Genomic DNA, 57671 nt, shown 5'->3' with positions numbered 1-57671 from the left:
AATTTTCATTTGGATGCAGGCTTTTCGGGTAGAGATAAGGAACAAATTTCCAGTATGGCTGATGCCTCTGAGCGCTTAAGTTATGTGACAAAAATGACTGAGCAAGCGGCTAATCGCACCATGGATTTGGTGGATGAGAGTGTGCCTATTGCTGGCGATATTGCAGAAAAATCAAAAAGCTTACGTGAAGGTTGGCAGAAGCTTCGTAAACGACAGATGAAGCCTACAGAATTTCGCGAGCTTTACCATCACATTGATGAATTTTTGGATACGACAGAAGGTAAAGCGAATACCCTCTATAGCAATTTAAATGAAATTATTTTGGCTCAGGACTTTCAGGATTTAACAGGTCAAGTTATTAAAAAAGTCGTGGATTTAGTGGCTGAAGTAGAAGAAAGCTTAGTCCATTTAGTGCGTATGGCAGGACAGCTTGACACTATTACAGGAATTGAACATCGATTTGATACGAAGGAAAAAGATAAAACCGTTGCCGAGGGACCTCAGATGCGGGCGGAGGAGCGTACTGATGTGGTATCAGGTCAAGATGAGGTTGATGACCTATTATCCAGCTTGGGGTTCTAGGGGAGTTATTTCATGAGTTTTGATGCTGATGAAGAGATTCTACAAGACTTTCTTGTCGAAGCAGGGGAAATCTTAGAACTATTATCTGAACAGTTAGTCGATCTTGAAAACCGTCCAGATGATAAAGATTTACTGAATGCAATCTTCAGAGGCTTCCACACAGTAAAAGGCGGAGCAGGTTTTTTACAGCTGAATGCACTCGTCGAGTGCTGTCATGTTGCTGAGAATGTGTTTGATACCTTGCGCAATGGACAGCGTGCAGTTACTCCAGAACTCATGGATGTCGTTCTGCAAGCATTAGATAGTGTTAATGAAATGTTTAGTCAGGTTCGGGAACGTCAGGACCCTGAGCCTGCTGATAGGGAAGTAATTGCTGCACTAACAAAATTTGCGAAACCTGAAGAGGCTGAACCAGAAGCGGCTGCTCCAGAGCCTCCTGCCGCAGAGCCTACACCTGCTCCACCAGAGCAAACAGCTGAGCCTCCACCACCACAGGCACCTCCACCAGAAGCTAAACCCACTGAAGCAACTGAAAGAAAAACGCAAGAAGAAGAGATCACCGATGAAGAGTTTGAGCAGCTTCTCGATGCCATAGCAGAAGAAGATAAGGAAGAGGAAGCGAAAGGGGGCGCGCCAAAAGAGCAGGTGACGCCTCCACCCGCTACTGAAGGTGTGAGTGGCAGTGACTCTGATGAGATTACGGATGATGAATTTGAAGCCTTATTGGATCAGTTGCATGGCAAAAAGTCTATTAATGGGGAGTCTGGTGAGGAAGCTCCTGCACCTGTCTCAGAACAACCATCAACTGAACCCTCGGCAGAAGAAGCGCCAAAAGCAGCTGAACCTGCTGAAGCGGCTGAGAAAAAGCAAGCCAAGCCACCAGCCGGTGATGAAATTTCAGATGAAGAGTTTGAGTCACTATTAGATGAACTGCATGGCAAGGGCCAATTCCATAAGGCTGCGGAGCAGCCTGCTAAACCCGCTGAAACTGAGCAGGTTCCTGAAGCTGACTTTGATGAGCTGTTAAAGGAACTTAAACACAGTGCACAGGGGGGAGCTGAGCCAAGTAAACCTGCTGCACAGCCAAAACCAGCACCGGCAAAACCTACCCCTGCTGCTCCGGCAGCGGCTAAGCCAGCTGCAGCACCTAAAACCCCCGTCAAAGATAGTCCACCTGCTGAAACCACGGTACGGGTTGATACTGCTCGCCTGGATGACATCATGAATATGGTGGGTGAGTTGGTATTGGTCCGTAACCGACTCGTTCGGCTGGGTGATCGCAGTAGTGATGAAGCGCTATCGAAAGCGGTATCGAACTTAGATGTCGTCACTGCCGATTTGCAGTTGTCTGTAATGAAAACGCGTATGCAGCCAATTAAAAAAGTGTTTGGGCGTTTTCCTCGGGTTGTACGTGACTTGGCAAGAAGCCTGAAAAAAGAAATCAATTTACAGATGGAAGGTGAAGAGACTGACCTGGATAAAAACCTAGTTGAGGCGCTCGCTGACCCATTAGTGCATCTGGTACGTAATGCAGTGGATCATGGTATTGAGAGTCCTCAGGAGCGAGAGCAAAGTGGCAAGAACCGACAGGGTAATGTGTTGTTAGCCGCTCAGCAGGAAGGTGATCATATCCTGCTCTCTATTGCTGATGATGGTGCAGGCATGGATCCAGATACGCTAAGAGCTAAGGCTGTGGAGCGTGGTTTGTATGACCAGGATACCGCTGACCGATTATCTGATACTGAATGTTTTAATCTAATTTTTATGCCTGGTTTTTCCACCAAACTGGAAATCTCTGATGTGTCTGGTCGGGGGGTGGGCATGGATGTGGTTAAAACAAAAATATCCCAGTTAAATGGCACAATTAATATTGAGTCGGAAAAAAGTAAGGGTTCTAGAATTATTATTAAAGTACCGTTGACGCTGGCGATTATGCCAACATTGATGGTTGTTTTAGAAAAACAAGCCTTTGCCTTACCCTTGGTCAGTGTCAATGAGATTTTCCATCTAGACTTATCGCGGACCAATGTGGTGGATGGGCAAGAGGTTGTCATTGTGCGTGATAAAGCCTTGCCATTATTTCACTTAAAGCGCTGGTTAGTGGCAGGCCATAATGATTCTAAACCTGTGGATGAGTCTCATGTTGTTATTGTTTCAGTAGGAACACAACGGGTGGGGTTTGTCGTTGATCAGTTGATTGGCCAGGAGGAAGTGGTCATAAAACCTTTAGGCGCTTTATTACAAGGAACACCCGGCATGTCAGGTGCAACCATTACCGGGGACGGGCGCATTGCTTTAATTCTGGATGTACCTAGCTTGTTAAAACAGTATGCGCGTAAACAGTCGTCTGTAGCAGGTTAGGTCAAACCTTCAGCTTCATTATTAGCAAACTCAGGTTGATGACGATCGCTCGTAGTGAGTAGTCAGTACAAAGAGGAAGCAGAATACACGTGTGCTAACGTATTTATTGGTGCTTACTAAGCGGGAGATGCCTGGTGGCAATAAAGGTATTAATTGTAGATGACTCAGGTTTTTTTCGACGGCGATTGAATGAGCTGTTAAGCGGTGACCCGTTGATTGAAGTGGTGGGCACTGCACAGAATGGTCGAGAAGCTATTGAGAAGAACAAAGCGTTGAGCCCTGATGTTATTACCATGGATTATGAAATGCCTGTCCTTGATGGTATTTCAGCGTTAAAGCAAATTATGGCAAGTAAGCCTACCGCGGTGCTGATGTTTTCTTCTATGACCCACGAAGGTGCCAAAATTACCCTGGATGCGTTAGAGGCGGGAGCCGTTGACTATTTACCCAAGAATTTTGAGGATATTTCCCGTAACTCTTCCAAATTAAAAAAGGTGCTTTCTGACCGTGTGAAAGCGGTGGCAAGAAGTCGTTATCGGTCAACAGCACGTAAGACAGAAGCTGCGGCAAAGCCGGCAGCACGGCCTGTTACCTCAGCACCAGAGCGGCCAACTGTACAGGTTTATAACCGAGGAGTAGCAAAGCATAAGCTACTGATTTTAGGCACATCAACAGGAGGCCCTGTTGCCTTACAAACGGTGCTTACGGCCTTGCCCAGTAATTTCCCAGTGCCTATTTTACTGGTCCAGCATATGCCTGGAACCTTTACCAATGCATTTGCTGAACGCCTTAACCGGATATGTCAGATTGGCATAAGTGAGGCTAAGGATAATGACAGTCTAAAACCTGGCCATGCACTTCTGGCACCTGGAGGGAAGCAATTAATGGTGGATGCCCGGCACGGCGGTATCGTCCGGGTTTTAGAAGGGGATGTCAGGTTAAACTATAAACCTAGTGTTGATGTCACCTTTGGCTCTGCGGCAAAAGCATTTAACAATAAGGTGTTAGCCGTTGTGTTGACAGGTATGGGGGCTGATGGCCGTGATGGTGCCAGAATGCTTAAAACAGCCGGCTCTCATGTCTGGGCACAAAACCAAGAGAGTTGTGTGATCTATGGGATGCCAATGGCTGTTGTTAATGCAGGGCTGGCTGATGAAGTAATTCACCTGAATGATATTCCCCGGCGACTTGTTGAGGCAATTTGAGCATGGATGTGCTCAGTTTAGTCGGACTGGTTCTAGGCTTACTGGCCATTGTTGGTGGTAATTTTCTTGAAGGTGGCCATGTTGATGCACTGTTGAATGGCCCTGCTGCGGTTATTGTTATAGGAGGCACAATAGCGGCTTCATTTGTTCAATCTTCAGGCCGAAACTTCAAACGTGCACTGAGCATTGTGCAGTGGGTTGTGGTACCGCCTTCGCTGGATATAGAAGGGGGGATCGCGAAAGTAGTTGGCTGGAGCCTGAAAGCACGTAAAGAAGGGTTATTAGGTCTTGAGTCTATTGCTGATATTGAGCCAGATACGTTTGCTCGGAAGGGATTACAGTTGCTGGTTGATGGTAATGAACCAGAAGCGTTACGCAATATTCTTGAAGTAGAGTTATATGTAGCTGAAGCCCGAGATTTGCAAGCAGCTAGAGTCTTTGAAGCCATGGGAGGGTATGCGCCTACCATTGGCATCATAGGTGCCGTCATGGGGCTTATCCATGTAATGGGGAACTTAGCAGACCCTTCAGAGTTAGGGTCAGGGATCGCGACAGCCTTTGTGGCAACCATTTATGGGGTGAGTATGGCCAACTTATTGTTGTTACCTGTTGCGAATAAGCTGAAAGCCTGTGTCCATCTTCAGTCTCAGTTCCGCGAAATGTTAATTGAAGGCTTATTGGCCATTGCCGAAGGGGAAAATCCACGGTCAATAGAGCTGAAATTACAAGGCTTTATTACCTGACCTGAGCGTTAGGTATGTTTTTGAGTTGGTGAAATATTCAGCCATATGTGTTGACAACTATCTTCTCTCACTCCTATCTAATAGTAATAGCGTATTCTTTTTCGAAGGAAAGGCTAAGTTCTAGTCTGAATGCCAGTCGAGGTTGTATTTGGCTGCTCAAGCAAAAGGTAATGGCTATGGCTCGGCGTAGAATGATTGAAGAGCATGAAAACCTAGAGCGTTGGATGGTGTCTTATGCCGATTTCATTACCTTGCTCTTTGCATTTTTTGTGGTGATGTATTCAATTTCTTCAGTCAATGAAGGCAAATATAAGTTGTTATCAGAAACCTTAGATGGTGTGTTTAATGAGCCTGCTCGAAGCTTAAAACCTGTACAAATAGGGGAATTGACACCGCGCCAGCCGAAAGAGCCTGAGGACGTTGTGCAGGAGCCTAATCAGCATGATATGGCTATTGATGATATTAATACACCACAGGAGCCTGAAAAAGACCCCTTGGTTGAAATTGAAAGCCAGGTAAAGGATCGATTTAAAGATCTAATCAGTAATGATTTGCTGTCGGTGGCGGGGAATGAGCTTTGGGTTGAAATTGAGATGAAGTCTAGCTTGTTATTTCCCAGTGGTGATTCTATACCAAATAATCAAGCCTTTAATGTATTAGAAAAAGTGGCTGATATATTGCGTCATTATAAGAACCCAATACATGTTGAAGGTTTTACCGATAACATGCCCATTAATACCAATCAGTTTCCAACAAATTGGGAGTTATCGGCGGCACGTTCTGCAGCCATTGTTAGATTGCTAGCCAGTTATGGTGTTGATCCTCGGCAATTGGCTGCCGTTGGTTATGGCCAGTTCCAACCGATTACATCGAATGGCACACCTGAAGGCAGGACAAAGAATCGCCGGGTGGTGTTGGTTATTTCCAAGAATCTTGATATTAGGCGCAGTATTCATGCTGCAGGTGCTACCCCTTGATGGTTAACAACGCAGGTCGCTAAAGGCGATAAATATATTTTTTTAACAGTACGTTTGATGAGCATGTGCTCACGATTAACATAAAAATTATTGGCTCAATTGTTGCTGTTTTAAATAATAAAAAACTGTCGTTGAATGATGGGGAAAGTAAATGCTGGGGGATTTGTGAGAATCTGGACTATTTCAAATCAAAAAGGAGGCGTGGGGAAAACGACAACCGTTGTCGCCTTAGGAGGATTATTAGCCCAGCAAAATTATCGGGTTTTATTATTAGACCTGGACCCCCATGCATCTCTTACCTGTTATTTTAAGTATGATCCAGATCATTTGGAACATAGTTTATTTGATTTATTTAGCCACCAGGGCAAAGTGCCTGACTACTTACCTGGCCAGTTAGTTGTTGAGACTGGGTTTCGTAATTTGATGTTGTTACCTGCAACCACATCACTTGCCGTATTAGACCGTCAAATAACCAATCAAGGTGGTTATGGGCTGGTTATTTCTCGGGCATTAATTCATTTGTGGGATCAGTTTGATTATGCATTGCTGGATACTCCACCTCAGCTTGGCGTATTGATGGTTAATGCATTAGCGGCGAGTCAACGCCTGCTCTTGCCAGTACAAACTGAATTTTTGGCGTTAAAAGGTTTAGAGAGGATGCTTCATACTATGAGTATGGTGTGTCAGTCTCAGAAAAAAGCATTACCTTTTTTAGTAATTCCTACATTATTTGATCGGCGTACTCAAGCTTCGGTACAAAGTTTATTAGCATTGCGTAAACAACATATGGATCATATTTGGCAGTCCTATATTCCCGTTGATACCCGTTTGCGTGATGCAAGTCAGGCAGGCGTTCCACCCTCAATATTTGATAAAAATTCTCGCAGTGTAAAATCCTATAGTCATTTGTTGAAAGATCTACTGGCAATGCAACAGCAAACCACTCCGCTTAGGACTCAAGCGAAATGACCCAGGAAAGCAGCACTCAAAACCTTTCTAAATCGACCATTGTCGTCAAGGATTACTTGGATCATCTGCTACAGGAAGTGAGTTGGGGAGAAGGACTTGTCGATATTGAGACTGAGCCTGAAGTTGTATCAGAGGCGAAAATTGATCCAGCAACGGATACAGTTGATGTTTTATCACAGGACGAGGTACAAATTGAGGATGAGGTACAAACGGTTGAACCTGAGTTAGCTCCTAAAACAGTGGTGCAAGAGTGTGAAACTCAAGCACTTGATTGTTTGTTATTTAGTGTGGGTGGCTTGCGCCTGGCGGTACCTCTTACAGAGTTGGGCACGGTGCTTTCAGTGAATGACTATCCATTAACAACGCTGGTAGGTAAACCCTCTTGGTTTTTAGGTGTTTTTCATTATCAGCAACAGACTTATAACGTTATTGATACTGCCCAATGTATTATGCCTGAACGCTATAAAATCAATATCAACCAGGCAATTCATTATTTATTGGTGATTGATAATTCAACATGGGTGCTAGCCGTTGATAATGTTCATGAGTCTATTACGCTCTCACCACGTGAAATTCGTTGGCGTAAGCACAAAGGTAATCGTCCCTGGTTGGCGGGTACGGTGATTGCCAAAATGTGTGCATTATTAAATATCAAAGCACTCGCCTTGCAACTCAACAGTCAAATTTATTCCAGCCCATGAAGTCGTATGCCAATCGTTAATTTTTTATGGAATTGGAGAGGCCTTCAGTAAAGGTAGTAATGGTCGGCTCCTTCAAAAATTGACTGCTTATAGTTTGAACTAACCACTTTGATGACCATGTATTATAGTTAACTTACTTAATATGTTTGATGGCGACGCAGGATGAAAAACCTTGGTCCGGCGTAGATAAAGTGACTTTTATGGAATAAAAAGTGACTTTTATTGAGCCCAAAAGAGACTTTTGTGGAGCAAAAAAGTGAGCAGTGCCATGACGACACATTCAACCCATGCCAATCAAAGTGCTGAAGATCCAATTCTTCAGTGGGTCACGTTTCGTTTAGCAAACGAAACCTACGGTATTAATGTAATGCAAGTTCAAGAAGTGCTTAGGTACACTGAAATTGCACCTGTACCAGGGGCTCCTCCGTTTGTGCTTGGTATCATTAATTTACGGGGTAATGTTGTAACGGTGATTGATACCCGTTTACGTTTTGGGCTTGCACCCGGCGAAGTAACCGATAATACACGAATTGTCATTATTGAGGCCGAAAAGCAAGTAGTAGGCATTATGGTTGATAGTGTTGCTGAAGTGGTTTATTTACGTCAGTCAGAAATAGAAACCGCACCCAATGTTGGAAATGAAGAAAGTGCTAAATTTATTCAAGGAGTATGTAATAAAAATGGAGAATTATTAATTCTGGTTGAGTTGGATAAGCTGCTTAGTGATGATGAATGGGCTGAGATTACAGATTTTTAGTGACTTACCCGATGCTATTGGTATAAATAATAATGGACTGGTTATGGCCTCTCATAGGGATTGCATTTGTTATTATTGTGTTACAGTTGAGTGTGATGTTTATGGCTTTTCGTTGGCGTGCACAGCAACAACGAACTGAACAACAGCTACAACGTTTACAAGAAGATTTAAAAGCTGTAGCCGCTGGTGCTATTGGGGTTGGCAAGCATTTACAGAATGTAGAAGCTAAGCTTTATCATTTGCTTGATAAGCAGGAAATTCTTGAACAACGTGACTTAGGCAGCTTGCCTTATAATCAAGCCAGTAAATTACTTGAAATGGGCGCTTCAACCCAGGAAGTTGCATCGAGTTGTGGGTTAACTCAGGCTGAAGTAGAGTTATTAGCTCGGTTTCACCCCGTAAATTAAAACATCTCCTTCACACGGGCTACAACGCCTAACTACAAGGTTATTTTGTACTATTTTCTCGTAGACTAACGTTGAAATCACAACGTAGCAATTGTTTTTTTATTATATGTCCTCAGCGCCTTTGCCATCGGGTGTCCAGCCAGGTGGATATTTATTTTGCAGCCGATAGGCTAAAGCAATTATTTCCGCAATTGTAATATACAGTAGTTTTGGTATTTCCTCACCTAAATCAAGCGTAGCTAATAGCTTTGTTAATTCAGCGTTTTCATAAAGTGGAATACCCGCTTCACGGGCAATAGCAATAATTTGTTCGGCAATCTCATCATGTCCCTTTGCCGTGAGTTTAGGTGCAGTTTCTCCGTCATAAAAAAGGGCAATAGCTTGTTTGGTCGGGGGCGGTGTTTGTTTCATCTTATGTTGTAATATCCACGAACTGGTGTTGAATCGAAATTTTTTGTTGCCGGGGTATCCCTTGAGCAACATTTAAGGCCTGGACTTCTATTCCTTGATTGTTAAGGCGTTGTTTTAAATCATCAAGTTGGGTTGCCAGTTTATTTAATACTTGGCTATGTTCAGCCCAAAATGTAGCTGATAGTTTACGCTCAAGTAGTGTTAACTGGACATACAACGTGCCAATAGGATGAATATCTAACGCTAAAAATAAATCCCACTTGTGTTCCTTTGTTGCATTTTTTCCTTGCTGCTCTCGTTGTTCTATTTGAATGTGAGCATGATCGAGTTGCTGGTTATGTTGAATGGGTAATTCAAAATTCCAGCTGTTGATGAGCGTTGGATCTTGGCCTACAGCATGTTGCTGATGAAGTGATATCAGCTGACTTGAATGGATGCGTAAGAGTGCGCCTTGCAGTAGTTTAAATAACTGTTCAATGTTGAGCGTATTAAATTCTTTTCGTGGAGGGAACCAGGGTAACAAGTAAGCAAGAGCCGATTGGTAGGGGCTTGAAGACATAAGCATTGATGAAGGGGAAAGTGGATTGTTTGCAAGGTGCGGGTAGTGATGAACCAATTGTTGTGCTGTGCGCAATAAGAGTGCTTTCAGATCATGGCTTAGTGGCGTAGATAAGAGTGGTAAATATGAAGAATACTGTGTTAGTGGTATAGTTAATAATTTTTGCTCCATAAATATACCACTTTGTTGAAGCCAGTTGGCAAGTTGCTCAGGTTGTTGTAATTGGGACGCGTTAGGCAAGCGAAGTAATAATTGATTTATAGCTTGTTGCACTGTGGGTGGAAGCTGTACAAAGGAGGGCGATATTTTACCTTGTTGTAAATAGTAATAAGCTTGTGTTAAAGGTATTGATGCACTAAGCGCAGTCTGTAATTTATTATTTAATAAAGCTTGGTGCCAAGGGCCTAGCGCGGCTAGTTGAGTATGTATATTGCCTTCACGATACTGTAATAAGAGTTGACTATAAAGTTTTAAGGGCTGCTCAGTGTTAATCCAAAGTTGTTGCTGATTGGCAAGTTGAATTAATGAAAAATAACGACCACCTTGACCTAAAGGCAGTGAATGGTTCATCACCCAGGTTTCTTTTGCTGTTGTAGCAATTACTTTGGCCGTCAGGGATGCATTTTGGTTAGATTGTAATGATTGCACAAGCTGCTGGAAAAGTTCATCCTGAACAACTTTTACAGGCAGTTGGCCTGGTGATTTTAATATCAGACCAAGGGTGTGGCCTGGTAAATAATTAAAAGCAGATGTTAATTTAAAGGGCTTGCCTGCAACTTCAAGTGTTAATAAATAATTTGCAGGGTTACTGATAGGAATGGCCTCACGAGGTATCGATGGTACTGAATCTGTTTGAGCTAATGCAGAAGATTGAAATAGAGGGGTAGAAGAGACCACTTGTGCAGTCAACGTGCTCGGTGTTGATGTTGAATGCTGTGACCCTAACAGAATGCGTAGTTGAGCAATTTGTTCTTCATTTAACTGCAATTTAGCTGTAGCACTGATGTTCGATATTGGTCGAGATGTCGGAGGATCAATCGGTGAACCAGCATCAATCATCAACAGGTATCCTTTGTGCGCTTTGTAACTAGTATAGTTGTTAAAATTCTTGGTTGCCTAAAGTACTCCTTTAAAATTGGTTATTTGGGCTGAAAATGATAACTCTGATATGAATTTGACTGTTATAAGGCCCCAAGCTTGATACTCGCTTAGTGATTGTAAAGAAAGTTTTTCAGCATTATCTAAAAAGGAGGAGAAAACTTGTATTATTTTTCTCTCAACAACGGCTATACCCATAGCTATTAGGCGGTTTGAAATAATCAGTCTCCTTCAGCTAAATCCTAGCTATTAATCTTAGCCTTGATTTTCTTTTAAAAGGGTAAGCATGGCTGATGATTAAACTATGAAAAATAGGGGGAAATAAATGTTGAAAAACAAATAAGGAGTTGCACGCTGATTTGTAATAAATTATGATCACAAAAAGCTACAGAATAATATATTTTAGTATGATTGGTGTAATAAATATAATAATTTACTGATAAATAAGCCACGAATTATATAAATGGATTTTTTTCATCCTCTATGAAATTAACACGGTATACCCACCGCGAAGGGTATAGTTAAAAAAATAGAGCGATGTTTTGATTATATTTTACCCATATAACGGGTCTTAGGGGGACACCAATAAAGGTCTAATGATCCCATTAAAGATTATAAAAGGCATTTTTGATGTACGCTGATGGTCGTATGCTACTTAAATAATATGTTAATTATCCATTGGTAACTAATGCCAGAATTACTTTTTAATGAATGCTTGAACGTTAGTATCATTTTTGCACGGTGTGTGATTAGACGTTGTGGTTACTTATAGTACACAAGTCGTGTATGAGCAGTGAGAAATTCAAGGGATTGGACCGCATTGGTTTTTTAGTGATATGCATTAGAAAAAAATATTCTGCTCAATGGAGGAAACATGAATAAAATTACTCGCGCTATCATTGCTGGACTTGGGGGCGTAATACTAAGTTCAACATTGTCTGCTGCACCATTACTGTCATCAACCAGTTTGCCTCTCACAGGTGATGACTTAATTCAAGCGGCTAACTATTTTACAACTGAAGCTGAGCTCCAGCAGTTTGCTAAGTTTGTTAAAGGGTTGGACGTTTTTCCTGATCACAAAAACCCAACAACCATCGCTCAGATGGATAATAAGCAAATTAAAAAGCAGTATTATGTCCCACCTTATTTTCAAGCGCCTAGAGATCAACAAGTTGCTGGTGCTGTTGAAATAGCTGATTATGCTTTAAAACTGATGGCTGGTGTACAGACGACGGCAAGATCATTTAACTTTAAGTTAGTTGAATATACTGCTCGCCAACAAGAAATTCAGCGCTATCAAAAGTCTCTTAAAGCATTCGAAAGTATGTATCAGCAAGCGCTAGAGGACAGTGAGTTTTCTAAGGCTGAAATAATTAAGCAAGCTATTGTTGAGTTAAAGGAACAAATTGCTAACTTAGAGGATGAGCAGCAACAAAGTCAGCAGCAAGGGCAACAGGGTCTGGACGAAATGTACGACACATTACGTCAAGAAGTGGCTAATCAGGTGAGAATGGATCTGGCGATGCTTGGCGTACAAGCTACGTCTGAAGAGTTGAGACTTTTTAACAGCAACGAGTCGCAAAAAATTCTGCAGGCGATGACATCTATGATGGCCAGAGCTAATGGTGAGGGGCAGTTTGGTGTACAGCAAGGTGTCTTTAGTCAAGGTTATAGCCAAAAGGAAATGGAATATATCCGGGTATACCGTTTAATCCGAAATGATGTAAAAGTATCAGCGTTATCAACAACGGCAGTATATGCAAAAGCAGCTTCGTTAACTTCACGCGTGGATAATAATGGAGACGATGCTTTAACAAACAGCAGTGGCGTGGCTAATGCTCCCCGTTTTTATCTGGCGGTGAATGGTGGCTCTAATGGACGCTGTGGTAATACACGTAGCTGTAATGTCGTCATTGATTTAACCAGTTTAGGTGCTTATTCTGCACTTGCTAAGACTGGGGCGAAAATTTTCCCTGTTGTGTTTGAAGCCGATGTTAAATTTAAACAACCAGATTTTGATGGTACGTTAACTTGCGACTTTAAAACTGGTTGGGAAGCAAAAGGACGTGCTGATGTTAAAGATGGTGCTGTTATTTATGATGGTGACGTTTATAACCGCATAAAATACTCTTCTCTTGAAGATGGGGCATGTGATTATGTCATTCGTCAGGGGGATAAAGACTCTGCAGCATTTCATACCATCAGCTATTTGTATAAAAATTACATGCAGTTGAAAAATCAACGCGCGATTAAATCGAAAGAGGAAAAAGAGCGTTATCAGCAGTATGTTACCCGTGAAGTACAGCGTCATGCCAATATGTCACAACAGCAGAATGGTTGGGAGTGGTATTCATTAACTACTTGGACTAGGGCATTTGGCCGTGGTTGGGGCACTGCAGTTAGTTTTGTAGTAGGTGCGGCAAGAAACTTCTACTGGCATACACGTATTGAAGATACGTCTTCCTATGACCAAGTGAAGTTTTCGACAACTATTAAAGAGCTGAACACAGTACAAAATGTTCGCTTTACATTTGATGCGAATCCAACACTGTGCTGGAAATCTGAAGGCTTTGGTAATAAGTTCCTGTCTGCTTGTCCAACAGCAGAGTATGATGATAAGGCTGATACAGATTTAGGCAGAACCCAGCAAACTTGTGAGGATCAGAGTTTTACTACTGATTGTACTGATCAGATAGAGCAAAATGAGCAGGATCAAACGACTGATGATAATGGTGTGATTCAAGATCCTTGGGCAGTATAAGATGAAATGAAAGGGGAAGCCTTGTAGGGCTCCCCTTTTTTTAATATGTACGCTTAAGTATACCCTTTGCTAAGGGGTGTTAAATATCTTAATTTTGACCTTAATACTTGTAAGGACAGTGCTTGTTAAGACAGCACTTTTTAAGCTGAGGGAATAGTAGAACATGATAATGTATCGTATTGTCGGACTCGTTGTAAGTTACTTATTGGTATTAGTGTACAGCGCTTGGAGTTATGGACAGGCAGAAATTGATACACATTATGAGTTTTGGAATCGTCCGGTAGAAATTTCTAGAAATCCGGATATGCTGTATTTTCCTCCAACAGTAGCTGTGACGCTGGTTGATAAAAATAAGCAACCTGTTCAGATCAGTCACTCACTTTATCAGCTTTTAGCATCTAACCTAGAAGACCATTTTCCTGGTGTTGTGGTAAATCAGTTTGTCAGTAACTACTGGGATATTAAAGTTCAACCTCAGATTGGGGAAAATAATTCACTGTTTTTGCCTTACTTCATGCAAATGACCACTGCTTGTATGAGAAGTTTGATGGTTATTGATGATGTCTTTGAGTTAGAAAAAGCCATTATTGATAGTGATGAATATGTAGCTAATGCAAGTGATGTGGAGCAAGTCATAAAAAGATTGATTGGGAAATATCAACCTATTGTAAATAAAATGCTACAGGCCTATAAAAATGATCGCTGTGAGCAAAGTAATAATAATTATAAAATGGCACCTATAGTGCAAGAGCGGCTGTTACTTGTGTTGGAAAAAGTACTTAAAGGTAAAAATAATTTCAGTGTTTCATCTGCGGATTTGTTCGTTTTTGCTAAAACGTTTGAATCCCTTTATTTTGGTGGTCAGGGATTTTGGGTGAGAAAATCTTTGGGCTTTCTTAAAGAAACACTTACATCAACTTTGGGTAAGTTTACAAGTATTGCTAATATTTCAGCGTTTGAAAAAGACCATGTCAGCTTTTGGCAGTTTTTACGTGAAACTTCTTTGGTTGATCAAGAAATTAAAAATATTACCGATTACTGTGTAATAACTAAAGAAGATTTGTTTCAGCCATTTAATTTTGTTGATTGTAAAATGCAATCTCCATTGGCGTTAATCAAGCTTACTCTTGATAATCAGTCGTCCTTAGTTGTTGGAGTAAAACCATGAATGTGAAAAAGTATGGTTTGTTAAGTATTATCGTTATTGCTGCAGTGTCTATTGTCTGGATCTTGTTTGATCAAGAGGATAAGGTTCATTCACAATCATCGAGTCTACAAAGTGTGGAATCTCAGCCTTCGTCATCTTTAGATAAAAAAGGGATGGCTAAAGCTTCGCAACCCACTAGTAATCCTCAAGCGTTGAATTCAGTAGAGACTACTAAAAAAGCTTCACAAGATCCCCAACCTGAAGAGTTAAAAGAAGAGATTGAGGAGCATATTGCACAGCAACCACAAGATCCGATTCCTGAAGCAGTTAGGCAGGCTCGGGAAGAGAAAGTAAGAGCGGCATTAGACATTGTCCGTCAAAGAACGGCTCAGATAAGCCGTGCGGATATAGTGGCAGAACAGCAAAAAATTAAAAAAGTTCGCGAAGACCTTGTCAATATTGAAGTTAAGCCACCACAGCTTGAAGAATTTACGGATGAAGCGGGTATTAAATGGAATAAATTAACGTATGAAAATGGTGAAGTAAAATATGAATTAATATCGTTTCCAGAATAATTTATCTTTGTGTCAAAGAGGGCATATTATGTCGTGGGTAAATGTGGAAAGATAAAATAAAATTGATGGATTAGCTTTTAAGAGAAAAGGAAGTATGAATAAACTAATTATCCGCAGTATCATATTACTCATCTGTTCATATAGTATGTGTAGTGTTTCCGCTCCTATTTCACTTCCTGGACGGTTACCTTTGTCAGGGGAAGATCTCGATATTGCCAGTGACCAATACAGTGGAGCAGTATTACAACAGTTTCAGGAATTTATCTTAGGCTTAACTGTTTTTCCTGACCATGCAAATCCAACCAGTACTGATGTGTTAAATAATCTTTCTACAGATAAAACTTATTATTTATTACCCTATTATCAACCCACAGATAAATACCCCGTTGCCGGTGTTCAGGAAGTAGCAGGTAATGCATTAAAAGTGATTGCATCTCTTCAGGATTTAGTCACCTCAGCAGATGTTGCCTTAGTGTATTATGAGCAAATAACAAAAGAGCGTTTATCCTTGCAGTCTTTACGTCAACATATAACGTCTCAAATAACACGTGCTCAACAGGAAGGTAACCACACTGCAGTAGTTTATTTAAAACAGGTTGATCAGGATTTGGCCGAACAAGATCTTGCGTTGGCAAATAAGCTGGTCGAGTTGAAAGTAAAAGGTGAACAAGGCTTGAGTGAGTTAACGGGTACTTTACGCAAGGAACTTGTTAAAGAAATAGTCAAGTCAATGGCCACTTTAGGTTATCAGGTGTCAGCAAATGAGCGTGCTATGTTGTTTAGTGACAATATTAAACAACAGGTTGAAGGTATTTTGACTGTTACCGCGAAAGCAGTACACCGTATGGACTTCGGTGTCAGGCAAGGACTTTTATTGAGTGGATATACTGAACAGGAAATGGCTTTCCTGGATTATTATTATCAATTGCGACCTGATATTCGATTAGTTGATATTCAACCACAGCAGTTGCATGTTTCTATGGCTGGCGTGTCAGTTAATCAGCCAAATACTGATAACCCAATAGTTGATAATAATGCGATTGTATCAGCCCCTAGACTATATAAAGGCGTTAATCTTCAACAAAATGGGGTATGTGGAAAGTATAAGCAGTGTAATGTCATGATAGACTTTACTTATGTTGGCGCAATGATGGCAAATACTGCAAAGTGGGGTGTTATGGCACTTCCTATTGTGTTGACGGCAGATGTTAAAGTAAAACCCCCCATGTTAGAAGGAACAATGCATTGTCAACTGGATAAACAGTGGTTTAATCATGGACGTACAGCATCGCGGGATCAACATGCAATATATTATGATGATGCTTATAGCGGTCTGTTTAATTCGACTCAAAAACCTTGTCGTTGGAATGTGAGACAAGGTGAACAGGATGCAACCCGTTTTTATACCACACAAGCTTTTATGAAATATTATCAACAACAAGGAGTTCAACGGGTTTTAAAATCGAATTCGGAGCAACAGCTTTATGGAGATTATATCCAACAAGAGCTGGATTACTGGCAAGCACGAGAGTCGTCAATAGTAGATTGGCGTTGGAAAAACTTTTTGAGTTGGAAAGATTTTTATACAGAAGAATGGCGTACCTACGTAAAAAATATTATTCAAAAACAGCGGAGTAACTTTTGGCAGCTTGCTATTGATATTAATGATTCCATCAAGTTTGAGGAAATAGTGGAGGCAGGTGAGTCAGAAGTTCATCAGTTTATTTTGGACGCTATGCCAAATTTCTGTTGGAAATCATCCATGCGCCAAACACAATTTTTATCAGCATGTCCAAAACAAGGCGATTATCGTGCTAAGGCTGATCATGATGTAGGCAAAAGTGTAAAACTATGTGAAGGAAACCCTTTTTCTTTATCATGTCTGGATATAATTGAACGCACAAATAGACAACTTGAAACGGATGACCAAGGTGTTATTCGTGAGCCAGTGACAAGCTTTATGTTTTGGGAATCCTGAAAACATATACGGTATAAGTAAATTTTTATTATATACTACACTAGATTTATTTTTATAAGTTTGGCTGTTATTCGTAGTATTAAAAGAAGGGAGTAGGTTGGGGTTGGTAGAAGTAGATAACTATAATATACAACAATTGCCATATAATGCTGCAGTTAACCTTGCATAACAACGTTATCCTGAAGGCTGGGCAGGTGCTGCTGCATTAAGAACAGTCAGTGGGAATATTTTAACAAGTGTTTCGCCTGAGATTAAACAGCAAGGCCTCGGTCTTTGCATGGAAGTGGACGCGATATGTGAGGCTCATAAGCTGAATGAAACTGTAACTCATAGTCTTTGTGTTTCCAGAATGGATAGCAAGTCCCCTTTTGTTATTCTTTCACCGTGTGGGATTTGCCAAGAACGTTTGTTTCATTGGGGGTATGATGTTGAGGTGGCAGTGACAAACACAGAAAATCAATTAGTGTTTAAAGCGCTTAAAAGCTTAATGCCATATCATTGGTACCATGCTTTTGACTAGTGTTTCATGCGCAAAATAAGGTAACTAAATATATTTATTTAAGTTACACCCACTACTAAGTGTAACTTAAATAACGGAGGAGGGGGTTACTGTAGGTTTTCTTTTAAAATGGCTAAGTTTTCTCTTGCCGCATCTCTAACATCATAATTTGTATCTTGCAGGCGTTTTCGTAAGGCAATTTCCAACACATAAATGAGTTCATTGCCAATAAAGTCGCAGGCTGCTTCACGTGTTCTTGCTGATGGGGATAGTAAACAACGCTGGAGTCTAAATATTTGTTCTGTAGGTAAGGCATAACAGCAATACATTTCTGCTAAAGCTGAAACTTCCTCATTGTTACACTGAATCAACCGTTGAACTTTACGTAAGGGAAGTAGAAATCGTTGTTGATTTATGCACTCACTTAGAGCAATGGCTTGGAACTCTGGTTGATTGGAGTCCAGTGCCGCAAGTAATAAATCTTTATCTTCAGGTAACAGTGTTTGACGTGATAAACCATGACGAAGCGCTGCGCATTGCTGCTCTAGATTACCACGAGCAATTTGTTGTTTTAGCCAAAGTTGGCCATTAGGAACGTACTCGCTAATGATAAATCCTAGCTCATCATAGAATAATTGATGGTCTTCAGGCTCAACCCAATCAGGTGCTGGATGCCACCAGGCTAGTAACTGCTCACTAGAAGCGGTTTCTAAGGGTTCCCAATACATGATCTGTTACACCTCAATTCACTACAGTGTTGTTTAAGCAAATCATTTCTTCGTTATGTGATTTGCTTGTTACTAATACTTTCTTGCCTGAGTAAATGCCTTACGGGCACTTCTAAAAATGCACTTTTTCCTTGATAGCTTTGTTAACACTGTACTCATGGCCCTGCTAGCGCTAATAAATACTTGGGGCTGCTATTGCTAAACATGCAGTAGCTGTTTAGCCCTCATGTATTCCTTATACACTGCGGTCCTCCGTGCAGTGCTTTCTTGCTCTCACAAAAAAATCACTATTTTTAGAGGTGCCCTTACGCTTGTCAGACTTTACTCCGTTGTCTGATTCGCTAAAGAATAGCCTGTGCGAATAGATTTACGGGAATGTCTTTTAATACCAAGTACTTATTATTTCTTTGCTGTAATCCTGAAGTTTACACAGGGTAGTATTAAAAATAGGTACTGGTTGAAACGTATAGTTTGACGGTTGTCCTAAATTAGATTTGCAATAGATATTGCTGGTCAATCTTCCTGAACAATGGTTTAACAGGCTTTGTTCTATAACGTTGCTATTCTAACTTTGATTCTTGTGCAGGCCAATAAAAAAATTAATTTCTAGCCTTTGTCTATTATTACAATGTCCATAAATATTCAGCAATGCCATGTGAGTAGCGGATGTTGCTTTTGTAAGCCAGTGCTCAATTAATTAATGAGCTATTTATGATATTGAGCTTTACTCTGCTTTGTTTATCGTTATTAGCATTTTATCCTTAATTTTCAGGGGTATATATCAATACAGTTGGTAAAAGGCAAATAATCAAAAGATTCATATCATCTAGTTATTAAAATCAAGAATAAAGCAAAATAACAATAAAATTACCCTTATTGTCAATAGCAAAATACCGGTTAACGTAAGTTTATTCTTTTCTGATATTTATCAGTAATGCTTTGGGTTTTGTTGTGGGTTGATTGTAAGTATATGATTTTATTGTGTTTTTTTGTTTTTGTGGAGGAGGGGTAGAGGCAAAAGAATTATTTTTTAGATGAATAATATTATGGTTAATTATTGTTGTTTTTTATTGACTGTATTTTCTTCACTTTTATGAAAAGGATCTCGAATGTAGAAATTTCTTGAGACTAAAGGGCCTGTTAAATTAAGCGGTAGTCGCAATAACAGGGGTTAGTGAGAGAGATATAACGTTTGCCAAAAGTCATAGGTACTTATTTGTGTACCCTCATAGCAGACATTACCCTCGCGATTAATGAGAAAAAAAGCAGGAGTATGTGATAGCTGTAAGTGACTAGCTACACGGTTATGCTTGTCAACTAAAAAAATAATGGGAATTTTTTCTTTAAAACACTTTTGTTCATATGTTTGGTTCGAATTGGGGGCTTGTAAATCATTATAAGTGGTAATGACTATTAAAGGGTGCAACGCATCTCCCCAATGTTTATAAAGCGTGCGGTAACACTTTATCAGAATATTATAAGTTGGATTTGGTCGTTTACTCGCCAATAGGCAAACAGGTAGAAGTTGATGGGGTCCCATTTGCTGAAGCATGGCGTTTAATTCAAAGAGTCGTTTTGGCTGTTTTTGGTTGGGCAGGTAAAAGTTGACTGGAAAAGGACGATTGAGCCAACGAATCACAGTAATAGGTTCAATGCGAGCCTCCATCGTGACAGTGTGCATGATACGAGTGATTTTACCCTGGCTGAAAAAATCGGCACATTGCAACCATTTTAACCAGTCTTGCCAGTGTCCACACTGTTTAGACCAGAATGCCAGGTATAAGCTTGCGATGCTCATAAAAGCACTACTGTATATGTTGATGCAGTGTTTTACATATTGATCAATTAATCGAACACCTTTGGTTAACTGCTCTTTTTCAAACAAAGCTGCACCCCGAAAAAGATGGGTTGCATTAAATCGTTGCTCCATTTTTAGCCAACGAACACAGGAACGAATGATTAAGGGTCTGTTGTAGTAGTCACAACAAAGAAGAAGGTTATCCCATTCACGGCGATTCCATAAAATAAACAAATCATGCCAGTCAAATAATCCCTGTTGCCAATGTTTGAGTATTGCTGCACTTGTTTTCTCACAGTGAATGCCCAAAGGAATACTGGGCGCATCGATTTCCATCGTTGCTTGGGATTGGCGCGAGTAGAGTTGATAGTGAATCGAAGAGGATTGATAACTTTCTTCAAGAAGATCAACTTCACTGGCTGCTTGCTGATTAACTTGCCAGATTAAGTCTCCAGGCTGCAGGTTGAGCTGACTGGCTGGCGACTGAGAAGCTATATGCTTGATTTCTATAGCATTGGCTGAGTCTAACCAGGTGGGTTCGCGATGAATAAGTTGTTTAATTGGACCTACAGATGTGTTTATTACTGCCACATTACTTCACTCTACAATCAGTGAGCCATATGTTAGGTATAGCTAATTTTACGGAAGGCGCTAAGTTCCAAGGTCGAATAGTGGAGAGATAGGGGTTGGCTGTACAGAGAAAAGTCGGCAGAAATAAAAAGCTAAGAGCTTAAAAGAAAGGATATTGAGTGAATAAATACGTGATAGTTATGAGTGATAAACAAAGCACTTTTAAGCTATTGAACAATTTCTTCTGCATCTTCAATAACATCGTTGAGGATATCTTCTAACTCACTGTAATCAAATGGAAAATTAATGTCTTCACGCCAATTTTGAAATAGCTGTGTAAAGTATTGTTGAGGCCCTAAATTGACTTGTTGTTGTTGCCAGTCCGAAAGTTGTTCAGGGTGTTCTTTTAAGGCCTCTAGCTCCAAATAAACTTGGCTATCGACTTTTTGCCACCATCGTTTTCCTTCTAGCACAAAGACCAAATCAAAGCTGATAGATGCTTCAGGTTGAATCACACCTCGGGTAAATTTGGGCTGAAATTTCGCTATGTAAGTATCAATCAGCTCTACTGCATCGTCAGTTGCACTAGACATTAACCATTGCAGGCAAGCCTGGTTATTTTGCTCATCATATGTTTCTTCCATGATTGATAGCCCAGGGTTTTGGCTACACCATGTCTGTAACCAAGCTAACCCATCTGGCTGAATGTTCGTTATTAGGGTGCATGTCATCATGCTACTCATTGTAGAAAACCTTTTTTACAACTCTGCCTTTGGAAGAGTTTGGGTAATGCTAGGGTGTAGAAGGCACTGTTTTTAGTTTGGGTGAATGTTGCAAATTCGCAACTTTTACATGGAAAACGTTTAGACTCAGTGGTGAGTAATGAGGGGAATGGCAGCTACGCCAAAAGACGTAGCTGAGGAGGTTAAGTGACAGTGATGTAGCCCATTAACCCTGTTTTCATATGATCAATGACATGGCAGTGAAACATCCATCGACCAGGGTTATCTGCCACAAAGGCAATCTGGGCGCTTTCGTTTTTACCAAGTAAAACGGTATCGGTCTGATAAGGGATTATTTTTCGCTTATCAGACTTCAATACAGTGAAGCTATGACCATGTAAGTGAATAGGATGGTGGTATTGGGTAATGTTTTTCAGTATAAAGATATAGCTTTTACCTCGTTTCAGTGTTGCCAACGGTGCAGGGATGTTATCTGCACTCATGCCTTCCCAGGCACGTTTATTAATCATCCAGAAGGTATGTTTTCCCTTTTTTTGTTGAGCTGTTGGGGTTAGAGCGCCAGCCCATTCAAAAACAAAGCTTATTTTTTCGGCATTTTCCACATCAGGTTGAGGAATAGGATTCATCGGCAGTGATGGTACATTGGACTGATCGGCCTGAATCTGCTGATCTTTTGTGGAGACAATAGACTCCAGGCTAAGGAGTGGATAGTGCTCTCCATGCCAGACCGCCCAGGTAGAGCCTTTACTGGGCGCAATAAATCCCAAGTCTATTCGCATACCAGGCCCCATCGCATGCTCGGTAAGAGGACGAGGGGTTGTTAATGGGCAACCATCAATTGCCAGGATATGTGCTTGAGCATTGGGAATATGCAGTCGATAGGTAAGGGTATTATCGGCATTAAGCAGACGTAGCCGAACCCATTCACCAGCAGGTACTTTAAGCACTGGTTGATGTAAACCATTAATGGTGGGCCAGCGACCGGGTGTCCCCATGCGGGCTGCATAGCGGGGAATGGATAGGCGTTTGATTTGCCCTTTTTTATCAATGTGCCAGTTTTTCAGCAGGCAGGTTATATCTTCTGCAAAAGGTTGGGCTTGTCGTTCATGTACGATGAAAGCGCCAACTAAGCCTCGACCCAGCTGCTCTGTACTGTTCATATGAGGGTGGTACCAAAATGTCCCGGCATCTGGTGGCGTAAATTCGTAAATAAAACTATCACCTGGTGGAATTGGCGGTTGACTAAGAAAGGGGACGCCATCCATAGCGATAGGAATACGCAGACCATGCCAGTGGATCGTGGTGGGCTCATTAAGTTTATTAATAAACTTAATACGAATAGGTTGGCCTTGCTGAGCATGAAGCACGGGGGCAGGGAATTGGCCGTTAAATCCCCAGGCTGCAGTAGGTGCTTCAGCAATGAGGTCAACCTCTGTAGGTTCAGCCGTTAATACATAGTCGTACCCAGGTGAGGTGTCATCAGCCCAAAGTCGGAAGGAGAAGTGGCTCATCAAGGTGGAGGCCATTGTAGACTTAATAAATTGGCGACGGGATATAGACATCAAAAGCATTCCTAATACAGGACGTCTTTAGGAGATAGGTGAACTATGGCAACATAGTTTGCGGATCAGTGAATAGTAATGAAAAACAATCTCAATCTCAAACAGCAACCTTCATCATTAAACGGCGCATGGCATGAATGCCTGAATTCATATCCAGCATACTCATGGGGGTGGTGTTAATATCTTGAATAATACGAAGGAGGGTTTGCTCACCAATCAAGGGTTGTTCTTCTAGGTAGCCAGCTAGCATATGCACTAAATCATTCATAGAACCAAGCACGCGCCGGCTACAGGTTTTAGTGAAGGTGCATTTTTCATTCTGTTGGAAGTAATTCGTCAAAGTGACTGAGTTGAAGCCTTCGAATAAGAGGTTTTGCTTTAAGCTGTCTTTGAACGCGGTGGTGATGTTTCGAACGGTTTGTTTCTTAATATTCAGGAGCGCATGGCTGTATAGGGTGGTTTCATGAGTAAAGAATAAACTGTAACTGCCACGAATAGAGACAATATTACAATACCACGCGCCTAAATATCCTTGTGTTTGTGGTGGAGCAATATCACTGGTTGTCAGCCCGGCTGCTTTGATGACTTTTTGGGTACAACGTAAAACCAACATAGGCATTAACTAAGTGTTGTGAGTAATGTAAAGAAAGTGTAATGGATATTCTTCTGAATACATTAAGCCTAGCAGTGATTAATGTGCTTGGCGTTAGTGGAACTGGGCTTGGTTACATAAACACTAACGGTATACAATACGGCCGGACTCATCGGGGTGCAAATCTGTGGTTGTCTCGTTTTGAATAATCACGTTCGCTGAGAAATACCCGTAGAACCTGATCCAGTTAATACTGGCGTAGGAAGTTGAGTGCTGTCCTGAAGATGCTTTTCTATATGGCATATTGGCAGTCTCTCCAGTCTACCCTCTGATCAACCGGATATTGTTAATCGTTTTCGCTAAAAATTATATTTTTTAGTGGTTTTTACCCGCAAGGAGAGTTGTTGCAAGCACAGTAGTCTTGCAGCAGCCTTCAAGAAGAGGATGGGGAATTTTTTGATGTTGTTTATCAAGCATCTATTTATGACGGTTGTACATGCACCACGCTTAAAGACAAGATCCAAGGCTATAACATCTAAGCTTTTATTATTATTCTCAATAGTGCCATTACTCTCTGGAGCTGCTGAGCCTCAACAGCCACTCACTTTAACTGTATTTACCTATGAGTCATTTATTAGTGAGTGGGGACCAGGTCCTAAATTAAAAGCAGCCTTTGAGAAGCAGTGTCAATGTACATTAAATTGGCTAAGCAGCACTGATGGGGTTGGGCTACTAAATCGACTCCGTCTGGAAGGTGAACACTTACCGGCTGATATTGTTTTAGGGCTTGATCAGCATTTGATTGTGGCCGCTAAAAAACTCAAGCTGTTTGCACCTCATCAGCAGTCATTACCACCACTCACATTACCTGACCCTTGGCAGGATAAGGTATTTCTGCCTTATGACTATGGCTATTTTGCATTTATTTATGACTCCCGTAAGTTAAAGAATCCACCGCAATCGTTAGCTGAGTTGGTAAAACGAAAAGACATCCAGGTTATTTACCAAGACCCTCGGACCAGCACGCCTGGACAGGGTTTATTACTGTGGATGCAGCAGGTGTTTGGTAATCAAACCGCTCAAGCCTGGCAGCAGCTAGCAGCGCATACTGTAACTATCACCAAAGGTTGGAGTGAGGCATATGGTATGTTTTTAAAGGGTGAGGCCGATATGGTATTGAGCTATACCACATCACCGGCCTACCATCAGGAAGTGGATAAGGTGACTCATTATCAGGCTGCTGCATTTAATGAGGGCCATACGCTGCAAGTTGAAGTGGCTGCTCAGTTGGCTCAAAGCAAACAGCCTGAATTAGCACAACAGTTTCTTGCATTTTTGCTTTCACCTAGTGCTCAGCGCATTATTGCTACTCATAACTGGATGTTGCCTGTACGCGCTATTAAAAAACTGCCTCCCGCTTTTGGTCAGTTGATTACGCCTCGAAAGTCTCTGGAAATGTCGTTAGAAACGATTGCAAAACAGCGTAAACAGTGGCTTCGTCAGTGGCGTCGAGCTGTAAGCCAGTGAGCCGTTTGTTAAAATATTCTCCTGGCGTAGTCGCCACGGGGTGTGTTTGGTTGGGTTTAAGCTGGGGGTTGTTCAATGTTATCAAGTATGCCTTTACGGATGTTGACGGGTTAATATTGGATGACCCCTGGTTACAGCAAGTATTACTGTTTTCAATTAAGCAAGCTGGACTATCTGCACTATTCAGTGTGGGAGGGGCAGTACTTTTTGCGTTAGCCATTGCTCGCAGGGTATTTTGGGGGCGCCAGTGGTTAATGGCCTTGCTGCAGGTTTGCTTTGCGCTACCTGTTATTGTGGTTATTTTAGGAATAGTCCAAGTATATGGGCGCAGTGGCTGGCTGAATCACTTATTGGGAACAGAGTTTTCCATTTATGGCTTAGCCGGCATTTTGATATGCCACGTATTTTTTAACTTGCCTCTGGCAACACGAGTACTGGTTTCGCATTTAGAGGCTATTCCTGATAGTTACTATGCGCAGGCTGCACAGATGCAGCTCAATGGTTGGTGGCGCTGGCGTTGGTTAGAGTGGCCTTTGATTCGAACACAAGTCGTTGGTTTGAGTCTGTTGGTGTTTTTATTGTGCTTTAACAGTTTCACGATTGTTCTGGCGTTGGGCGGTGGACCTAAGTCTACAACATTGGAAGTCGCTATTTATCAAGCATTACGTTATGAGTTTGATTTACCACAGGCAGGCATACTCGCGTTATTGCAGTTAGCGCTGGCTATTATTATTGCAGTACTGGCAACTCGCTTGATGCCAGCGTCCACCACAACTGCACCGATTAGTGTTCATCGCTCTCAACAAGCCTTGTGGCTTTCAGCCAGTAAGTTATGGGTTACTATTCGCGGGTTTGGATTGATATTTTGCCTATTGCCATTACTGGCGATTGTATGGGGCGCATGGTCAGGTCTTTCCGCATGGCCCTGGTCTTCGTCACTTGGGGAGGCGACACTTAACTCGCTACTGATCGGCCTTTGCTCATCATTACTAGCCTGTTTATTAAGCCTAGCGATGTTGCACTTCCGACAGCATATGCGCTATCGCTGTGTAGACCGTTGGTTGGAGCAAACTGCGGTTGCTGCACTTTACCTACCACCCGTTGTGCTAGCTACAGGGTGGTTTATTGGTACACTGGCATGGCATAGAGCAGATTATTGGAGTTACATTTTGATCGTGATGGCGAATGCCTTAATGGCGTTGCCTTTTACCTTTCGCTTAATCGCCTCCGCTTTTCAACACTGTTATGACTACTATGGCCCACTTGCCCAGAGCTTGGGTCTGCGTCGTTGGGCTTGGTGGCGTTGGTTTGTGTTACCCATGACTAATAAACCGCTTGCCCAGTCATTGGCTTTGGCCTGGATTTTATCCCTGGGCGATATGGGGGTGGCGGTACTGGTTGGTGCTGCTGACTTTAATACACTACCGTTGACCATTTATCGCTTATTAGGAAGTTATCAGTTAGCCTCTGCAATGGCTGTAGCTGTTTGGCTGTTGGTGTGTTGCGGGTTATGTTATGGGCTGGTCTACTTAACATTGGGGAGAAAGAGTGCTAGCAGTTGAAGGTTTAACTATCAAACGAAACCAGCAGGTTATGTGTTATTCGGCACAGCTGAAGTCAGGTCAGCTTTGTGCGCTAACAGGGGCCAGTGGAGTAGGTAAAAGTACCTTGTTAGAGGCTATCACGGGTTTGCTCCCAGTCACATCAGGCCAGCTATTTTGGCAGGGGGAGCGTTTTGATCAATGTGTGCCTGGGCAGCGACCTGTGACGATGTTATTCCAGCAACAGAATCTCATAGAACACTTGGATGTATTGACCAATATTGCACTTGGTGTATCACCCTCAGCTAAATTAACGGTCCAGCAACAGCAAACCTTACAACAAATTACCGAGCGACTTGCCATTACAGAGTTGTTGGCTTGCTCACCGTTGTCTTTATCAGGGGGACAGCGACAGCGTGTGGCTTTGGCGCGTTGTTTGTTAAGGCAAAAGCCATTGTTATTACTTGATGAACCCTTTAGTGCTCTGGATCCAAACCTTCGTCATGAGTGTTTACAGTTAACCCATGAATTACAGCAGCAGTTTGGCTTAACCGTTTTACTGGTGACTCACTTTCCAGAAGAAGTTGCTTCTATTGCTGATTGCTATTGGCATATCAGTGAAGGAGGGCACATTGATGTGATGTCTCAAACAGTTAATCAAGCAGCAAAATAGATCTGGTGTAATCAATGGTTGATCGTGACATTAGCACTGCAGACATAACCTTAATTGATGTTCTTAATAGTGCGTGTAAGCAAGCCTCTGAGACAAAACATCGAGCTTTAGTGGTGGTAAGTGGATCTCATGAGTGGGCTGGTCAGCAACAGCAAAATTTGATTTCTTATCTTTCAACGCGGCAACAAACGAAAACCTCGTCTTATCCTTTCTTATGGTTAGCTGATGCAGGGCTTGATTCTCGGGCGATTAAACCTCGTCAAATAAATCAGTGGTTGGGACGTGAAGTTCAGTTTGTGGTGATGGACAGTTTTGTTGGTTTTCATCCTGATAGTTTTGGTGCTGCAACAGGGCTAATTCCTGCTGGAGGGGCATTGGTTTGGATAATACCAGCGCTAGCTTCTTGGCCAGCGTATGAAGATCCCGAATATTTGCATTTTATTCCTCAGGGGCAGGACCCTCGCCGGTTGTTTCTTCAGCGTTTGAGGGATTGTCTGCATGGGGTTTCCAATCATTGGCTTTTTACCGCTAAAGGCCTAATACACCAGCCAAGCGTTTTATCTGGAAATGAGAGTGGGTTACGCTCGTTTTACTCACAAACCTATGCAAATGCTGAGCAGCAGTGTGTGGTTCAAGAAGTGATTGGGCTTGTAAACAAGCATAAAGCACAACCTATAGTGCTGACTGCTGATAGAGGGCGTGGGAAATCCGCCGCTTTAGGCTTAGCGGTGGGGCTGTTACTGGAACAAAGTCCAGCAACGAATAAAGACCCACTGTCACTTTTAGCAACAGCGCCACGTAAGCAGGCGCTTGCTAAGCTTTGGCAGCATGCTAGTGAGGTGCTGCAAAATGATCAGCAGCATCAATCTGAAGGTGTTGATCTGGGGACCGTTGGACAGCGACTAATGGGCCCGTCAGGTCAGTTAGGCTTTTCATCTCCACAGGATATTCTGCAGGAACGTCCTGAAGTGGATTTATTATTGATTGATGAAGCCGCGATGATACCTGTGCCCATCTTAACCAAGTTAGTTATGGCTTACCCTAAATGTGTTTTGGCCAGCACCGTACATGGTTATGAAGGCACTGGGCGGGGTTTTGCTGTGCGTTTCCAGCGTTTTCTTCAGCAGCATTTTCCTCGTTTTCAGCAACTAACTCTTGAAGAACCTGTTCGTTGGGCTGTAGGTGATCCTTTGGAAGCATTCAGCTATCAAGCTTTATTATTGGGGGCTAACCCTGCTGAAGTGAAGCCTACCAAGCATTTTCAACTTGAGCAGTTAACGCTAACTTGGCTTGATGCTAAAGATCTCATTGCCAATGAACACCGACTGAACCAGCTATTTGCGTTATTGGTATTGGCTCACTATCAGACCAAACCCAGTGACTTGCGCCAATTATTGGATGATCCTAGTGGTCGCTTGTTGGTGGCTGAGTGGCAAGGGCAGGTGGTAGGTACATTGTGGGCTGTTGCCGAGCCACCATTACCTGAAGCGTTACGGGAACCGGTTTGGCTAGGGCAGCGTCGCCTGAAAGGTCAACTTTTACCACAAACGTTAACTTATCATGGCGGTGATAAGCTAGCGGGATGTTTTGCATACCTTCGAGTCATGCGTATAGCCGTTCACCCAGACTGGCAGCGCATAGGTGTAGGTCAACAGCTTGTTAAAAAAACTTATCTGTATGCTCAACAAGCCCAGTTTGATTTTCTAGGAACCAGCTTTGGACTCACAGGGGATGTGCTGGCGTTCTGGTTACGTTGTGGGTTGTCTCCTGTCCGCTGGGGGTTAAGCTCAGATGCAGCCAGTGGTGTTTTTTCGGCAGTGATGTTACGGCCACTGAATGATCAGGCTAAGTCGTCTTGTCTCTCGTGGCAACAGGAGCATGTGTTGTCATTACGTTATTGGTTAACTGCTCAACATGTAGCCTTTCATACTGTTGGCTGTGAAGTGATTTTGCCATGGGTAAGTGCTTGTTGGACACAGGGGCTTTCTAATCACATCACTACCAGAGACTGGCAGTTGATTGCAGGGTTTATCCAAGGACAGCGAGGGTTGCAGTTAACATTGCCTGCTATAGCCAATGCGTTGGCATACTGGTTGGCTAATACACAAAGCTACCAACAACTGACTCCGCACTATTGGGAAGCTTTAATACGCTTAGCCTGGTTACAGGAAACTGAAAGACAGGTTGCGTGTAAATTAAAGTTTAATGGCCAAAAAAGTCTCTGTGCAGAATTAAGACAAGTGATGCAAAACCTTGTGTTTCAATAGCACCTCTTGGATAAATGCAAAACATGTGTCGCACTTACAATAGTGAAATTGATGATAACTGCACTACTACCCCTTTATTTTAGTGCTTAGCCTGATATGCTAAGGTATCATTTTTTGAAAGAATAATGCTTTATATTAAATAGGCTATTTATCCACTGTCTGGTCAGATAGTGAATACCTAATAAGAAAGCATGTGATGTTTGATATGACATGTGATTTGATATGAAGAGTACCAATAAATGCTCAATAATTAACCTTTTAGGTTATTTTAAGGTAATGTTTCGTCGCTATCTTAATAAGATCGACTTAGCACCAATGAGCAAGAGTTAAACGTAAAGGTGTATTTTCATTAAATTGGCACCACTTAACTGTTATAGCTCTTTGACTGTAAAGCCTATCTTGTATTAATTAAGGGTAGGTTTCTTAAATGTTGTGGTTATTTGCGAGTTCTTTTGCTTCGTCTTACTTTGGCACATGACCGCTGCAATAGGATACAGAGCTGATTACAAACTAAGGAAACTCAACAATGATCTTCACCACCGAGCGCTTGCGACTGCGGGAGTTGACAGAAGACGATGCCCAATCCTTTTACCAGTTGTTAGCTGACCCTGAGGTGATGGCCTATTCTCCTTCAGGCTCTTTGAGTTTGGAGCAGGCAACGAAGCTGCTTACTGAATACCAGGTTATGTATAAAAACTATGGCTTTGGCCGGTGGGCTGTGGAAACAAAATCGAATAATACGTTTATTGGTTACAGTGGTTTGGCCCCACTGGCTGTTTGTGGAAAGTCAACTATTGAGCTTATATTTCGCTTACAGCGAAATGCATGGGGGCAAGGGTATGGCTTTGAAGCCGCTAAAGCTGCAGTGTACCTGGCTTTTACCCGTTTTCGCTTACCTTCCATTGTGACGCTGGTTGAAACTGATAACGAAGCTGCTAAAGCGATAGTTGCTAAGTTAGGTATGAAATCTGGTGATACGATTAACCGCTGGGGTAAAGAAGTGATATGCTACTGGTTAAAATCGTTACCTGATTGTTGTCAAGGAATGGAAGAGTTATTCCTGGCACAAGAACACTCCAGCTAAGTTAAGATAAATAAAAAGTTAAGGGAAATAAACAAGCGATTCTAGCATTGGTTTTGCCATTATTTTTCAAGGTAAACCAGTGCTATAAGAATGGAGATTGTTGCGCAGGAGATTGAGGCATACGCGATAGTTTGACTAAGTTTCCTGCAAAAATGCCTAGTGCAACAAAGCAAAGCATGGTCATTATTTCTTTTGCGCCATGGTTTGGGCATTTATAGGTTAGGAAACCAAGAAATGCTAAATACGCACTGCTTGTAGGTAAATTAAGCCACCATTTTCGGTATAACTGAGTTAGGCTTAACACGGTCAATGAAGCTATAAATCCACCTAAAACAATAAAGCTGCTTATAACATATTGATGGTGAAGGTTAAGACGTTGCATAGCCAATACGTAGGTGGCAGCTAACACAAATAAACAGGCAAAGGTGCGTAAAAAATATTTCGTTTTATCATCAAAGTTCATAATCCCAGGGTTCCTTGGTTAGTGTAAAAACTAAATTAACCAGAAAAGAAATCAAAACGAATAACTTCGATCCCTAAAATAAATGTGTAAAGGTTTTAACCTGACTGTTTTAAAGATTGGGTCAGTTTGATGAATTACAAGTGAGTTTCTTTATACTGTGGTGTGTTTCAAGGCACTACAGTGGTGGTGATATCTCTGGTGTGTAAGTAAGGGAAGACATTAAATGACAACCCCATTAATCTGCCTAGTTATTGTAGCCGTTATGCCGTATATTTATGCGGGGATTGGTGTATATTATCGGAGCAGGCTTCCTGGAGGGGTTGATAATAAGCATCCCCGACAACAGATCACCCAATTACAAGGCCCAGGGACTCGAGTTTATGCTGCTCAGCAAAATGCCTGGGAAGCATTGGCAATTTTTACGGTTGCCATGCTTGTTGTTCATTTACGCCAAGCCCCTGAACCCCAAGTTTCATTGTTTGCAGAACTGTTTGTGGCAGCACGTGTTACGCATGGTTTCTTTTACATTAAAAATTGGGATGTATTCAGGTCATTAGCTTTTGCTACGGGCTTAGTATGTGTCATCAGTATGTTATGGATAAGCTGGTAGACACAAACTCAAGGGCCCTCAAAACAATGAATGAGCTATACCCATAACAAAAAGGAATTTTAGGGGATAAAAATATGGAGCAAGCACCTTCACTCAATGTTTTTGGTGAGTCACTGAGTATCTGTAGTGATCAACCAAAAACAGGTTATTTTCGGGATGGTTGTTGTAACACCAGTGCTCAGGACTTGGGGATTCATACAGTATGTGCCATCATGTCCCAGGAATTTTTAGCTTTTTCTCTACAGCAGGGTAATGATTTAATAACACCTATACCTGAACATGGTTTTCCAGGATTACGTCCAGGCGATCATTGGTGTCTCTGTGCTGCACGTTGGTGGGAAGCCTTTCAGCATGACTGTGCACCAAAAGTGATTCTTGGCAGTACACATATTAAAACTTTGGATGTTATTCCTATCGATATTCTTCGACAATACGCGTTGGACTTGAATTAAGTAAACAAAATTATTTAATTAAATAATATGCGGGTTTTTATGCGATTGCTCCGGGTGTATGTGTAATTAATTTTTATGTTTTAAAATCTAAAAAACACTTTTTATGATGGTATACCCTTCACGAATCATTGTTAGGGTTTGTTGTCAGCGTTCTTCACCCCAGTCACTTATTAATATAACCGCCCAGCAGCGCTGTTATATCAATTAAAGTTGCTACCGCAAGTTTCACAGTAGTAAACTTGCCCTGGGGCTTCATCACTTGACGGCCGACCCTAAAAAACCTTCGTTATGGGTAATATATGATAAAAATTAATTGAATGGTCGATGCTTTTTTTGTCAAGGTTTTTAAGGGGTTATTAATTTAAATATTGAAATGGTATTTTTGTGATATTTAAATTATTAGCAGATTTTTGATTCCTATTGCATAGCGAGCTATTGTGAAATGATGGTTTTATTATACCAGTGACAAATCTTTATCATGTTGAACTATGATGAATAGAAGGTATTGATTCGCTTCAGAGGGATGGAGTTGATTGCTTTGACAAGGGTATAGCAACTATGGGGCGTGGTAATAAGGTATTAGCTTGCATAACGAAGACCCTCGTGGTTTTTACTTTCGCTATAGTGTTAAGGCAAGGGGTAGTGGGTGATGAGCCTGCATTACCTAATAGTTATGATCCAAATAAGGTTATTACTGTAGCCACTTTGGAAGACTATGCACCATTTTGTTTTCGACAAAGCTTTGCGAAAACTAATGATATTAGTGAGCTAATTCCTCCCGGGCATGACTCTAAAAGACTTCAAGGGTACAGTTGGGATGTGCTCAGGCTCAGTATGCACCGACAAGGATATACCATTCAGTTGATGGTTTACCCTTGGTCAAGAGTTATGTCACTGGTTCGCCGTAATGAGATAGATGTTGTTTTTCCGGCTGCGGTGACGGAGAAGCGAAGCCAATTTCTGATGTTTTCTGAATACCCAGTGAATACAGTACACTATGTTATTTATATTAATAAGAAAAGCCAAGGTAGCTGGCAAAACTTAGCTGAAATGATTGGACTTAGAATCGGTGTAATGAGGGGGTGGGATTATGGCAGGTATTGGAATTCCCAGATTGAACATATAGAGTTAAGGGAAGTAAATACTGTTGAGCAAGGATTCCAGATGCTGGGTTATAGGAGAATAGAAGGGTTAGTGGGCTATGAGGAGGTGTTTGATCACTATTTGATCGAAAAGGCTATCAATAAAAAATTTCAAAAATTAGCCGCTTTTGATCAGGGGTTTGAGTTTTTATCAGGTAATAAACTTAATTCGAAAGCAAAACATATTTTAAAAGATTTTGATTCATCCAGACAGTTTCTTCTTCAGCAAGGAATATTAGCTGAGCTCAAAAAACGTTGGTTTCCCCTGCAAAATGGAAATTTTTAACGACATGTATTAGCGACCTGCTTAATCCTCTGTAAAAAATTATTATTTGCTGATGAATATCATTGTTTACAGCATATAAAGTATTCATAGTAAGCCGGTTTACACGTTATCTTTGAGGGTATTATGAAAATTAAAACACCTGTTTTATTGTTTTTATCTAGTGTCTTAATAGCACCTTACAGCTCTGCTGATAGTGCACATCATTGGGGATATCAAGGTAAACGAGGGCCTGAACATTGGGGACAGCTTGATAAGTCATTTGGAGCATGTCAGTCTGGGCTTAACCAGTCGCCGATCAATATCAAACAAGGGTTTGATACAGAGCTACCAGCACTTACTTGGAACAAACCAATCCATACAAAAAATATTGTCAATAATGGACATACAATACAGTTAAATGTTGAGTCGGGCTCTATTTTAACCTGGGAAGGTGAAACCTATGAGCTGAAACAGTTTCACTTTCATACACCCAGTGAAAATCAAATTGATAGTCAATCTTTCCCACTAGAAATGCATTTGGTGCATGCTAATCAACAAGGTAAGCTGGCCGTTGTTGCAGTGATGTTTGAACAAGGACATGAGAATCAAGTGTTACAACAACTGTGGGGAGAATTACCAAAGGCTGATGAGCAGCAACCTTCACCACACACAGTTGCTTGGCAAAGTTTACTACCTGCAGAATGGGATTACTACTATTTTAATGGTTCACTTACAACACCACCTTGTACTGAAGGGGTAAGCTGGTTTGTCTTAAAATCATTCGTGAAAGTCAATCAACAACAGGTAGCGCAGTTTGCTAAAGTGTTACCAAGTGGTACGAACAATCGGCCTGTTCAACCTATTAATGCACGACAGGTTTTAAAGTAATTTTTCTTTCGTTTTCTTATCTCTTGTGCTCATAGCGAGGGCTTTTTAGCAAGGCTATCAGAGGTGATCAAGAGATGAACCCCAGAAGCTTATAGTTCATAAGTAACTGGGGTGACAGATCAGGGCAGTTGCATATAAAAATAATTCGTGATGAGTATAGATTGTGCCAATGCTGCGTATGAATTAATTTGTTTCTCCCACAGCAGAAGACCATTCCTGATCTCTACTGCTCACAGTGCTCTCAGCACCTGTTTCACAAACCAACTCAAGCACTGCAGACCCACATCTTGCTACACCTCAATCATGATTAAATGAACATCTGTGGTATTTCGATGTACACAATGGGTAGTCAAAGGCAGAATAACACCATTCGAACACACAGTGAATCTACCCCTGGAGACTTGGTTACTGCATCCTTGCTAATTTATTTATAGAATAATCTTTAATATTAAAAAAAATATAAATTTATTAATAAGAAAAATTGATTTATTAAATAAATAAGCGTTCTAGCTGATTGATTTTCTAAATCAATACATTTAAAAGAAACTATTTGAGCTGGTTTGTATTCTAAGAGTTAATTAGGTTGTGCTACAATCGTGCAATGAGGTTGTAACCACTCTTAGCATGGTATACCCACAGTGAAGAATATATAACGAAGGTTTTCGAGGTGCTAATTGGCTATGTTAAAAGCAGCACCTATAAAAGAGATTCGTGAAGTATAGTCGTGAAAGTTTTTTATATGTCATTGTCTTTAGCCGTAGGAAAATGAGCTTTAGAACTTGTTTGCTGCACAGCTCAGCGTGGCTGGTCAGTGAAGCTATGTAATGATGCTGTTAGCTTTTCCTAGTTGTATTAATTATTTTTAATTTTTTTGTATATAAATAATTAGCTATTTTATACCCTCGCCTAGCATATTGATTGATGGGTGTAAATTATCGTGATCGCTGTATGTGGGATGTCATAGGCAGTTGATAAGTAAATTAATCTGGAGTGTAGTAGATGGCCATAATCCCCTTGGATGAATTTAAAAAAATCGCCGCTGTAAAATTTAAAAAGCAAGGTGAAAGTTATCAGCAGTTACTGCAACGTTATCAAGCCTATGAAGGGGTCAAAGGTGAAAATTCATCTGCAGAGTATGATGCATTAAAATTATTGTTGGGAGATGTTAACCAGTATTTGGAAAAACACCCTGAGTCAGGACGAAATGCGGCAATACAAGCACTTAAAACACAGATTATCGAACGTCGCTATCAAGTTTGGCATGTTCAGCAAAATGAACAGTTAAAGCAGGAGTTAAGCCAGTTAGCGCAGGATCAGCAGCAGGCAAAAAAACAAGCGTACAATGAAGCACTACAGTTACTAAAAGGGATTGTCGGTCATTCATTTGAGCAGCCCAGTGAGTTACGGCAGGTGCTGGAAAGCCGTTACTCTCAACAAACGGTGGACTACTTAAATACGTTAACACAAGGCGTTTTGACCAACGCTAAAAAACTCAATGCAGGTATTCTTCGAGCAGTAACAGATGTATTGTTAAGTCCTGACTTTGTTAACTTACAGAAAGCATTAGACGTTGTGAAGTTGAATAGCAATAGTCCTGTTTCTGAGCAGGGCCGGTTTGCTGTTGCATTGGAACTTGCGAAATTTCCTGTTGAGTTACTGGATTTAATGAAAGCCCACAATATTAGTGTGCTTGTCACTCAGGATAGTATTACCAGTTATTATCAGGAGTTGAAAGGTGTAACCCCTCGTGGTTGGCCTGCAGGAAAAACATGGGATTCTGTTCCTGGTGTGGGTGCATTTGGGGCTTACCGTGGCGCTGTTATTGCTGTTAAGCTGGATGCGAATGGAAAATGGGTCGTGCCAAAAACAGGTGATGGGCATAATGCGGCCAATCTGGTGTTGCATGAAACAGCCCATGCTGTTGACCGAATTGTCGGTGAAGATAGTAATGGTGGACAATACTTAAGTAATCGAAAATCATTTTTAGCAGCTTGGCAAGGTGATTTTCATAACTTAGGTGATGATTATTATAAACAAGGTGGAGCACAAGCGGGGCGAGAAGAAACTTTTGCAGAAGGTATCGCTAAGTACTATGAAAAAACGGCTCAGTTAAATTGGAAAAATGTACAAACATGGTTGTCTAATAAGCCGTTTGATAAATACGCCCAACAGTATTATGACGAATTTTCCGCAAGTTGGTGGCAAAAACAATTATCAGCCGAATTTTCTGTAGATGTTAGAGCCTATGTTGAGCGACAGGTTCCAGAACTTAAACTGCAAGAAAAACTGGACTTTTTAACGGTACGTAAAATTTATCAGGCGATTAATGATGCACCTATTGCCGGAAATAATGCACCTTTAGCAAGTCTCAATACATTAAAGACAACACAGCCTGCGCTATCATCAATTGCCCCTCCGCCACCCTCCGTTGATAACCTAGCGACAGTATGGGGTGATGTCCCAAGTCGAGAAGTGTTGATAAAACAGGCTGCTGTTGTGGGTAAACCACAAGGTGAAAGCTATAAAGCGCTATTAAGCCAGCTTCAGCAATTTTGGCAGCAAGAGGGCGGGGACCGAATTAATACGGCATTTAAATTATATCAGCAGGCTGGAGAATACATCGACCAACACCCAGACTCAAAACGCAATAGTGCCATTCAAGGGTTACGCGAGCATTTAGCACGCGCTATTAATAAGGCGCAATCAGATCAGCCTCAGACACAAGAAACACTCGCCAGAGTTAAAGCACGTTTACAGCTCCTGCAAATAGAGGAAGGGTTAATCGCTGCTCCTCGGTCCGGCCAGGCTACACAACTCACTGATGGTACTAGGGTTTTAGCTAATTTGCCGAATGCGGGTATTGACTCATTACAGCACTTACAAACGGCTTTTGATCAATCTCTTAGAGATCAGGAACTCGCTGTAGGACGTGAAGCAGGTAATAAAGTAAAAGCGCAGGCCAATATATCCCAAGCAGAAGCCGATGCTATTACTTGGTATACCAAAGAAGGTTTCCAGTATATCAATGATATGCTACGTAATGATCAGCCACTGACTCACTTTGTTAAGGATTATGGCATTAGTGCATTGCAGGGCTTAAATAAACTGGCTAATTATGAAGGCACAGTTTATCGTGCACTTGCAGTAGATGACTTATCAGCACTTGCTGACCGACTGACGCCAGGACAGTTGGTGGGTGATAAAGGATTTTTATCAACCTCTACCAGCGCTGAGTTTGCCAAATCATTTCGTGGTGGTAAAGGGACGGTTATTTATGCCATTGAAGGTGTCACTAATGGCCGTAATGTCACAGGATTTGCGCAGCTAGAGCAAGCAGAAGTTTTGTTACAGCCAGGTAGTCATTTTCGGGTTGAGGCTACGAAACTTACCGATAACAATCTTTATGTGGTATTAAAGCAGGCTGATAATTTAAAAGCTGGTGAAGTGGTCCGAAACCTGGCAACAGGTGATGTATTAGGGGCAGTTATTAATAGCCAAACGACCACCTTGATAGATGATGTTAAAAAAACCTTTGTCGATCCTAATGTTGCTTCTTTGTTAGATATTCAGCAGCCAGGCGTGGTAAATACGGGTCGTGAAATAACCGCAAATACCACAGGTGATGTGCCTCCACCACCACCAGTTACAACTGATAGTGAGACTGCTTTGGTCGAAGCGGCAAGTCATCGCAAATTGGATATTACTGAAAAGGCAAAATATGTAGCAACGGTTTATAACCGCCTGGCAAAAGGGGTTGCTACAGATGATGTCTATGGTGTGATTACACCAGGGTTTGAACGGCCAACAGCAGCAGAGCTTGCTCAGCTCAATGAAAAACTACTGACGAAAGCGAAAAAAGCGGTAGCGGAAAGTATTGATAAAACGTTGGGTATATTACGCGGACAACAACATAATGTTCCTGACAGTTTGAATGCTCAAGTACGCGATGAGCTGGCATCTCTCTTTGTCGAAGCCACGGTTAAACAAGATTATGATTTACGTGCGGCATTAATTGCCAAGGTTGATGCACTTGGTATTCCGTTTGCGGCTAAAGGTCAGGGTGAAAAACTGCTCGCATTCTGGTCTGGGGAATGGCATGGCTATGAATATGTGCTTAATCAGAAATTAAGTGCTGAAGGTAAAGCCATTGCAGTCGATCATCATGTTTCGGGTATTGAGTTTTTACACCAACTTCGTAATAGTTTAGATCATTTTGCTACTGATCTGCGGGATAAACCAACGCTTAAAAACCTATTCCAGCAGGGAAGCCGAACATTAGCAGGTTATTTAAGCTCTGTTTATGCGACGGGCGCACAGGGTACAACCTATGTCTTGTCTGAAGGTGGCATACAATTAAATAATTATTTTTGGAATGTTGAATTACCTGTGCTGAGAAAAATGCAGCGTGATGGTATTTTACAAGACATTAAAATTCTTTTTGAAAAATTTGATAGCTACGTTGATAAACCACTCAGTGAAATTGGAGTCGCTGTTAGCAACAAAGATGTGCCTGTTAAGGTGCAGTTGCAACGATTGCCTGAGCATCTGCAATCGTGGGCGATTGTGAATGATTTTAGAAAATTTGCAGATGGACAATTAACGCCTGCACTGGTCACGTTGCATCAAGCCGCTAAACGTTATATTGACTTACATCCATCGTCTAAACGTATACCCGCTGTCAAAGCTTTATTACAGTCGGTATCCAGCCAATTAATTTCATTAAATGAATTTACGTCGAAGCCTTTGGCTGATCAGCTGGCGTTTGTAAAACAATTTGCAGATAAAGTATTTGCTAATCAAGGCTTCCCAGAAATACTTTCACTGGCGGATTTCTCAAAGGAGGCATCCGTAGTGGGTAAGTCTAAAGGTGAAGGTTATCAATCTATTTTAACGGCGTTAGAAGCACTTCATGGTCAAGCCAGTAAAACGGAATTACTGGGTGATCGCACATTCATTGATTTAGGATTAAATGGTGATTTTATTGATCGCCATGCTGATAATTTAAGACATCAATTGTTGCCATTTAATCTGTTGCGAGAAACATGGAGAGTGAAAGTTAACCATGATATTACCAGTGGGCAGGTGGCCATTACATTAGCTGATGGACGTCAGGTTAATGTGCAGGTCGATGTTACTGGTAATCAACGACAACAGTTAGCTATACTGCAGCGTTTTATTCTCGCTAATTATGATCAAACGTCTATTCCTAGCGGGTTGGCATTAGCAGGCGATCAAATTAAACAGGTCAGTGACGCGGGTTCAACCGTGCTGGCAACCCGTACAGAAGGGCAGTGGCGTTTAGCAACAAACTCATCAGTAGCATTTCCTCATGAAAATTATCAGGCATACCGTTTTGCTGTAGCGCAAGATAAATTGGCTCGACAAATACAGCCTGGTGTTTATGAATACCAAGATAGTCGTGTATCTCATGTACTTAAAATTGAGGATACATTCTATGCTACTAAGTTTGATAAAGATAATAACACCTGGCGGTTAGTGGATAGCACAAATACGGCTAAGCCGGGTGTGGCTGTTCACTTAGATAAAGGACAGTGGCAATTAAATTTAAAAGTGGGCTTAGTGGGTGGAAGCCGTGTAAATACTACAATGCTTGCAGAATCCTTTACCCGTCAAAGTCAGTGGGTTGCCACGTTATCTGATCAGCTTAATCAGCTTTCAGGCGATATTCACTTTAAAGCATCAACGTTTACTCAGTTTGATGCCACCAGACAGTCCGCTATTGATAAAGCGAATACCTTATTAGCAACGCAACACCCCGTTTGGCTGGACACGTTTAATCACTTTGCGGAATTAAATAATGAACAAGCGTTGGGCCAATTAAGCGAAACTGACCAGCGTCAGCTAAGTGCTTATTTGGAGCAGTTGGTTCAATTAAATACTGCGGCTGAAAAAAGTGGTTTATTGCGTGCTGGACAGACACAGTCGGTGACAGACTTTGTTGGTTCTATTCAGCAACAAGATAATCAAAGTAATGCACTTTATGTGTTAAGTGTGGCTGATCAACACGTGTTGGTTCAAGTGCATGACAATCAGGGTGAGGTGCGTATTAGCTTAAGTGGTGCTGCATTAGGTGAGGTTTCTGGCATCCAAAGCTATAGCCAATTGCAACAAGTGTTAACGGTTTATCTGGATACCCTGAGTAATAGCCAACAACAGCCTTATGATCAGTTTAAGGTAGAGTCAGTTAATGCCGAGCAAGTAATACAACTTGGTGAAACTCAACCTGCATTTACCACTGCATTACGTGCTGAAATTACTGGAACAGAACACTTACTAAAAGGCCTGGATAATACGCAGGGGTTATTACAACTGGGTGAGTTGTCTATCAGCCGCGTCATGTTGTATGAACTGGGTGCAACCGTTGATGGTAAGCCTGTCGATGTTAATACAAACTTCGCAGACCCCGAGCTTGTTAGCAAATTGCAGTTGAGTGAGGGTAAACTCCAGGCGTATCTGGCGCATAGTCATGAAAGTGGAGATCAGGATACACAGGCTGTTAGCCAGTTAATTGCATGGGTAAAACAGCAGCGTAGCCAGTCAGGCAATACGTCACCTGTCGTTGCAGAGCAAGGCTCACCCAACCATTGGTTGAGGGATCAGCTGGCCCAGTTAGCCAGTAATCGCTATGCCTTTGAGCAAGGCAAACAACTTGTCGAAGTAGCGAAGGTTAATCATTTATCCGTTGAGTTAGCACCAAGCACCAGTCATAAACCACAGGCTGCTTTAGCGAATGTATTAGCAACTGCTCGGGCACAACAGCTTGACGCAGGGGTAGAGACACTATTAGCGAATCAAAATCGCATTAATTTTTTACAAACGGCGCAACAGCAAGGCCGGGCTACCTCGGCAGAAACGCAGTCATTACAACAACTGTTGTCTACACAAGAAGACTTAGTTAAGGCTTACCAAAGTGATCCTGCATTTAAGCAGTCATTAGGGTATTTAAGTATTCGTGATATTGCACAACAGGTGAGTGGTACGGGTGATCAAACACTGACATTACGCTCAGGAAAATATCATTATTTAGTCAGCCAACAGAAGGGTAAGCTATCCTTTTATGATCCTGCAGTAGGATGGATTTCAGGTTTTGATTCGGCGGATGGCTTACAACAGTTTTTAACGAATTATTTTTCTGATAGTGCTCGGTTACAGTTAGGCACAGCAACATCAGCCTTTCAAACCCATGAAATTGCACCGAAGTTTTTAAGTAATGAACGCGTTGCCTCTTTAACTGATACCTTAAGGACTGCAGCACCGGTTGAACTAGACCGTTTAGCGCAATTGGACTTGCAACAAGGGCCAGTTAAATTAGGTGAGCAATCTATCAGTCGGGTTAAACTATGGCAGTTAGGCGCTAAGGTTGAGGGGCAGTCATTATCCAGTTTAAATTTCCAAGGTGACTGGGCATCTGCGGTTCGTTTTGATGGACAATTATTGCAATCCCATTTATCAATCAATCCACCTAGTGACTTTGTTGACAGTGTCAAGCTATTGAAATCGGTTGCGCAGCAGCACAATGGTGATATTAGCAGTGTGGTGGATGGGGTAGACAGCTCATCATTTAAACAAGCATTAACCTCATTGGAAAGTAATCGTCCACTTTCCACACAACAAATACATCAGATTCAGCATAAAATTGTTGGTCCTCGCATTAATTTCGGGACAATCAAACATATTGCAGGGCAAACGCCAGGTGTTGCATTACAGGTTTGGGGCATTTACTCGGGCATTAAGTCAGCAGTCGATGCGTTTAAGCAAGGTGATACTCAAGAAGGTCTTATTCAAACGGGTGCTGTAGCCGCTAACCTTGCTTCAATTCCTGCAGAAATCGCTTTAAACCGTAGTTTACCAAAACTAGGTCAACGACTGACAGCGCGTTTAGCTGGGAGTAGCTCAAGATTTGCCACAGCCAGCAGTAACTTGGGCAAGTTGCTTGGGCGAGCTGGTGGTTTAGCCGCTGCACTGATTACCTTGCCCTTTGATATTTATAGTGCCTATAAAGCATTTTCGGATGCGGGTAAAGAAGGCTTAACCGATAAACAACGACAAGACCTGTATGTTTCAGGCGGTTTTTCGGTGGCGGGTGCAGCGGTTTCATTGTCCCTGGGTGTAGCAGCATTAGCGACAGGAAGTGCGGCATTAGGACCTATTGGAATTGGTTTAGGTGTGGCATTAATTGTTGGTTCGCAAATTTATTCTGCTGTACGTCAGGTTGAGGATGTTTGGGAATATGTACCTGCACTGGATAACTGGCAGCATCGGTTACGCCAAGGTTGGTTAGCGTTTACCGGACAAGATATGGATCAGTGGGTGCTGGATGCTTACAAGGTTAATAAAACCAAGGAAATGTATCTTGCGCAAGCTAAATCCAATGCTGAGGAATTATTGAAAGGTGAGCTGGGTAATTTAGTTGACACAATTGTTTACGGCGATGTTGATGTTGTTATTCAGGAAAACAAGGTATATCACTATGAAGGTGGGTATGACATCGTCCGTGATCCTGTGGTTAAAGGTGACGATGATGTTATTTTTGCACAGGATGGTATTAATGCTTTATTAGCAACAGAAAAACGGGAAGGTATACGCCCCACCATTGCCATTCAAGGTGAGCAGGATGACAAGAAAGGGGTCTTTTTCAATATGGGTGATGGCCACGATACCGTGTTTGGTGTCACTCATAAGAAAAACGAATTTTTATTTGGTAAAGGGAATAAGAACCTAAAAGGTGGTAAGCGAGATGATAATTTTACCTTTGCAGCAAATTATTCCTTAGTGGAAAACTTTTTAAATAATCCAGACAAACTTAATGATCGTATTTTCTTTGAAATTGATGGTGGTGAAGGACAAAACACTTTAATTTTGAATGCGGAAACTTACCGTAAGTATGACTATGAGAGGCAATATATCGGTTTTATTGTTGATTTAAACCAAGGCAAAGTGTGGTTAAGAAAATCAGGTGAATCTGGAGATGCTGCACGTGGGCCAGAAATTGGTTTGTTAAGAAATATTCAACACACATTAGGTGCATCTCAAGGAAGTGACATTATTTATGGTAATGATCAGAGCAACCGGTTATTGGCAAATAGCGCAGACCAGGTTTTTGCAGGAGGTGGCAGTGATATCATCACTATTTCTAATCAAGCAAACGTAGATGGTGGGCGTGGTCAGGATATTTTCCTGGTGCAGCGTGATGTGAACAATGCAGAAATTCACGAAGACGGGGCTGATGTCTCCGTAATCCGTTTAGAATTTGCACTGGATGAAATTACTGATTGGCAGTTAATTGAGGGTGATTTACGTATAGGATTACAGGACCAGTTTAAATCGGTCACGATTAAAGGAGTGTATCAGAAGTTCAATAACCAGTGGCAGTTAGTCAATGATAAATTGAACTTCCAAACCCGTGATGGTTTTATGTTAGTGCCCCAGCTGGAAAAAACACGTTCGACAGAAGCTGCACAACAAGCAACCTCCATTCAATTAGCGGTACGTTATTTGAAGCCTGGCGATAAAACGTATTTTGCGGAGAAAACCGGTGTTACACTTGATTTAGGTGAAAATCGTATTGATGGTAATAATCAAGGTGGTGTTCATCAAGCGGATGAGTTTATAGGTAAGGATGATCCTTCTGTTATTGTGGCTGATAGCCAGCATAGTGCTATTGAAGGTAAGCCAGCGGGACAGCGTTATTTAATCACTCGTGGAGCGGGTGAAGTTACTATTAATCCCGAAGTACAGTCAGATGATAGTGCAGTCATTAATACATTATTACTTGATTACGATGAGTCTGAAATTAAAGGGATAGATATTCAGTATGAAGTAGAACATTACAGTTATGGCTATTACCGGAAAAACTATACATTAGTTGTATCGTTTCAAGATGGGCGCGAGCTGCTATTACCTAATGTCATTGATAAAACAATTCATGTTGGAGATGCACTGGCAAGAGGGGGTAAAACGTTACGAGATTATCGCCTGATTACACGTGATGGTATTGCTTTATCGTTGCAAGACTATTCTACAAGTGGCTCACGGTATAGTACTAAACTTTTTCATAATGAAGGCCATTACTCTGATAAAACTAAAGAAGGTATTAAAAGAGTTAATACGCGTGACTTATTGGAGAGAAAAGACTACACCTTAACAGACTGGCAGTGGGGTAAAGGTAAAACCTTAGCAGAGCGCTATGTATTATCAGGTGAAGGAACATCTTTTGCTGACCATATTATTGGTAGTGATGATAACAACCTGTTGCGTGGCTATGGTGGTGATGACTTACTTCAGGGTAAAAATGGGCATGATACTTATGTTGTAGGTGCACTAGAGGGAACAGTGACCATTGATAATCGTGCCACTGATAATAAACTTGATAGTTTAGTAATTGCTGCAAGTTTTAATGATATCAATAGTCATCGTGAAAATAATGATTTAGTGATTTCTGCCCGATTACCACGCCCTGATAAGGACGGTAATACTGTATATATTGACCGGAAAATTGTGCTACAAAACTATTTTGTCAGCGAGGTTTTCCGTCACTTGACTATTGTGTCAAATGAGGGCCAGCAACAAGAATGGGTGGTTGATGAGTTTGGCAATTTAAGTCGTATTATTACGGGTAAACAATCTGCTGTTGATCATTATTTATCTGATACATTGGCTGCTTTGGAGACAGACCAACCTCAAATAGCGGATAAAAATAACTATCAGACACTTGATTCTGGCCTCAACCATATCGTCGATGCTGATAAATTATCTGCGACACGAATTGTGGGTAGTCAACATGATGATCGTATTGTTTTAAAATCAGCGGGTCAGTTAAATAAACTCCAGATTGATGAAGCGTTAGCTAAGGTTATTTACAACATTGACCTGGGTGAAGGCAATAATACGATTGATTTGAGCCAATTCTCCAAAAAAGGTGTTTATGTCAGCTTAATGGGACCTGCTGGTATTTCCTATAATACTGACGCTTATGAGTTAAAACCGACAGATAGTTTAAACGAAACTATTCGTGTTAATAATGTGGCTAACATAATTGGTACTGATGGTAATGACGAGTTACGTGGCTACAACGGAGGCAACCTGCTTGCTGGCGGTGATGGCGAAGATACCATTGATGGTAAAGAAGGTCGTAATACGTTAATAGGTGGAGCTGGTAACGACACCATTTATAGTGGCTCTCATCAAGACCTGATTATTTTTAGTCGAGGTGATGGGAACGATAGTATTGCAGGTAATACGATCAATGATGTGATTGAAATGAATGGTTACAGCCTAAATGATTTACATTTTAGCCTAACCCATGAAAACCAATTAAAAGTGACTTTTAATGATGAAGAGAATGATGGAATAACCATCGCGCATTGGTCGAGTAACTGGAATCTGGTTATTAAAACAGAAGATGGTGTTATCAATAAAGCGGGTATTGATACATTAATTCCACTCTTCTCTGAAGTAGATGCTAAAAAATGGGCAGCTGGAAAAATTGCCGTTAATTCATCTCAAGAGAAAGCACTGCATAGTGCGTGGCAGTTAACGCATTTTACCTTACAGGGTGATGATGACCATGCCTCAGTGCTGATTGGCCAGCAAGGAAATGAAGAATTCATTGCAGGTAACGGGGGAACCGTGATTCGTGCCGGTGCTGGTGATGATGAGTTAACGGACGGCGCGGGTAATGATGTATTGATCGCTGAGGCGGGTGATGACCTGATTACGTTTAACAGTGCTGGAGAGGATGTTGCGAGTGGAGGAGAAGGTGAAGATATTTATCGGGTAACTGCTTCTAGCCAGGGCATTAAAGTTATTGATAATTTAGCGGAAATAGGTGAAGACATACTTGTGCTTGAGCAAGCAAAAGGATTAGCGGATATTCAACTAGCGAAGAATGGCTTAGATCTGCATATTTTACTAAAAGACGCTAGTGGTAAGGTTAATACCAAAGACTTACCTGAAGTTATTATCAAAAACTATTATCTGTCAGAAAAGCATCGTCATTTGGATTTAGTGTTGGAAAATATCGATGTATCGCATACTGAGTTGTATGGACTTGCTAAACTGGCATTAAAACGAAAAGATGTTTTAATTAATAACTCAGTAAATAGCGCACAGCCAACAGATAGTAACCCGTTACCAAATAGTGATCGTCCATTGGCAGTTTCACTGAATGGTGAATTATTGGAAGGGGCAATATTTACCGGCTCCAAGCATGCAGATTACGTAAAACTAACGAAAGTTGGGCATTTACAGGAACTGAATTTAGGTCAAGGAGACAACACCCTCGATTTATCAGATTTGGTCGCTGACGGTAATACTTCAGTCGTTTTATTGCCTGAATCCCGTACTTATCAGCGACTGCATGTTAACGATAAAGAAGTACAACTACAGGGGGTGCAACGTGTTATTGGTAGCGCTGCGGATGATAATATCTATGGCAATGAGTCTGCGAATATTTTGCATGGCGGGTTGGGTAATGATCGGCTGTTTGGATTAAGAAACAGTAACACACTCATTGGTGGTAAAGGTGATGACTATATACGCAGTGGTCAAGATCAAGATACCATTATTTTTGAGCAAGGTGATGGTCATGATCAGGTGGTCGGTGATACGACAGATGATGTTATCAAACTAAAGGGTGTGAATGTCTACGATGTGCATTTTTCAGTGGAAGACGATGCCCTTGAGATTGGTTTTAAAGGCCAACAGGGTGATAAAATCACCATTACTGACTGGAACCAAAACCAAGGGCTGTATATTACGACTGATGATGGCAGTGTGCTCAATAAACAGGGAATTGGTCAGTTAGTTCAAGCGATGGCATCGTTACCCAGTGACTCGTGGTCTGCCTCAACACCCATAGCGGATTATATCAAGAGTTCAATTACCCAAACTTGGACAATCACTCAGTCATAGCACTATGTAGATAGTTTAAAAGGCAGCCACCGTGCTGCCTTTTTGTTCATGGGTAGGTCAATAAAATAATTCTATCTTGGCCTATACTTCAAGTTGGAGCTGTTAAATGCGGAGAGTTGTATTGTATGAGGCCTCAATAAATATGCGGTTTTTGGGATATTTGGCAGTACATGCAATCACTGTATTTAGTTCCAAGTTTGTTTCAGCCGAACCATTTGAAATAGTAATGGACTATTACCCTCCTTTTAGTTATGAAGAACGGGGCGTCGCTAAAGGCATCTGTACAGATGTGGTTAATGCGGTGTTACAAAAGATAGAAAGACAAGCCGTAATTACTCAATTACCTTTTGCTAGAGCATATAAAAAAACAATGGAAGGTCAGGGAGTGTATGAATTTTGTGTTGTGCGAACACCACAGCGAGAAAAGTTATTTCAATGGGTTGGGGTTGTGGGTCCTGCTGAGCAAGCCTTAATAGCTAAAAAAGACAGCAAAATAGTCATAGAGGATATTTTCCAGTTAAAAAAATATCATATAGGGTTAGTTGTTGAGGATGTTGTGGACCAGCATTTATCTATCTATGAAACTAAATATAAGTTAAATATAGAGCGTGTGCCTAGTTATGAAGTCAATATGAAAAAGCTCTTAAATGGAAGAATCGATATATGGGGAGGTAATTTACATGTGGGATTTTATTTAATCAAAAAGCTTGGGGAGAAAATGAAGGATTATGAGGTAGTATATAATATTAAAAGTTTAAAGGGGAATTACTACTTGGTTACGGGACTTAAAACTGACAAAAATGATGTAGCTGAACTAAAGGAAGGTTTTGAACAGGTGTATTCAAGTAGACTTTATCAAACCATTGTTAATAGTTATCTAGGAAGCAATTAGTTTAATCCAGCCTGTGTTGGCCATTGGTACAATACTATATCCATCCTGAACTATTATTATAGACAATTGACCTGTATTTTTACCATGAGCTAAAAAGCCCATAAATATGGGCTCATAAGATAAAAGTAATAGTTAATGGACTGGAAAGTAATTACTGACTGGCAAATTAGCCCATTCGAAGGGAATATTATGCTCTTCTGTGTAGTCTTCAAACAGGCCAATCGCTTCGCGAACTCGATCTAAGTATTTATCAGCAGACTCCTGGTGAAAACCAATGGATACATAGATATTTTGGTTAGGGTTTTGTTGCCATTTTTCAATATTTTTCTTAAGGACTTCGAGCATTCCTTCGGCTGTAATGTAGTCAGCAAGAATGCCATTGTCAGGTATTTCCACAAGTTGAGCATTTTCAGAACCACGTATCCTATAAGGATGTGAGTCTGTATCCGTTGTTGTCCAAAGGTTATCCAGCCAGCGATACAATGGTAGTTTTTCCCATGGACTACCTTCGAGTAACTCTGGTGGTACTGCAGAAGAATCATAGCGAATACCTTCTTCAGCAAGGGCTTGTATAACATGTGGCTTGGCCATCCAGCCACCTGCACGGAAACTGACAGGCTGTTCAAACCCTTCATCCATCAGTATTCGTTTACTCTTGCGAATTATTTTCTTTAACTCTTCTTTGTTATAGGCACTAATATCAATTTCATGTCCACAGTCCTTAGGTGTTTCACACTTTGTTAGGTCTATAGGGGCATCATCGGTATGTGCGCGAGGCTCAGTTCTAAATGTCACACCACTTGTTTCAGCCAGGGAACGCCAACCATGAATATGCAGTCCATGCTCATCAATGGGCAGTAGTACCGACTGTACTTTTTGGGTAACTTCAACGGGGTTAGCATCTGCTTTAGTATAGTAAGCAGCATTTAAAAAATGCAGTAAGCCAATCTCAGGGAAGTCTTCCCGGAATTTTTTCATTTTTTGCAGATCTTTATCCTTTAAGAAGTATCCTTCCCAGTCAACGCTAATAATAGCGACCACTTTACCTTGAGCAAAGGCATGGTGGCTTAGCAAAAAAATACAACATATGAAGAATGCTTTAGAAAAACTGAATTTAGACTTTTGTTTCATTAATATACCTTATATGTATTATGGTTGAGTATATATGGTATACATATTTTTTAACCATAATAAATAAGATATTTAATATAAAGAAGAAAAAAATTTCCTACAGAGTATTCTATGTCGTGCGTTGGTTCGAGTTTATAAAGTAAATTAACAGTTTTATCATAGACAACAGCTGAAGTGTATAATCTGTATCATTGGCGAGAGACTTTTTAATGCTTTTATTTACTTAAAGTTGATATATCCCTGTGCTTATGGCAATCAGAATAGTGTGGTTGACAGTTGCTTACAATGGGTATTCATCGTGCTATTGAATAGTCAATAAATATAACAAAAACGAGAATGGTTATTCACTTACGTTGTGTTGCATGTGCGCACCACAACGTAAGTTGTAAAAGTAAGAGGAGATATAGCTATTGGCATAGGGGGGTCTTACTTTTCTCTTATTTCATTGAGTAATGGTTCAAAAAATAACCAAGTTTGGTTTTGCAAAAGCTATTGTGCTTACGCATACTAACTACTAAACCGTAAGGCTTTTTTAGTATGAGAATATTGACGCTATTCGTTTGCCTATTGCTATCGTATTTTAACGTTGCTGAAGCAGACGATAAGATTAAAGTGGTCTTCGTAAGTTGCTGCTTACCTGAAGGTTTTTTCTGGCCTAAGGTGGAAGCGTTTATGCGAGCTGCTGCAGATGATTTGAATATTGAGCTTGAAGTGCTCTATGCTCAAATGGACTATATGCACATGAAAAGCCTTGCAGTTAGTGTAGCTAGCCGTCAAGTTAAACCTGATTACTTAATAATAGATAATTATAAATTAGCTGCAGGGAAAATAATAAAAACGTTGAGTGACTCAAAAATAAAAATATTTTTAATGGCAAATGGCCTAACAAAAGAACAAGCTTCTGTTTATGGAAAACCTCGTGAAGTCTATCCAAACTGGATAGGAGAGCTAACGCCTGATAACTATTATGCAGGTTTCCAGCTGGCCAAATCGACAATAGATTATTTTTTGTTACATAACAATAATGTCAATGTAAATATTCTCGCATTGTCGGGAGATCAAGCAACGCCTGCAAGTATAGCGCGTGTGAATGGTCTTAAAAAAGCAATATCTCATTATCAAAATGTTTATATCAAACAAGTTATACCTAGCAATTGGCAACAACAGGATGCGTATAAAAAGACATACCATCTTATAAGGCGATACCCTGACATAAATGTTGTTTGGGCTGCAAATGATGAAATGGCCTTAGGCGCAATGGAAAGTGTTATTGAATATGGTAAAAAGCCTGGAAAAGATATTTATTTTAGTGGTATTAACTGGAAAAAAGAAGCATTGAAGAAAGTGCAGGATGGCTCAATGGTTGTCAGTATTGGTGGACATTTTATGATGGGTGGTTGGGCACTGGTTGTTTTACATGACTATCACTTCGGTATTGACTTTGCTCAATTAGAGGGGGTAAAGATGAAAATGAAGTTGTTTAACATCATTGATGCCCATAATGTACAACGTTATTTAACAACATTGGGCGATGAACAGTGGCAAAAAATAAACTTTAAACACTTTTCAAAAGTATATAATTTAAGTCTGACACAATATGACTTTAGCTTAAACTCGATACTGCATAATATTGAAGAAATAACCCCTAAAAATAAAGGACAAAACTAAGTTTTCTGATGTGTAATCATATCGCTTAATTTTGTTGTATTAATGATAAGGGTAATATCTCCTCCCTAAGTAAATAAGTAAGGTGGTATAAAAAAGTGATGTTCTTTTATGTGACTACATTTTTACTCACTCAATTTCAGGAAGGTGCGCATGCAACTGTTCATGAGTTAAAATCATTAAAGAACACCACTTCATAATTAAGCTCTACATTAGTAGTTGTTATTTTATGGATTCCCTCACTATTGTTATTATTTACGACCCCATATAGCCCCAAGTTATTTACTTACTTCAAAATGGGATATACCTATAAAGTAGTATTTTTTTATGTAACTGGCTAGTGAAGTGTTTTTTAAAAGAAGATGACGCTAATTTAACAGTGGGAACTAGTGGGCCATGCATAAAGTAGGGTAACAGTCTTCACTAAGCGCTTCTTTAGAGTTATTAATAATTACTATTGTACCGATCTATTTTTTCAATCTATTTTCCGCCTCTCACATTATAAGAAACTGCTATACCTTACTTGCCAGCCTTCTGATTTTTTATCCCTAAGGGAGTATTTCTTATGATAAAAAAAGTGATAACGACCGTTGCTGTCTGGGTAGTTATGATATCTCCACTAATACCATTAAGTCAGACTTTTGCTAAAGCTGAACCTAAGCCAAACAAGTTTTGGTGGCCTAACCAGTTAAATCTAAAACCTCTTCGCCAACATGCGGCTGAATCAAACCCCATGGGTGAAAAATTCAACTATGCAGAGGCTTTTAAGAGGCTTGATATTAATGCAGTGAAGAAGGATATAGAGGTGTTATTAACCACTTCTCAGGATTGGTGGCCTGCTGACTATGGTCATTATGGTCCTTTTTTTATTCGGATGGCCTGGCATAGTGCAGGGACTTATCGAGTGGGTGATGGCCGTGGCGGTGCTGGCGGGGGGCAACAGCGGTTCGATCCACTTAACAGTTGGCCCGACAATGCTAACCTCGATAAAGCACGGCGGTTGTTGTGGCCTATCAAGCAGAAATACGGACGAAATATATCCTGGGCTGATTTGATGATTCTGACAGGCAATGTGTCGCTCGAATCCATGGGTTTTAAAACCTTTGGATTTGCAGGGGGACGAGAAGATGACTGGGAGCCTGATATGGTTTACTGGGGACCAGAGACTAAGTTCTTAGCGGATGAACGTTACAGCGGAGATCGCGAGTTGGAAAATCCACTTGCAGCTGTGCAGATGGGTTTGATTTATGTAAATCCTGAGGGACCTAATGGGAATCCTGATCCGTTGGCGGCAGCAAAAGATATCCGTGATACTTTTGGTCGAATGGCCATGAATGATGAAGAGACGGTAGCGCTCATTGCGGGTGGACACACATTTGGTAAAGCGCATGGTGCGGTAAAGGCTGACTGCCTGGGGCCTGAACCTGCAGCAGGTGCTATTGAGCAACAAGGTTTGGGTTGGAAAAATAAATGTGGTAAAGGTAATGCGGAAGATACAATGACCAGCGGCTTGGAAGGGGCATGGTCCGTTAATCCTACAGCCTGGACCTCCCAGTATCTTGATAATTTGTTTGCATTTGAATGGGTAAAAACCAAGAGTCCTGCAGGCGCGACTCAGTGGATTCCAGCCGACAATAAAGGCAAAAACCTTGTGCCGGATGCTCATGATGCTTCTAAAAGACATGCTCCGATTATGTTTACTACTGACCTCGCGCTGAAGTTTGATCCCGTTTATAAAAAAATAGCAATGCGCTTTAAGGAAAATCCAAAAGAATTCGAGTTAGCCTTTGCAAAAGCTTGGTTCAAATTAACACATCGTGATATGGGCCCTCGTGCTCGCTACCTTGGCAAAACTGTGCCGAAGGAGGAGCTGTTATGGCAAGACCCTGTTCCTGCCGCTGACTATAAACTGATTGACGAAAAAGATATTACCGCTTTGAAGTCAAAGATCCTTGCTTCTGGTTTATCCATACCTGAACTTGTCCGCAGTGCATGGGCATCAGCAGCTACTTTCCGTGGCACAGATATGCGAGGTGGGGCGAATGGTGCACGTATTCGGCTTGAACCACAAAAAGACTGGTCAGTGAATAATCCAAAAGAATTATCAAAGGTTCTCTCGCGCCTGGAGAGTATCCAAAAGGACTTCAATGGTTCACTTTCTGGTGGCAAGAAAGTATCCCTAGCAGATGTTATCGTTTTGGCAGGAACGGCGGCTATCGAACAAGCGGCTAAGAAAGGTGGCTATGACATAAAAGTGGCTTTCCATCCTGGACGTACCGATGCATCCCAGCAGCAGACCGATGTTAAATCGTTTGCTGCGCTTGAGCCTAAGGCGGATGGCTTTCGTAACTATTATGAGAAAGGATTAAATCGCTCTCCGGCTACTATGTTGGTTGATCGCGCTAGCATGTTAAATCTGACGGTTCCAGAAATGACGGTCCTTGTAGGAGGGATGCGTGCATTAAATGCTAATGCTGGTGAGTCTAAACATGGCGTATTTACGGATAAGCCAGGGGTGTTGAGTAACGACTTTTTTGTCAATCTACTTGATATGGTGACAAAGTGGACAAAATCCTCTAAGTCAGAGGGTATTTATGAAGGTAAAGATCGTAAAACGGGTAAAATGAAGTGGACCGCCACTCCTGTTGATTTGATCTTTGGCTCAAATTCTGAATTGCGTGCTGTCGCTGAAGTATATGCTGCCAATGATGGCAAAGAAAAGTTTGTTAATGACTTTGTGGCAGCCTGGACAAAAGTAATGACGTTAGATCGCTTTGATTTATAAATGGAGATTTTGGGGTGTGTTTTTACACCCCAAATAACCACTTTAAACCCGCCTTTATCCGCTAATTTTTACCCAAATTTACACTAATGTATTGCTAAGATGCTTTTAAGTATCTCTATATACACTTGTATTAAAGTGTATCGTGTATTGAACTTTAGCTGAATTGAAAGTATGTTTGCATGAAATAAACTAAGCTTAGAAATGGACATGGAGTGTAACGTTAAGGGGTATAACGTTCAGAGCTGCCCTATAGATGTTTAGGCTGTAAAAAAGTGAGTAAATAATGGAACTCTATATCGCAATTATCGTCTTTATAGGTATTACCGTTTATTATTTTTACAATTACTGGGTGCCGGGTGAACCTATAAAAAAAAGTAAACTATTGGCATTTGCTTTAGTGGCTTCAAATCTAATTTTTGTTTTTATTTATCTACCTCCTTCTGACCCTACTGGAATAAATATTTGGTGGTTCCCTGATCTTTACTTAGGAGTTGAAATCGTTGCATACTCAATGATTTTATTACCTAATGAAATAGATAAAGGTGGGAGTAAAACGTTAATTACTTTTACAGCATGGTTTATGATGCTACTTTTTTTTAGTATTGGAATGCTTGATGCGATTTTTTAGTTAGGAGGTCAACCAAGACAAGCGCATATGATTTTATCTTTAAAAAGCCTTTATCTACCACTGGCTGACTCCGAAATACCTCAGGTGCTCTTAATAATAATTGAGTTATAGTAATATGTGGGTTTGCTATACCAATCGAGATTCATTTTTAGTTGTAATTGCTTTATGAGCAATACGCACATCCACTTCTACAGGTAAATCCATATGATTTGCCATTTTCTTAGCTAAATTCAGTGCAGTTTCGACATCTGACGTTTTTGCTAAATTATGCCATCCTTCCTCAGACTGAACGAGTATATGATAGGTGACACCATACCGATGAGGTGTAGAAGCTACTCTAAATTGCTTTAATGGCATAATTAGCTTTTTCCGATTTAAAAACGCCATTGAGTAAGCATAGGTGATTTTACTTTTGGTTAATGTGACATGTTGTAAAGTAGGTGTTAATGCCTCTATTAAAGAAAGACAAGCTGCAATAAAAAAGGTCGATAAAGCAAACGTTAAAAAACCGTAGATCAAAGAAAAGATAGATGCGACTAGAAAAAAACACAAAAGCCAATGACCACTTTTATCTGGCTTGCAAGTAACTACCATCTCTTGTGTCGGGGTAACGACAACATAATAATCAACTATATTATTATTCTCTGGCTGATTAATATGATCAAAATTGATATAGAAAAATGGTTCACCTGGGTCGTTGTTAAAAATAAATTGTTTAGTAATCTTTGCGTCTGTTAATACCGAGAGGTACTCAGCATAGGTAAACACATTTGTATTGGAGTGCCACTGATCAACACTTAACAGACAGTAGTTATCTTTGTCTAACAGTTGAAAATAAATGTTGCTTTGGCAATTTGCATAGCCTGTGGTTCTTCTTTCAATATGAATGCTTTTAATGTCCGTAAGTAATATTACGTGCTCCGTATTGTTAGAGGAATATTTTATGTCGTTCTGGCCGATGTCTAAAGTGGCATCTTTAGTTTGATCAGCACTCCATCCAATGATAGTGCCCAGTAAGAAAAACACGATAAATGTTGGTAAAAAAACACTATTGGGTACATCCCACCAAAAGATTAGCCCTAATACCAACATGATGATCATTTCTAAAAAAAGCACAGTAGAAAAAGTAGAAATAAACCGTTCACCCCATGAAGGTTTGACTCCCTTTATATTAACTGTAGTCACTGCTTACCTTTTTTTCTGTCTAATTAAATATTTTAAATCCATCAGTTTGAGCATCCGAAGGGTTAGGGCCTTTTAACCACTCAGTCAGTTGTAATAATTTATAATCATGGTTTTTATGATCGTAGTCGAGACGTTTGCAAAGCTGCCACATTTCTTTCCAGTTTAAGTTCAGTTTAACGTTTTCTTGCTTCACCACAGGAAGCTTACCTGGTTTTTCGATAAGTTGTTTTTCTTTAATGACGGTATTGACCAATTCAATGGCAGATGTTAACTCTTCTGGGGCTGGGTCTTCTAACCAGGGAGATTCTTTGGCATTTAATGATATAGGCCGTTTGTCGATTTTAATTTTGCAACCTTTACCCACCAGTTGACTATCACCACCATTAAAGCCTGAGTTGCTGATGGTTTTGAATTGGTTGAATTGTATGCACATGTCATCAAGTAAACCATTTTTGATGATTTCTACCTTATCCAGTACACCACCAATAGGGGAATTCTTAAAGATTGTCTCCCAGTATTGATCATCCACTTTTCCCATGGGGCGTAAGCCTTCAACATTTTTACCTGTAGCGGCATGATAGTGGAGTTTAATCACAGAGAGGTAAATATCATATTCGCGGTCATTGTCATAAATATAAGCGCCTTTTTGTCCCTGGGATTTTTTAATTATTTCGAAAACTTGTTTACGATCCTCTTCTTGCGGGCTTTCAAAAAGGGCTAATAATGTAGGTAGATAACGTCGAGATTGACTTTCTGAAAAGGCGAATTTGTCTTCAACATGCCATGTGGTATTTTCTAATGTCATGGGTTCATTGTAGGCGGCACCATACACATTGTCTTGTGCGCGATAATGGTGTTTAAACTTCACCTTCAGTGTACCCGCATAGTATAAGGTACCTTGCATTTCGCTACCCACGGCTTTTGTTTCCTTTTCAGTTTGACTCAGTGAGTAGGGAATCGCATGCCAGGAACGGTTATGTCGCTCGTAGTTTTCTTTTTGGGTTTTACTGGACAGTACCACGGTGCCGACAAAACAACGTTTTCGCCAGTCAAAGGGCTGTTGTTTGCTATAGTGGGATGATAAAGTAAATTTGCCATTATCTCCGGCTTTAAAGAGTGTTGCGGCAGCGACTTCTCCATCAAATAATTTGCCATACTCAAATTTTTTCTCGTGGCTTTTCATTAACTCTTCGTCAAATAAATCTTTTTCCGCAAAAAAAACTTTATTATTACTCGCTTGACGATGGTTTAACCAGTGTTTTCGCTCTTTATCAAGAACCAATGTAAAGTCAGTGCGGAAGAAGGGGCGTTTATGCAGGTATTTTTGTTTATCTTCCTCGCTCATTTGATAAGGACCTGAGCCGATAAGTCGATTGATCGGCTTGTTATTTTCGTGGTCATTACCTTCGATACGAATTTGGCGTTGGCTGTCTTTATTATCGCCCACACAAATGTCGTAGGTATAACTTAATTCCAGCCGGTGATGTTGTTTCCACTGTGTTTTATCGTGAAATTTAAGGGCCAATTCTCTCGACATTGGCTTGGTACCGGGAAATACATATGCTCCAAACTGGAAGCGCGGGAACAACACGACCCCATAATACCCTTCATAATCCTGTTCGTTATCCAGTAAATTATCTTCTGCCAGGGGTAAACACACATCGGTAAAAGCTGGTCCAGTACAATCGCTGCCCCACATAATGCGTCGGGGTTTTAGGCTAATCGGTAAAGGGCGTTCCAGTCGGACACCTTGACGTTGGGTGAGTTCGGCATATTCATCATTTTTATAGAGTACGACAATAATGCGCACTTGATCC

The 57671-nt window shown here is 41.0% G+C and carries 38 protein-coding genes, 1 pseudogene and 1 riboswitch (1 of these 40 running past the window's edge); of the genes and pseudogenes, 28 read left to right on the top strand and 11 right to left on the bottom strand.

What is annotated here, in order from left to right:
- The 9 genes from KCG35_RS05130 to KCG35_RS05090 form a co-directional block, all read left to right on the top strand.
- On the top strand, positions 1-582 hold the 3' portion of the coding sequence (locus tag KCG35_RS05130) for a protein phosphatase CheZ (RefSeq protein WP_215818598.1). The gene continues 210 nt to the left of window position 1, outside the view; only the last 582 of its 792 coding nucleotides appear in the window; its start codon lies off the left edge, out of view; the stop codon is at positions 580-582.
- 12 nt (positions 583-594) lie between these two features.
- Complete coding sequence (locus KCG35_RS05125; protein WP_215818597.1) at positions 595-2943, top strand: chemotaxis protein CheA; 2349 nt, start codon at positions 595-597, stop codon at positions 2941-2943.
- A gap of 134 nt (positions 2944-3077) precedes the next feature.
- Positions 3078-4148, top strand: a complete 1071-nt coding sequence (locus tag KCG35_RS05120) for a protein-glutamate methylesterase/protein-glutamine glutaminase (protein WP_215818596.1) — start codon at positions 3078-3080, stop codon at positions 4146-4148.
- A gap of 2 nt (positions 4149-4150) precedes the next feature.
- Positions 4151-4891, top strand: a complete 741-nt coding sequence (locus KCG35_RS05115) for a flagellar motor protein (RefSeq protein WP_215818595.1) — start codon at positions 4151-4153, stop codon at positions 4889-4891.
- A 176-nt stretch (positions 4892-5067) separates the two neighbouring features.
- Entirely contained in the window at positions 5068-5868 is an 801-nt protein-coding gene (gene motD / locus KCG35_RS05110) for a flagellar motor protein MotD (RefSeq protein ID WP_215818594.1), read from the top strand.
- Positions 5869-6033: 165 nt separating this feature from the next.
- Positions 6034-6837: a ParA family protein gene (locus KCG35_RS05105; RefSeq protein WP_215818665.1), complete on the top strand. Its 804-nt coding sequence runs from the start codon at positions 6034-6036 to the stop codon at positions 6835-6837.
- The gene (locus KCG35_RS05100; protein ID WP_215818593.1) at positions 6834-7538 is read left to right on the top strand and encodes a chemotaxis protein CheW; all 705 of its coding nucleotides are present in this window, start codon (positions 6834-6836) and stop codon (positions 7536-7538) included. Before KCG35_RS05105 ends, KCG35_RS05100 begins: the two co-directional genes overlap by 4 nt.
- Before the next feature lie 268 nt (positions 7539-7806).
- Positions 7807-8295: a chemotaxis protein CheW gene (locus tag KCG35_RS05095; protein WP_215818664.1), complete on the top strand. Its 489-nt coding sequence runs from the start codon at positions 7807-7809 to the stop codon at positions 8293-8295.
- Between the two features lie 32 nt (positions 8296-8327).
- Positions 8328-8702, top strand: a complete 375-nt coding sequence (locus KCG35_RS05090; protein WP_215818592.1) for a DUF2802 domain-containing protein — start codon at positions 8328-8330, stop codon at positions 8700-8702.
- A gap of 102 nt (positions 8703-8804) precedes the next feature.
- Here KCG35_RS05090 and KCG35_RS05085 read toward each other — a convergent pair whose 3' ends face one another.
- Both KCG35_RS05085 and fliK read right to left on the bottom strand, forming a co-directional pair.
- Entirely contained in the window at positions 8805-9113 is a 309-nt protein-coding gene (locus KCG35_RS05085; protein WP_215818591.1) for an EscU/YscU/HrcU family type III secretion system export apparatus switch protein, read from the bottom strand.
- 1 nt (position 9114) lies between these two features.
- Positions 9115-10731 carry a flagellar hook-length control protein FliK gene (fliK, locus tag KCG35_RS05080; protein WP_215818590.1) on the bottom strand — a complete coding sequence of 539 codons (1617 nt, stop codon included), beginning with the start codon at positions 10729-10731 and terminating at the stop codon, positions 9115-9117.
- 913 nt (positions 10732-11644) lie between these two features.
- Here fliK and KCG35_RS05075 point away from each other — a divergent pair.
- From KCG35_RS05075 to KCG35_RS27050, 5 genes and pseudogenes are all read left to right on the top strand, one after another.
- Positions 11645-13531, top strand: coding sequence for a hypothetical protein (locus tag KCG35_RS05075; RefSeq protein ID WP_215818589.1), 1887 nt, complete (start codon positions 11645-11647; stop codon positions 13529-13531).
- Positions 13532-13694: 163 nt separating this feature from the next.
- A complete protein-coding gene (locus KCG35_RS05070; protein WP_215818588.1) occupies positions 13695-14699 on the top strand; it encodes a hypothetical protein in 1005 nt (334 codons plus the stop codon).
- A complete protein-coding gene (locus KCG35_RS05065; RefSeq protein ID WP_215818587.1) occupies positions 14696-15253 on the top strand; it encodes a hypothetical protein in 558 nt (185 codons plus the stop codon). Before KCG35_RS05070 ends, KCG35_RS05065 begins: the two co-directional genes overlap by 4 nt.
- Before the next feature lie 94 nt (positions 15254-15347).
- Positions 15348-17231 (top strand): hypothetical protein, encoded by a 1884-nt coding sequence (locus KCG35_RS05060; protein WP_215818586.1) that lies wholly within the window; start codon positions 15348-15350, stop codon positions 17229-17231.
- 181 nt (positions 17232-17412) lie between these two features.
- Positions 17413-17751 (top strand): annotated as a pseudogene (locus KCG35_RS27050) (cytidine deaminase); the annotation flags it as partial.
- Between the two features lie 86 nt (positions 17752-17837).
- On the opposite strand, the gene KCG35_RS05050 reads toward KCG35_RS27050, so the two are convergent.
- From KCG35_RS05050 to KCG35_RS05030, 5 genes are all read right to left on the bottom strand, one after another.
- Entirely contained in the window at positions 17838-18458 is a 621-nt protein-coding gene (locus tag KCG35_RS05050; RefSeq protein WP_215818585.1) for a hypothetical protein, read from the bottom strand.
- Between the two features lie 1171 nt (positions 18459-19629).
- Positions 19630-20847 carry a PDZ domain-containing protein gene (locus KCG35_RS05045; RefSeq protein WP_215818584.1) on the bottom strand — a complete coding sequence of 406 codons (1218 nt, stop codon included), beginning with the start codon at positions 20845-20847 and terminating at the stop codon, positions 19630-19632.
- A gap of 206 nt (positions 20848-21053) precedes the next feature.
- Positions 21054-21560, bottom strand: coding sequence for a hypothetical protein (locus KCG35_RS05040; RefSeq protein WP_215818583.1), 507 nt, complete (start codon positions 21558-21560; stop codon positions 21054-21056).
- A gap of 191 nt (positions 21561-21751) precedes the next feature.
- Complete coding sequence (locus KCG35_RS05035) at positions 21752-23131, bottom strand: multicopper oxidase family protein (protein WP_230409021.1); 1380 nt, start codon at positions 23129-23131, stop codon at positions 21752-21754.
- A gap of 97 nt (positions 23132-23228) precedes the next feature.
- Positions 23229-23744: a DUF6933 domain-containing protein gene (locus KCG35_RS05030; protein ID WP_215818582.1), complete on the bottom strand. Its 516-nt coding sequence runs from the start codon at positions 23742-23744 to the stop codon at positions 23229-23231.
- Between the two features lie 142 nt (positions 23745-23886).
- Positions 23887-24006: riboswitch (TPP riboswitch) on the top strand.
- A gap of 176 nt (positions 24007-24182) precedes the next feature.
- On the opposite strand from KCG35_RS05030, the gene thiB reads away from it, so the two are divergent.
- The 5 genes from thiB to KCG35_RS05005 all read left to right on the top strand — a co-directional run bounded on the left by thiB (position 24183) and on the right by KCG35_RS05005 (position 30815).
- The gene (thiB, locus tag KCG35_RS05025; protein ID WP_230409020.1) at positions 24183-25250 is read left to right on the top strand and encodes a thiamine ABC transporter substrate binding subunit; all 1068 of its coding nucleotides are present in this window, start codon (positions 24183-24185) and stop codon (positions 25248-25250) included.
- Complete coding sequence (locus KCG35_RS05020; protein ID WP_215818581.1) at positions 25247-26812, top strand: ABC transporter permease subunit; 1566 nt, start codon at positions 25247-25249, stop codon at positions 26810-26812. Before thiB ends, KCG35_RS05020 begins: the two co-directional genes overlap by 4 nt.
- Positions 26799-27464, top strand: a complete 666-nt coding sequence (locus KCG35_RS05015) for an ATP-binding cassette domain-containing protein (protein WP_215818580.1) — start codon at positions 26799-26801, stop codon at positions 27462-27464. Before KCG35_RS05020 ends, KCG35_RS05015 begins: the two co-directional genes overlap by 14 nt.
- A 14-nt stretch (positions 27465-27478) precedes the next feature.
- The gene (locus KCG35_RS05010) at positions 27479-29731 is read left to right on the top strand and encodes a tRNA(Met) cytidine acetyltransferase TmcA (RefSeq protein WP_215818579.1); all 2253 of its coding nucleotides are present in this window, start codon (positions 27479-27481) and stop codon (positions 29729-29731) included.
- 526 nt (positions 29732-30257) lie between these two features.
- Positions 30258-30815 carry a GNAT family N-acetyltransferase gene (locus KCG35_RS05005; RefSeq protein ID WP_215818578.1) on the top strand — a complete coding sequence of 186 codons (558 nt, stop codon included), beginning with the start codon at positions 30258-30260 and terminating at the stop codon, positions 30813-30815.
- 82 nt (positions 30816-30897) lie between these two features.
- Here KCG35_RS05005 and KCG35_RS05000 read toward each other — a convergent pair whose 3' ends face one another.
- Positions 30898-31278 (bottom strand): hypothetical protein, encoded by a 381-nt coding sequence (locus KCG35_RS05000; RefSeq protein WP_215818577.1) that lies wholly within the window; start codon positions 31276-31278, stop codon positions 30898-30900.
- A gap of 223 nt (positions 31279-31501) precedes the next feature.
- On the opposite strand from KCG35_RS05000, the gene KCG35_RS04995 reads away from it, so the two are divergent.
- From KCG35_RS04995 to KCG35_RS04970, 6 genes are all read left to right on the top strand, one after another.
- A complete protein-coding gene (locus tag KCG35_RS04995; protein WP_215818576.1) occupies positions 31502-31888 on the top strand; it encodes an MAPEG family protein in 387 nt (128 codons plus the stop codon).
- A 74-nt stretch (positions 31889-31962) separates the two neighbouring features.
- Positions 31963-32340, top strand: coding sequence for a DUF2237 family protein (locus KCG35_RS04990; RefSeq protein ID WP_215818575.1), 378 nt, complete (start codon positions 31963-31965; stop codon positions 32338-32340).
- A gap of 558 nt (positions 32341-32898) precedes the next feature.
- Positions 32899-33768 carry a substrate-binding periplasmic protein gene (locus tag KCG35_RS04985; RefSeq protein WP_215818574.1) on the top strand — a complete coding sequence of 290 codons (870 nt, stop codon included), beginning with the start codon at positions 32899-32901 and terminating at the stop codon, positions 33766-33768.
- A gap of 123 nt (positions 33769-33891) precedes the next feature.
- Positions 33892-34635 (top strand): carbonic anhydrase, encoded by a 744-nt coding sequence (locus KCG35_RS04980; protein WP_215818573.1) that lies wholly within the window; start codon positions 33892-33894, stop codon positions 34633-34635.
- A 999-nt stretch (positions 34636-35634) separates the two neighbouring features.
- Positions 35635-47568, top strand: a complete 11934-nt coding sequence (locus tag KCG35_RS04975; RefSeq protein ID WP_215818572.1) for a membrane-targeted effector domain-containing toxin — start codon at positions 35635-35637, stop codon at positions 47566-47568.
- Between the two features lie 142 nt (positions 47569-47710).
- Positions 47711-48460, top strand: coding sequence for a substrate-binding periplasmic protein (locus KCG35_RS04970; protein ID WP_215818571.1), 750 nt, complete (start codon positions 47711-47713; stop codon positions 48458-48460).
- A gap of 132 nt (positions 48461-48592) precedes the next feature.
- Here the strand turns inward: KCG35_RS04970 and KCG35_RS04965 are convergent, their stop codons facing one another.
- Positions 48593-49591: a polysaccharide deacetylase family protein gene (locus KCG35_RS04965; RefSeq protein WP_215818570.1), complete on the bottom strand. Its 999-nt coding sequence runs from the start codon at positions 49589-49591 to the stop codon at positions 48593-48595.
- Between the two features lie 537 nt (positions 49592-50128).
- Between KCG35_RS04965 and KCG35_RS04960 the strand changes: the two genes are divergently transcribed.
- The 3 genes from KCG35_RS04960 to KCG35_RS04950 all read left to right on the top strand — a co-directional run bounded on the left by KCG35_RS04960 (position 50129) and on the right by KCG35_RS04950 (position 54669).
- On the top strand, positions 50129-51259 hold the full coding sequence (locus KCG35_RS04960; RefSeq protein WP_215818569.1) for an ABC transporter substrate-binding protein: 1131 nt from the start codon (positions 50129-50131) through the stop codon (positions 51257-51259).
- 604 nt (positions 51260-51863) lie between these two features.
- Entirely contained in the window at positions 51864-54041 is a 2178-nt protein-coding gene (katG, locus tag KCG35_RS04955) for a catalase/peroxidase HPI (protein ID WP_304956742.1), read from the top strand.
- A gap of 283 nt (positions 54042-54324) precedes the next feature.
- Positions 54325-54669 carry a hypothetical protein gene (locus KCG35_RS04950; RefSeq protein WP_215818567.1) on the top strand — a complete coding sequence of 115 codons (345 nt, stop codon included), beginning with the start codon at positions 54325-54327 and terminating at the stop codon, positions 54667-54669.
- A gap of 126 nt (positions 54670-54795) precedes the next feature.
- On the opposite strand, the gene KCG35_RS04945 is transcribed toward KCG35_RS04950, so the two are convergent.
- Entirely contained in the window at positions 54796-55854 is a 1059-nt protein-coding gene (locus tag KCG35_RS04945; protein ID WP_215818566.1) for a hypothetical protein, read from the bottom strand.
- A 19-nt stretch (positions 55855-55873) separates the two neighbouring features.
- Positions 55874-57671 (bottom strand): hypothetical protein (locus KCG35_RS04940; RefSeq protein ID WP_215818565.1); only part of this gene is annotated, 1798 nt, incomplete at its 5' end.

Origin of the sequence: Zooshikella harenae (assembly GCF_018837975.1) — a bacterium.
In the GTDB taxonomy this organism is placed as follows: Bacteria; Pseudomonadota; Gammaproteobacteria; order Pseudomonadales; family Zooshikellaceae; genus Zooshikella; species Zooshikella harenae.
This window is presented reverse-complemented; position numbering and strand designations above follow the sequence as displayed.

What these genes read in the sequence shown, in the direction of transcription:
- KCG35_RS05125 (WP_215818597.1), top strand. Translation starts at nt 595, where the DNA reads ATGAGTTTTGATGCTGATGAAGAGATTCTACAAGACTTTCTTGTCGAA.
- KCG35_RS05115 (WP_215818595.1), top strand. Translation starts at nt 4,151, where the DNA reads ATGGATGTGCTCAGTTTAGTCGGACTGGTTCTAGGCTTACTGGCCATT.
- motD (WP_215818594.1), top strand. Translation starts at nt 5,068, where the DNA reads ATGGCTCGGCGTAGAATGATTGAAGAGCATGAAAACCTAGAGCGTTGG.
- KCG35_RS05100 (WP_215818593.1), top strand. Translation starts at nt 6,834, where the DNA reads ATGACCCAGGAAAGCAGCACTCAAAACCTTTCTAAATCGACCATTGTC.
- KCG35_RS05095 (WP_215818664.1), top strand. Translation starts at nt 7,807, where the DNA reads ATGACGACACATTCAACCCATGCCAATCAAAGTGCTGAAGATCCAATT.
- KCG35_RS05090 (WP_215818592.1), top strand. Translation starts at nt 8,328, where the DNA reads ATGGACTGGTTATGGCCTCTCATAGGGATTGCATTTGTTATTATTGTG.
- KCG35_RS05085 (WP_215818591.1), bottom strand. Translation starts at nt 9,113, where the DNA reads ATGAAACAAACACCGCCCCCGACCAAACAAGCTATTGCCCTTTTTTAT.
- fliK (WP_215818590.1), bottom strand. Translation starts at nt 10,731, where the DNA reads ATGATTGATGCTGGTTCACCGATTGATCCTCCGACATCTCGACCAATA.
- KCG35_RS05075 (WP_215818589.1), top strand. Translation starts at nt 11,645, where the DNA reads ATGAATAAAATTACTCGCGCTATCATTGCTGGACTTGGGGGCGTAATA.
- KCG35_RS05070 (WP_215818588.1), top strand. Translation starts at nt 13,695, where the DNA reads ATGATAATGTATCGTATTGTCGGACTCGTTGTAAGTTACTTATTGGTA.
- KCG35_RS05065 (WP_215818587.1), top strand. Translation starts at nt 14,696, where the DNA reads ATGAATGTGAAAAAGTATGGTTTGTTAAGTATTATCGTTATTGCTGCA.
- KCG35_RS05060 (WP_215818586.1), top strand. Translation starts at nt 15,348, where the DNA reads ATGAATAAACTAATTATCCGCAGTATCATATTACTCATCTGTTCATAT.
- KCG35_RS05050 (WP_215818585.1), bottom strand. Translation starts at nt 18,458, where the DNA reads ATGTATTGGGAACCCTTAGAAACCGCTTCTAGTGAGCAGTTACTAGCC.
- KCG35_RS05040 (WP_215818583.1), bottom strand. Translation starts at nt 21,560, where the DNA reads ATGATGACATGCACCCTAATAACGAACATTCAGCCAGATGGGTTAGCT.
- KCG35_RS05035 (WP_230409021.1), bottom strand. Translation starts at nt 23,131, where the DNA reads ATGTCTATATCCCGTCGCCAATTTATTAAGTCTACAATGGCCTCCACC.
- KCG35_RS05030 (WP_215818582.1), bottom strand. Translation starts at nt 23,744, where the DNA reads ATGTTGGTTTTACGTTGTACCCAAAAAGTCATCAAAGCAGCCGGGCTG.
- thiB (WP_230409020.1), top strand. Translation starts at nt 24,183, where the DNA reads ATGTTGTTTATCAAGCATCTATTTATGACGGTTGTACATGCACCACGC.
- KCG35_RS05010 (WP_215818579.1), top strand. Translation starts at nt 27,479, where the DNA reads ATGGTTGATCGTGACATTAGCACTGCAGACATAACCTTAATTGATGTT.
- KCG35_RS05005 (WP_215818578.1), top strand. Translation starts at nt 30,258, where the DNA reads ATGATCTTCACCACCGAGCGCTTGCGACTGCGGGAGTTGACAGAAGAC.
- KCG35_RS05000 (WP_215818577.1), bottom strand. Translation starts at nt 31,278, where the DNA reads ATGAACTTTGATGATAAAACGAAATATTTTTTACGCACCTTTGCCTGT.
- KCG35_RS04995 (WP_215818576.1), top strand. Translation starts at nt 31,502, where the DNA reads ATGACAACCCCATTAATCTGCCTAGTTATTGTAGCCGTTATGCCGTAT.
- KCG35_RS04990 (WP_215818575.1), top strand. Translation starts at nt 31,963, where the DNA reads ATGGAGCAAGCACCTTCACTCAATGTTTTTGGTGAGTCACTGAGTATC.
- KCG35_RS04985 (WP_215818574.1), top strand. Translation starts at nt 32,899, where the DNA reads ATGGGGCGTGGTAATAAGGTATTAGCTTGCATAACGAAGACCCTCGTG.
- KCG35_RS04980 (WP_215818573.1), top strand. Translation starts at nt 33,892, where the DNA reads ATGAAAATTAAAACACCTGTTTTATTGTTTTTATCTAGTGTCTTAATA.
- KCG35_RS04975 (WP_215818572.1), top strand. Translation starts at nt 35,635, where the DNA reads ATGGCCATAATCCCCTTGGATGAATTTAAAAAAATCGCCGCTGTAAAA.
- KCG35_RS04970 (WP_215818571.1), top strand. Translation starts at nt 47,711, where the DNA reads ATGCGGTTTTTGGGATATTTGGCAGTACATGCAATCACTGTATTTAGT.
- KCG35_RS04965 (WP_215818570.1), bottom strand. Translation starts at nt 49,591, where the DNA reads ATGAAACAAAAGTCTAAATTCAGTTTTTCTAAAGCATTCTTCATATGT.
- KCG35_RS04960 (WP_215818569.1), top strand. Translation starts at nt 50,129, where the DNA reads ATGAGAATATTGACGCTATTCGTTTGCCTATTGCTATCGTATTTTAAC.
- katG (WP_304956742.1), top strand. Translation starts at nt 51,864, where the DNA reads ATGATATCTCCACTAATACCATTAAGTCAGACTTTTGCTAAAGCTGAA.
- KCG35_RS04950 (WP_215818567.1), top strand. Translation starts at nt 54,325, where the DNA reads ATGGAACTCTATATCGCAATTATCGTCTTTATAGGTATTACCGTTTAT.